This window comes from Leptolyngbya sp. FACHB-671 (genome assembly GCF_014695745.1).
Lineage (GTDB): Bacteria > Cyanobacteriota > Cyanobacteriia > Elainellales > Elainellaceae > JAAUTN01.
Map to the genome: position 1 here is coordinate 1 of NZ_JACJOV010000082.1, position 44416 is coordinate 44416.

The 44416-nt window shown below is 49.5% G+C and carries 30 protein-coding genes and 1 pseudogene; 13 read left to right on the top strand and 18 right to left on the bottom strand.

Translation table 11 applies throughout. The features are described from left to right. Positions 1-684: 684 nt before the first annotated feature. Positions 685-10896: an Ig-like domain-containing protein gene (locus H6F93_RS10645; RefSeq protein WP_190680525.1), complete on the top strand. Its 10212-nt coding sequence runs from the start codon at positions 685-687 to the stop codon at positions 10894-10896. Between the two features lie 308 nt (positions 10897-11204). Here H6F93_RS10645 and H6F93_RS10650 read toward each other — a convergent pair whose 3' ends face one another. From H6F93_RS10650 to H6F93_RS10660, 3 genes are all read right to left on the bottom strand, one after another. Further along, positions 11205-11441, bottom strand: coding sequence for a hypothetical protein (locus H6F93_RS10650; RefSeq protein WP_190680527.1), 237 nt, complete (start codon positions 11439-11441; stop codon positions 11205-11207). Positions 11442-11528: 87 nt separating this feature from the next. After that, positions 11529-11666 carry a hypothetical protein gene (locus tag H6F93_RS10655; RefSeq protein ID WP_190680529.1) on the bottom strand — a complete coding sequence of 46 codons (138 nt, stop codon included), beginning with the start codon at positions 11664-11666 and terminating at the stop codon, positions 11529-11531. A gap of 35 nt (positions 11667-11701) precedes the next feature. Next, positions 11702-11941 (bottom strand): hypothetical protein, encoded by a 240-nt coding sequence (locus H6F93_RS10660; protein ID WP_190641112.1) that lies wholly within the window; start codon positions 11939-11941, stop codon positions 11702-11704. A gap of 552 nt (positions 11942-12493) precedes the next feature. On the opposite strand from H6F93_RS10660, the gene H6F93_RS10665 reads away from it, so the two are divergent. Beyond that, positions 12494-12940, top strand: coding sequence for a DUF4383 domain-containing protein (locus H6F93_RS10665; RefSeq protein ID WP_190641113.1), 447 nt, complete (start codon positions 12494-12496; stop codon positions 12938-12940). 322 nt (positions 12941-13262) lie between these two features. Here the strand turns inward: H6F93_RS10665 and H6F93_RS10670 are convergent, their stop codons facing one another. Further along, positions 13263-14402: a DUF1517 domain-containing protein gene (locus tag H6F93_RS10670; RefSeq protein ID WP_190680531.1), complete on the bottom strand. Its 1140-nt coding sequence runs from the start codon at positions 14400-14402 to the stop codon at positions 13263-13265. 172 nt (positions 14403-14574) lie between these two features. Continuing rightward, positions 14575-17778, bottom strand: a complete 3204-nt coding sequence (locus H6F93_RS10675) for an alkaline phosphatase (protein WP_190680533.1) — start codon at positions 17776-17778, stop codon at positions 14575-14577. Between the two features lie 603 nt (positions 17779-18381). On the opposite strand from H6F93_RS10675, the gene H6F93_RS10680 reads away from it, so the two are divergent. Both H6F93_RS10680 and H6F93_RS10685 read left to right on the top strand, forming a co-directional pair. Next, the gene (locus H6F93_RS10680) at positions 18382-18867 is read left to right on the top strand and encodes an allophycocyanin subunit alpha-B (RefSeq protein ID WP_190641116.1); all 486 of its coding nucleotides are present in this window, start codon (positions 18382-18384) and stop codon (positions 18865-18867) included. A 167-nt stretch (positions 18868-19034) separates the two neighbouring features. Next, a pseudogene (locus tag H6F93_RS10685) lies at positions 19035-19643 on the top strand (DUF8166 family protein); the annotation flags it as partial. A 334-nt stretch (positions 19644-19977) separates the two neighbouring features. On the opposite strand, the gene H6F93_RS10690 reads toward H6F93_RS10685, so the two are convergent. The 5 genes from H6F93_RS10690 to H6F93_RS10710 form a co-directional block, all read right to left on the bottom strand. Beyond that, positions 19978-20271 carry a hypothetical protein gene (locus H6F93_RS10690; protein WP_190680536.1) on the bottom strand — a complete coding sequence of 98 codons (294 nt, stop codon included), beginning with the start codon at positions 20269-20271 and terminating at the stop codon, positions 19978-19980. Between the two features lie 114 nt (positions 20272-20385). Continuing rightward, on the bottom strand, positions 20386-21651 hold the full coding sequence (locus tag H6F93_RS10695; protein ID WP_190680538.1) for a URC4/urg3 family protein: 1266 nt from the start codon (positions 21649-21651) through the stop codon (positions 20386-20388). Positions 21652-22126: 475 nt separating this feature from the next. Next, the gene (gene glmM, locus H6F93_RS10700) at positions 22127-23614 is read right to left on the bottom strand and encodes a phosphoglucosamine mutase (protein WP_190680540.1); all 1488 of its coding nucleotides are present in this window, start codon (positions 23612-23614) and stop codon (positions 22127-22129) included. A gap of 311 nt (positions 23615-23925) precedes the next feature. Beyond that, a complete protein-coding gene (locus H6F93_RS10705) occupies positions 23926-24225 on the bottom strand; it encodes a DUF7734 family protein (RefSeq protein ID WP_190641138.1) in 300 nt (99 codons plus the stop codon). A gap of 37 nt (positions 24226-24262) precedes the next feature. Further along, the gene (locus H6F93_RS10710; RefSeq protein WP_190680543.1) at positions 24263-24856 is read right to left on the bottom strand and encodes a DUF3177 family protein; all 594 of its coding nucleotides are present in this window, start codon (positions 24854-24856) and stop codon (positions 24263-24265) included. Between the two features lie 170 nt (positions 24857-25026). On the opposite strand from H6F93_RS10710, the gene H6F93_RS10715 reads away from it, so the two are divergent. The 5 genes from H6F93_RS10715 (at position 25027) to H6F93_RS10735 (ending at position 30016) form a co-directional block, all read left to right on the top strand. Next, positions 25027-25764, top strand: coding sequence for a histidine phosphatase family protein (locus H6F93_RS10715; RefSeq protein WP_190680546.1), 738 nt, complete (start codon positions 25027-25029; stop codon positions 25762-25764). A 349-nt stretch (positions 25765-26113) separates the two neighbouring features. After that, complete coding sequence (locus H6F93_RS10720; RefSeq protein ID WP_242043394.1) at positions 26114-27082, top strand: hypothetical protein; 969 nt, start codon at positions 26114-26116, stop codon at positions 27080-27082. Positions 27083-27219: 137 nt separating this feature from the next. Then, entirely contained in the window at positions 27220-28632 is a 1413-nt protein-coding gene (gene secD, locus H6F93_RS10725) for a protein translocase subunit SecD (protein ID WP_190680548.1), read from the top strand. Continuing rightward, a complete protein-coding gene (gene secF, locus H6F93_RS10730) occupies positions 28629-29591 on the top strand; it encodes a protein translocase subunit SecF (RefSeq protein WP_190680550.1) in 963 nt (320 codons plus the stop codon). The genes secD and secF overlap by 4 nt, the downstream gene beginning before the upstream one ends. Before the next feature lie 2 nt (positions 29592-29593). Further along, positions 29594-30016 carry a hypothetical protein gene (locus tag H6F93_RS10735; RefSeq protein WP_190680552.1) on the top strand — a complete coding sequence of 141 codons (423 nt, stop codon included), beginning with the start codon at positions 29594-29596 and terminating at the stop codon, positions 30014-30016. Here the strand turns inward: H6F93_RS10735 and argF are convergent. From argF to H6F93_RS10760, 5 genes are all read right to left on the bottom strand, one after another. After that, positions 30013-30939: an ornithine carbamoyltransferase gene (gene argF / locus H6F93_RS10740; protein ID WP_190680554.1), complete on the bottom strand. Its 927-nt coding sequence runs from the start codon at positions 30937-30939 to the stop codon at positions 30013-30015. The two genes, H6F93_RS10735 and argF, sit on opposite strands and share 4 nt — an antisense overlap. Before the next feature lie 150 nt (positions 30940-31089). Then, the gene (locus tag H6F93_RS10745) at positions 31090-32124 is read right to left on the bottom strand and encodes an ABC transporter substrate-binding protein (RefSeq protein ID WP_190680557.1); all 1035 of its coding nucleotides are present in this window, start codon (positions 32122-32124) and stop codon (positions 31090-31092) included. 82 nt (positions 32125-32206) lie between these two features. Next, a complete protein-coding gene (gene map / locus H6F93_RS10750) occupies positions 32207-32986 on the bottom strand; it encodes a type I methionyl aminopeptidase (RefSeq protein ID WP_190641128.1) in 780 nt (259 codons plus the stop codon). Between the two features lie 132 nt (positions 32987-33118). Then, a complete protein-coding gene (locus H6F93_RS10755; RefSeq protein WP_190680559.1) occupies positions 33119-34516 on the bottom strand; it encodes a DUF3095 domain-containing protein in 1398 nt (465 codons plus the stop codon). A gap of 393 nt (positions 34517-34909) precedes the next feature. After that, complete coding sequence (locus H6F93_RS10760) at positions 34910-35512, bottom strand: superoxide dismutase (RefSeq protein ID WP_190641130.1); 603 nt, start codon at positions 35510-35512, stop codon at positions 34910-34912. Positions 35513-35794: 282 nt separating this feature from the next. Here H6F93_RS10760 and H6F93_RS10765 point away from each other — a divergent pair, with 282 nt between their 5' ends. After that, positions 35795-36409 (top strand): superoxide dismutase, encoded by a 615-nt coding sequence (locus H6F93_RS10765; RefSeq protein ID WP_190680561.1) that lies wholly within the window; start codon positions 35795-35797, stop codon positions 36407-36409. Between the two features lie 147 nt (positions 36410-36556). Here H6F93_RS10765 and tpiA read toward each other — a convergent pair whose 3' ends face one another. Beyond that, entirely contained in the window at positions 36557-37291 is a 735-nt protein-coding gene (gene tpiA, locus H6F93_RS10770; RefSeq protein WP_524537925.1) for a triose-phosphate isomerase, read from the bottom strand. 355 nt (positions 37292-37646) lie between these two features. On the opposite strand from tpiA, the gene H6F93_RS10775 reads away from it, so the two are divergent. Further along, positions 37647-38159 carry a hypothetical protein gene (locus tag H6F93_RS10775; RefSeq protein WP_190641133.1) on the top strand — a complete coding sequence of 171 codons (513 nt, stop codon included), beginning with the start codon at positions 37647-37649 and terminating at the stop codon, positions 38157-38159. A gap of 278 nt (positions 38160-38437) precedes the next feature. Here H6F93_RS10775 and H6F93_RS10780 read toward each other — a convergent pair whose 3' ends face one another. After that, positions 38438-39082: a YqiA/YcfP family alpha/beta fold hydrolase gene (locus H6F93_RS10780; RefSeq protein ID WP_190680565.1), complete on the bottom strand. Its 645-nt coding sequence runs from the start codon at positions 39080-39082 to the stop codon at positions 38438-38440. 110 nt (positions 39083-39192) lie between these two features. Here H6F93_RS10780 and H6F93_RS10785 point away from each other — a divergent pair, with 110 nt between their 5' ends. Together H6F93_RS10785 and H6F93_RS10790 are read left to right on the top strand one after the other, a co-directional pair. Further along, positions 39193-40353 (top strand): succinate--CoA ligase subunit beta, encoded by a 1161-nt coding sequence (locus H6F93_RS10785; RefSeq protein WP_190680568.1) that lies wholly within the window; start codon positions 39193-39195, stop codon positions 40351-40353. Then, complete coding sequence (locus H6F93_RS10790; RefSeq protein ID WP_190680570.1) at positions 40350-41267, top strand: succinate--CoA ligase subunit alpha; 918 nt, start codon at positions 40350-40352, stop codon at positions 41265-41267. The genes H6F93_RS10785 and H6F93_RS10790 overlap by 4 nt, the downstream gene beginning before the upstream one ends. On the opposite strand, the gene H6F93_RS10795 is transcribed toward H6F93_RS10790, so the two are convergent. Then, on the bottom strand, positions 41264-44212 hold the full coding sequence (locus H6F93_RS10795; RefSeq protein WP_190680573.1) for a glycerol-3-phosphate acyltransferase: 2949 nt from the start codon (positions 44210-44212) through the stop codon (positions 41264-41266). The genes H6F93_RS10790 and H6F93_RS10795 overlap by 4 nt on opposite strands. Between the last annotated feature and the right edge of the window lie 204 nt (positions 44213-44416).

Below are 44416 nucleotides of genomic sequence, written 5' to 3' on the forward strand. Positions count from 1 at the left end.
GTTAGCTTCTCGTTGTCTTACTCTTTCAGCCATGCCAGACACCATTCGTGGACACACACTTTTTCATTGGTGGAAGGAGGAATAAATTAGTGTCACTCTACCATCCGGATTCCTATGATTCTAACTTGACAAGAATTATCGTGCTTATTCTTCAATTTCTCCGATCAAATTGACAATACCGTACACAAGTAGAGTTGTTATTTGTAATTGTGAATAGGGCACCTTAAGAAAGATAAATGTAAGAGGCAATAACTGCTGCATGTTACAAACAATCGCTTATGTAAGATTCGTCAAGTAACCCAGAATTTACTTATTGAAGGGCGTTACAAAAAGAATACAGCTAGGTATTTACGTGCTTATACCAATTTCGTATGAAATGCAGGCAGCCTTACAATTACTGAAAGTTTCAGGGAAAGACGAAGATTAAAGTGCAACCTCAAATCAATTGGTATTAAGGATGCTGTAAGAATTACGTCGTTCTACTTTGCTTCATGAGGTACCACACGCTTGTGTTGAAACATACAAGCCCAGGTCAACTAGCAGGATGTCGCCAAGTTCCTCCAGCTAAAGCAATTATTCAATTTTTCAGTTTATAGAAGCCGTGTATGACTTATTAAGTCTGCACGACTACTGCTTGCCTGTTTGCTTGTAAACCTTATTCTCACTAAGTGTCAAAGTACAAAGATGCCATACTCCAACGTCGTTACTAACTGGAACTCATATCCTGCTGCTAATCTTCAGGTTGCTGTTTCTGGCTCAAATTATGATGCAGCCGGAGATCTTGCAAATAACGCAGACTTAACCAACGATCCGTCGGGTGTTGCTTTATATTCTCGCTTTGACAACTCAACAGGCACAAAATATTTGCTTTTGAGAGCTGCTGTAAACAGCAGCTTTTCTCAGAAATTAATCATTAACTTCGATGTTGATGCGGGCACTGGGCTAGATGGCAAGATTGATTTTGCCCTTGTAGCTGACATGGGCGCTCTACCCAACAGCTACACGTCAGGCACCCCTGTTGCAGACGGACTTTATGTTGCAGGTAGCCAGAGTGGCAGCGTAAACACGCGACCCAACAACACTGACTTTTATCTAGCAGCGCAAGCAAGTGTTCAGAGTGCTCTGAAAATTGCTGACTCGGCGATCGCAAAAACGACGATTTCAGGGACTACGTATGTAGATCTGATCATTAACTTCAACAACATGTATACGCTTCTCCAAGATGCTTCCAGCACCGATGGAGATGCGCAAGTTGTAGCATCACCCTATCCGAATTTCAGCGAAAATACACCGATTCGCTTTGCTCTGACTTCATCTGCCAACCTGAACAACGTTAACAAAGACATCTCAGGTACTCCCACCAACGACCTAGCAGCAACGTGGACATCTTATCTCAGCTCAACAGCATCGTTTGCGAACTTGGTGGCAGCAGCAACACCACCGAATATTGTGGCAATTCCAGAGAATGCAGGGGGTGGGATCAACGCGACAGAAGCCGCTGATGGCACATTAGTGACTGTTGACCTTACAGGAACGAGTGCTGTAGCAGGAAATATTCTAACGCTCACTTGGGGTGGTCAAGCCGTTACCTATACCCTAACTGCCACTGATATCACTAACAACAGTGCCACCGTTACTGTTTCTGCTGCCACAATCACCACTCAAGGCAATAGCACGTTTAACGTTACGGCAAAAATTGGCTCCGGCGCAGCTTCCGCAGCGTTCCCGGTGACCGTAGACACGATCGCTCCGACCGCTCCAACGATTTCTAGCATTCCAGAAAACGCAGGAGGTGGGATTAACGCAACAGAAGCTGCTGATGGCACGATCGTTAATGTCAGTTTAGCTGGAACTGGAGCGATCGCTGGAAACATCTTGACTGTGAACTGGGGCACTCAGACTACAACCTACACGCTGACCGCAACTGACATCACCGCTAATAACGTTGCTTTTCCTGTTTCGGCTACCACAATTGCGGCTCAGGGCAATGGCACCCTCAACGTCACAGCAAAGCTGACTGACTCCGTAGGAAACACCAGCGCAAATTCTGCTCCCTCCTCCGTCACTGTTGATACCGCTGCTCCCCTAGCTCCCACGATTGCCAGCGTTCCAGAAGCCACAGGTGGCTTGAATGCTACGGAAGCAGCAGACGGAACGTTGGTCAACGTTAGTCTTGCTGGAACCGGAGCGATCGCAGGTAACACGCTTACGCTCAGTTGGGGCACTCAAACGATCACCTACACGCTGACTGCCACCGACATTACCAACAACAGTGCCGCTGTGGCTGTGCCAGCTAGCACGATTACGGCTCAAGGCAATACGACCTTCAACGTCATTGCCAAGTTGACAGATCAAGCAGGCAATGTGAGTTCCAACTCCAATGCCTTCCCGGTGAGTGTCGATACGATCGCACCCACCGCTCCATCCATCTCCACTATTGCTGAAGCAACAGACGGACTCAACGCCACTGAAGCAGCTGATGGTACAACAGTAAACGTTAGCCTGACTGGAACTGGAGCTGTTGCTGGCGATACGTTAATACTGAACTGGGGCGGCGAGTCTATTAACTATGTCCTGACTAGCAGTAATATCAGCAGCGGTAGTGTTGCACTCACCGTACCAGCGTCTACCATTTCTGCTCAAGGCAATGGCAATGTTAATGTGACTGCAAGCCTCATTGACAAGGCAGGAAATGTCAGTCTCACTTCGACTGCTTTTCCAGTCACGATTGATACGTCTGCACCTGCTGCACCTGCGATTAGCAGCATTCCTGAAGCCACAAACGGCATTAATGATGTTGAGGCTGCTGATGGCACGATCGTCAATGTGAGTTTGGCAGGAACCGGAGCTGTCGCAGGCGACAAACTTACAGTGCTTTGGGGCACACAGACCGTTAGCTACACTCTGACTGCGAGCGACATCACCAGCAACACGGTTACTGTCACCGTTTCTACTGCCACCATTGCTGCTCAAGGAGATGGCAGCTTCAATGTGACTGCTCAAATTACCGATCAGGCAGGCAATAACAGTCCCACTTCCAGTGCATTCTCGGTTGCGGTAGATCAAACAAGTCCCACCGCTCCATCTATCTCCAGCATTCCTGAAGCAACGGGCGGACTTAATAGCACTGAAGCCAGCGACGGCACAGTTGTTAGCGTTGCTCTGACCGGAACGGGATCTGTTGCAGGAGATATCCTAACAATCAATTGGGGAGCTCAAACGGTCACTCACACGCTCACCAGTGTAGACATTACCAGCGGCAGCGCGATCGTCACCGTTCCCGTTAATACTATTACTGCTCAAGGGCAAGGTGCTGTTAGCGTTACGGCTCAAGTGAGGGATCAAGCCGGTAACTCCAGCCCCACTTCTAATCCTGTCGCAGTCACCGTTGATACGATCGCACCCACCGCTCCTCCAACCATCGATATCCCCGAAGCTACTGGCGGAATTGACGCAACAGAAGCGAGTGATGGCACAACGGTCAACGTTAGCTTGACTGGAACAGGAGCAGTCGCAGGCGACACTCTAACCATCAGTTGGGGAACACAAACCGTTCAATATACCCTGACCGATGCTGATATCACGGGCAGCAGTGCAGCGGTCACTGTTCCAGCTTCTACCATTTCTAGCCAGGGCGACGGCAACTTTAACGTGACCGTCAAACTGGTTGATCAGGCAGGCAACGTCAGCCCTGATGGTTCACCATTTGCAGTCACCGTCAATACGGCTCCTGCAAATGCTCCTACCATCAGCATTGCAGAAGCAATCGGCGGACTCAACAGCACCGAAGCCGCAGACGGCACGCCTGTTGTCGTCAACATCAGTACGACTGGAGCAGTCGCTGGCGATACCCTGAGCGTTAACTGGGGTCCGCAAGTCATCAACTACACCTTAACTGCAAACGACATCAACAGTGGGAGTGTCTCCGTAACAATTCCCACCAATACGATCGACACAGAGGGTAATGGTAGTGTAAAGGTTTCTGCCCGCGTGGGTGCAGGTCCTTCTTCATCACTACTGACGGTGCTGGTCGATACGGTTGCTCCCATAGCTCCTGCAATCACAAGCCTTCCTGAAGCTACAGGTGGACTGAACAAGACTGAAGCCGCAGACGGCACGATCGTCAACATCAACTTAACAGGAACAAACGCATTGGCTGGAGACACCCTGACCCTGAATTGGGGTGGTCAGACAGTCAACTACATCCTGACCAGCACTGACATTAGCACCAACGGGGCGATCGTTACCGTTCCTAGTGGCACGATCGTCACTCAAGGAGACGCTACTTTTGATGTCACGGCGCAACTGACCGATCAAGCGGGCAATAGCAGCCTCAAATCCTCACCTGTCTCAGTGACGGTTGATAGGACTGCTCCGACTGCGCCTGTAATCAGCAGCATTCCAGAAGCAGATGGCGGGCTAAATGAAGCAGAAGCCTCAGATGCCACCCCCGTTACTATCAGCCTCGCGGGAACCGGAGCGATCGCGGGAGACACCCTAGTCTTGGCTTGGGGAGGTCAAACTCTCAGCTATGTGCTAACCGACAATGACATCGAAGCTGATAGCGCAACAGTGGTTGTGCCAGACGCGACGATCGTGACTCAAGGTGATGGCACCTTTAACGTCACGGCAAAACTGATCGACCAATCTGGCAACAGCAGTACTGATTCCTTGTCCCTCTCTATTACGGTTGATACAGTCGCTCCCGCAGCACCTGTCATCGCCAATATTCCTGAAGCATCCGGAGGACTTAACGCCGCTGAAGCCAAGGATGGCACCACTGTAAATGTGACATTAGGCCTTTCTGGTACAGGTGCTGCCGTGGACGACATCCTCACGGTTAGCTGGGGAGGACAAATGGTTGATTACACGCTGACTAGCAGCGATATTACTAAGGGCAGTGTAGTTGTTCCGATTTCCGCTTCGACTATTTCTGCACAAGGTGATGGTGCGTTCAACGTCGCTGCTAAGCTGACGGATCAAGCAGGAAACTTCAGCCCTGGCTCTAACCCAATCTCTATTACCGTTGATACGATTGCGCCTTCTGCTCCAACCATCACCAGCATCCCAGAAGCAGCAGGTGGGATTAATGCGGCTGAAGCCAAGGATGGCACAACTGCCAATATCAACCTCAGCGGCTCCGGTGCTGCTGTTGGAGATATACTCACCCTTAACTGGGGTAATCAAACGGTTGAGTACACCCTCACAAACGCAGATATTGCCAACGGCATCACGATCGTTACAGTTCCGGCGGCAACGATCACTGCCCAAGGCAACACAGCGTTTAATGTCACGGCGCAACTCACGGATTCAGTTGGCAATGTCAGCCCTGCTTCTGCCCCAATTGCCGTCGTGGTTGATACGGTTGCTCCGACGGCTCCTCAGATCACGGACATTACAGAAGCCGCAAATGGACTAAATAATTCAGAAGCAGCAGATGGAACGGCAGTTAATGTCAGTTTGGCTGGAGCTGGTGCAGCTGTAGGTGATACCGTGACCCTAAGCTGGGGCAGCCAAACGGTCAGCTACGTCTTGACAGACAGCGATATCACGAGTGAGAGTGCGAGTATCGTAGTCTCATCGGCGATCATCACAGCTCAAGGCAATGGCACCATTGGCGTTACTGCTAGGCTGAGTGATCAAGCTGGAAACAGCAGCCCCAATTCTGCTGCCACGTTCGTTAGCGTTGACACCACTCGTCCACTTGCCCCAACGATTAGCAGCATCCCAGAAGCAGTTGGAGGCATCAACACAGCAGAAGCCGCCGACGGTACGACAGTAAACGTCAATCTAGCTGGAACTGGAGCGATCGCTGGTGATACCCTTACCCTAAATTGGGGAACTCAGACCTTTGACCGGGTACTAACCAATACCGATATCACCAACGGCACTGTGGCAGCCACAGTTTCCGCCGGAACTATCTCCACTCAAGGCAATGGCACGTTCAACGTTACTGCGAAGCTAACTGACCAGGTCAGCAATAGCAGTCTTAATTCTCCTGCGGTTCCTGTTCAAGTCGATACGATCGCACCCACAGCCCCTTCAATCAGCAGCATTCCTGAGTCTTCAGGCGGAATCAATAATACAGAAGCTGTTGATGGAACAACAGTGAATGTCAGCCTTGCAGGAACCGGAGCCATTAAAGGGGATACGCTCACCCTGAATTGGGATGGGCAAGCGGTCAACTACACGCTGACAAATAGCGACATTGCAGCAAACAGTGCGACAGTCACAATTCCCACCTCAACCATCTCTGCTCAAGGTGATGGTACGTTCAACGTCACTGCCCACGTTATCGACCAAGCAGGAAACAGTAGTGCAAAGTCATCTCCCTTCTCTGTCACAATAGACACAACTGCGCCCACGGCTCCTGCCATCACCAGCATCCCCGAAGCCGCAGGTGAAATTGACGCAACAGAAGCAAGTGATGGTACAACCGTCGATGTTGGACTGACCGGAACAGGTGCGATTGCGGGTGACACGCTCATACTCAACTGGGGCACCCAAACTGTTAATTACATTCTCACAGACGCAGACATTACAGCTACCAGTGCTACGGTCACAGTTTCTACTTCGACGATTACTACTCAAGGTGATGGTACGTTTGATATCTCAGCTAAGATAGTCGATCGAGCAGGTAACACTAGCCCCAATTCTGCAACTGTACCTGTCACAGTTAACACGGTAGTTGCCAACGCTCCATCGCTTAGTATTCCAGAAGCGGCGGGTGGCTTAAATAGCACTGAAGCAGCTGATGGCACCTCAGTTCTGGTAAATCTTAACGGTACTGGAGCTACCGCAGGAAATACGCTTGCCATCAGTTGGGGAAGTCAAACCGTCAACTATGTTCTGACGAGTAACGACATTACAAGTAACAGTGCTACTGTCCTCATTCCAGTTACCACCATTACTGCCCAAGGAAATAGCACGTATAACGTCTCAGCTCAGATTGGCTCAGGTCCCTCTTCCTTTGCCATTCCTGTCACAGTAGACACGACCGCACCCACTGCACCTACCATTGCTAGCATTCCGGAAGCCAGCGGTGGATTGAACAAGACTGAAGCCGCAGACGGAACTTTGGTGAACGTCAGTCTTGCTGGAACAGGAGCTTTGGCAGGTGATTCCCTTACTCTAAATTGGGGCAACCAGCTCGTCAGCTATACGCTCACAAGTACCGATATTACGAACAACAGCGCAACGGTTACGGTGCCTGATTCCACCATTACCTCTCAAGGCGATGGTACCTTCAATGTCACCGCTAAGGTGATTGACCAAGCAGGAAACAGTAGCCCCGATTCAGCTCCTGCCCCTATCACAGTAGACACGATCGCACCCACGATTCCTGCAATTACAACTATCCCAGAAGCAACAGGTGGCATCAATGGGGCTGAAGCGGCTGATAGCACAACCGTAGATGTTAGCCTGACTGGAACAGGAGCGTTAGCTGGCGATACGGTCACCCTCAACTGGGGTACACAAACGGTGAGCTACATTCTGACAGACAGCGATGTCACTAGGGGCAGCACCATCATTACGGTTCCGGTTGCCACGATTGCCGCACAAGGAGATAGCACCTTTAAGGTCACTGCCGAATTGCTCGACCAAGCAGGAAACAGCAGCCCTATTTCTACGCCCACTACCGTCACCGTAGATACGATCGCCCCTGCTGCCCCTGCGATTAATATCATCTCCGAAGCCACAGGTGGCATCAGCCAGACTGAAGCATCTGATGGCACAACCGTAGATGTCAATCTGACAGGAACAGGCGCATTAAGCGGGGATGTTCTGACTCTCAACTGGGGAGCGCAAACTGTCAACTATACCCTGACCGATAGTGATATCACCAACAGCAGCGCAATGGTCACAGTTTCATCTGCAGCAATCACTGCACAGGGTGAAGGTAACATTAGCGTCACTGCTAAGATCACCGATCAAGCGGGCAATATTGGCTCTCTTTCACCAGCGGTTTCAGCAATCGTTGATACAACACTACCCATCCTGACTAGTGCAGCAGTCAATGGTACGACCTTAACGCTCAACTACAGTGAATTGCTCAACAGTGGTTTCACACCGTCTACAGATGCTTACACCATTACAGTCAATGGCACTGCTGCAGCCGTTAGTGCGATCGCCCTCAACAACTCTACCGTCACTCTGACGCTTGCCAACCCCGTTAACCAGGACGATACCGTAGCTGCCAGCTACACCCAACCCGGAAGTAACTTGACTCAAGATGCTGCGGGAAATCCTGCAAATTCTTTCACCAATCAGGCAATTATCAACAACACGGGAGACACTACATCACCTACCCTTACTAGCCTTACTTCCAGTTCTCTCATCCTTAACAATGCAACAGTAGACAACGGTACTTTCACGCTAACGGCAGTCTACAGCGAGGCAATGAATACTGCGGTCAACCCCACCCTGAGTTTTCCAACAGCAGGAGAAGACCCAGCGTTTACCATCAGCTTTGCTAGTGGTAACTGGACAAACAGCACAACCTATGTTGCAACCTACAATGTCGCTGATGCCAACACTAACCTGGCAAATATTGATGTTCGGATTACGGGTGCGAAAGACGGCGCAGGCAACCTCCAAACTTCTGCCAATTTTGCTGACCTGTTCGGTATTGATACGCTTAACCCCACTGTCAGCCTCTCTTCAGATGCACCTACGGAAGTTAAGAGTTCTTTTACAGTCACTGCGAGCTTTAGTGAAGCAGTAACAGGATTGACGAGTGATGATATTACGGTCAGCAATGGCACCATTACTACTGCTCCGACGAGTGACGATGGTGGCATCACCTATCGCTTTACCGTTAGCCCCAATGCCACTGGTGTAGTCAACGTTGAGATGGGTGCAAACATCGCTCAAGACAAAGCAGGGAATAGCAACAGTGCTGCGCCTAGCGGGCTGAACCGCACTGCCAATCTCACCACATCTTCAGCCCCATCTTCTCCAGTACTATCCAGCAGCAGTGACACAGGAGCATCTAACTCTGATAATCTCACCAGCGACAACACTCCTACCCTGATAGGAACAGCAACAGCCAACACCACCATCAAACTGTTCAACGGAACCACTTTACTTGACACTACAACCACTGGTGCAGACGGAAAATGGAGCTTTACTCCGCAGTCACCGCTTCCAGATGGAGTCTACCAGCTGAGCAGTGCGGTTGTTGATAGCTTGGGTAATACCAGCCCAACGTCTACTCCACTCACCATCACCATTGATGCAACCCCACCTACTGCTGTCCTTGACGTGAGTGCCCCGCCCACAGAAGACAATCCACAAGGTAAGCTGGTCATCCGTTTTAACGAACCCATCAAGAACTTTGATTTATCTGATTTAGCACTGACGCACGATGGTGCACTTGTGTCGCTAGAAGGGGCCACCCTAACAAGTCCTGATGGAATGACCTGGACGATCGGCAATCTCAATGGACGCACCAATGAAGGCGGTAACTACACACTTGCCTTCACCAGTACCAACGACATCAGTGACTTACTAGGCAATCGTTTTGCTAGCACAGTACAAGGCAGTTGGACAGCAGAAGAGTGTCAACTGGGTGAGGCAATTGCAATTGACTTCACAGGGGGTGGTAAGCGTGGCAAGGTGCAAAAAGGCAATAGCAGCAAAAATCGGCTTAGCGGTACTCGCAGAAATGACCTCCTTAGAGGGTATAAGGGCAATGACATCTTAAAAGGCAAGAGTGGCAATGACAGGCTAGTTGGCGACAGTGGCAAAGACGTTCTCACAGGGGATAGTGGCAACGATCGCCTGCTCGGCGGCAGTGGCAACGATCGCCTTACGGGAGGTCGTGGCAACGATCGCCTCACGGGAGGTCGTGGCAACGATCGCCTTAGTGGTGGTACAGGTCACGACTTAATCAAGGGTGACCTTGGCAACGATCGCCTTAGTGCTAGCAGCGGCAATGACATCTTAGTAGGTGGTCGGGGTCGAGATCGGCTAACCGGCGGTCGGGGTCAAGATATGTTTGTCTTCAACACCCTGAAAGAAGGCGTTGATCACATCACCGATTTCAATGTCACCACTGATTTACTGGATCTACGTCCTATCTTTGCTCGTAAAGAATTTGGCGGAGCAGCAGCGGCACAGCGATTTCACGGTCAATTAATCCAGCAGGTTCAAGTGGGAGCCAATACAGAAATCCGTGTTGATAGTGACGGTCTGAATTCCGGCAGCAACTACACCACACTGGTCGTGCTAGATAATGTCAGCGTTGGTACTTTTGACTGCATTAACCTTGTGCTGACGGGAGATGCTTGTCGGCTGGCAAAACCCACTCCAATTCGGTTCAACGTGGGTAAACGTGGGGTAAGCATCAGGGGCACATCAGGCAACGATCGACTATCTGGTAAGAATAGGAACGATCGCCTTGTAGGAGGTACAGGCAACGACATCATGAAGGGCAACGCAGGAGCCGATCGGCTCTTCAGCGGCAGTGGAAATGATGTCTTAGATGGTGGGTCTGGACGGGATCAATTAACGGGAGGTACAGGACAGGACCGACTATTGGGACAAAGAGGCAGTGACGTTTTGATTGGTGGGTTGGGTCAAGATATCCTTACGGGTGGACGAGACAAAGACCTGTTTGTCTTCGAGAAACTATCTGCAGAAGGCGATCGCATCACCGACTTCAATGTCAGACAAGATGCACTTGACTTGCGCCGCATCTTCGCCAAACCTGCCTTTGCTGGAGGACGAGCACATGCTCTCCATACCCAATTAATCCAGTCTGTACAGATGGGTGCTGATACCCAAATCCAAGTTGACGCCGACGGAATCGGGGCAGGCAAAACGTTTGTCACCCTTGCTACGTTGCAAAATGTGACAGCTACAGCAATTAGCTGCCGTAACTTTGCCCTATAAAACAAGGTTAATGTAAGCAAGTCACCCCACCTGCTTACATTAAGCATACTCTTTGGACTAGGTGGACAATTCGCATTATTTCAAGCTGGAGGATTAAGTCCAGGTTTAAGTAATGCTAATAACGTTTCTCTAAAAAGAGGCTACAGATGGAAGGGCACCCCGCTCCGCAGGGTGCCCTTCCATCTGTAGCCCTAATTTTTGGAATTGGTATATCCCCTCATTCTCCCATCCTCACCTCAACGTTTCAGATTTCTTGGTAACAAATATGTTTGCTTGAGACAGAAGATTGTTATACAAACACTAGAAGTTCATGCACAAGCAATCTCGTAATAGAACTTTAGTGCAGCTGAAATATGAGTTTCCAAGGTTGCTATTTGGGTTTGATTTGCCTCCACCTCTGCGGCTAGACTATCGGGGAATTCTTTGCTGAGGAACTCTAGTTGGTTTTCGGCTTGCTCGATCCGTTCCATATCAACAGCATCCGTGGCGATCGCCTCTAACTGCCGCGAGAGCTGACCCTGGTCAGACTTGAGTCCAAAAGTCAATCAGGTGAGGGTACTTGTGAGAATGGCGATCGCATTTCCTGCTACACCTGACCTAAAAATTTCGTTGCCTGAAAATCAAACTAAACGCTATACGACCGAGGCTGGTTGCTGCTGTTTTTGTTCGTCTCTTCTTAAGTCAGGGTTATTAAAGTTGAAAGGATTGGGCGATCGCTCTATCAACTTCATATGAGCATCAACGTCAAACAGATGCCACACCCGTAACACGATTATTGCAGCAACCTACCTAGGCTAGCTGGAGATCAGAAGTCTCCATGAGCAGCCTGTGAGATGAACTCCAAACGCTTACGCTGCTCTAGCCACTGAAGACAAACCTGTTTGACTAACTGAACATCTTCGGCAGCTAACTGTTCATCGTCCTGTTCAGAAGCAAGAATCTGAGCCACTTTCACGGCTTGATCACGCGGTATACAAGCCTTAACTAGCTCAGATTGAAAAAGCTGCTCTTTCTCCTGGACGGACATCGGTAACCTTCGGTTCATAGCTTTTGCCTTGGAGTCACCTTCAAATCTTCTAAAGTGCCTTCAATAGATCCTATTTTTATAACTGACGCTGAACTGGTAGGACGAAGGACGACAAGCCAACCACAACCACAAGAGTTTAGCCGTTAACACGTTCTAATCTATCCGCTAAAAGGGTATATATGCTTACCACTTTAGATAGAGAAGATTTAGATCGATAACAAACTTCTTCGCCCTCAGTTTTGTAGGAAAACATCATAACAGCACGAAAAATAGTGATCTGTGGGTTTTGTAGTGCACATTTTTTGCCATTTCAGCTATGTACAGTGTGGCGCAAATAGCACTATCGAATTCGGATTGAGGAAGGGTTTGACGCTATGGCAGATACATCCGTCCTATTCCTACCCAGAAGGGTGAGAGTTCTCTGTCGGAGGAGCGAAGTATCGAAGCAATAGGCTTTGTAGACTTTCAAAAGCTTGCTAATTAATGCTTCGCCCCTACAATCGGAATTGAAGCGTTTGACCAGTAAATGTTGAAAATCTTCCATCTCTTTACACTTTTAGGAGCTCAATTATGAAACCAGGACAATACTTTTCCCTGACCGTCGGTATCATCTTCTTACTTGTTGGCATAGCCGGATTTATTCCAAGCTTTGTTACTCCCCCTGCCGCTGACCCTGATATGGTGGGTCTCGGAGTCACTAATGGATACGGTTATCTAATGGGGTTATTCCCAATCAATGTTCTACACAACGTTGTTCACCTGACAGTAGGGCTTCTAGGAATTCTTGGCGCTACCTCATTGGGTAGTGCTCGTCTTTTTAGCGGAGTGCTAGCACTCTTCTATGGAACGCTAGCGATCTTGGGACTGTTTCCTGCGACTCAGTCCACCTTGGGTTTAGTCCCCATTTTTGGTAACGATGTCTGGCTACATGCACTTACCGCTGCGATCGCCACCTACTTTGGATTTTTTGCTACGCCCAACCTGGCAGAACTGGGTGAAGAAAGCATTCAAAATTAAGCTGCTACTTTCACTCTAAATGACGGGAAAAAAGAGGTTGGGCTTTGTCCAATCTCTTTTTTGTTTCGCGTTGAATCCTGCTAGACAAGGTACTGCGTACTTTGATTATCCGTGTGGAGATTCCCACATTTTGAGAGCTCCCACGCTAGAGCGAGTGGAACGAACCTACAGCAATTTCCTTAATGGGTAACATAGCGTAGGGGCGGTTCGCGAACCGCCCTACAGGAGTGATGGTTAATTAAGACAGTACAAATTAATTGTGAGAGGTACACCTCTTTAAAGACACACCTCTCACAACTTGCGTAGAATACAGCGAACAACATTACAACTGTGTCATGGTGGGGTACTCACTCAGTAACTCATCCCTAGAGAGAACATCTCTAGAATCTTGAGGTGACCACAGAAGCTCAAAGACCAACAGCTCATTCGCAGGAATAGCTCCCAGGCGTTGTAGGGCAGCTTGCAGTTCAGTTGTAGAGTGAATTGCGCTCAATAGAGGACGATCGCCTCCAGTACCTAACAGCAACGTAACGACAATATATCCACTGTCAGGATTATTCTCAGTGCTAAATTGGGCTGTCTGTCGATGTACCTGCCCTCCTACGTTAGCCAGAGTCTCTGAACCAAATTTACTGCGCTCTTCAATCGAGAGTTGCTCAAATAAACGGCTTGCTTCCTGGCGGCTGTTTGCCGTTTGAGAATCGACTCGAACATGGCTCCAATATTCAGGCGATCGCAAGAGCGTCAACACGGTTTCTTGCAGCATTGCACTCAAGCCTTGTTTGGTTTGCAGGTTGTGACGAGTAGCAATTTGCTCAAGCGCTGCCTGAAGAGGGCGTGCCCCTGCCAACAGGGATACCTGAAGTCGGGTAACGGTAACAATGTCATTTAGAAGTTCTCCATTGGGCGATCGTCGTCCGGTTAATCGGTTGCCCGAACGGCTACCCAAGGTGTTAAGCCGCGATGCCATCAGGAAAAAGGGAGCAAAGAAGAATAAGGCGATCGCCGCCAAAACAAAGATAGGCGGAATGCCAATGCTAGCACTAGGGTAGCCCGGACCTGAATCGTAAGGTGAACCGTAGGGAACGGTATTCGGAAGGGGAACTACGACAGGCGGTTGACGGTAGCGATCGCGGGTGTAGTACGGATCTGATCGCCTGCTGGGATAACTGTAGGGATCATTGTAAGGTGAACCGTAGGGATCGCTGTAACCATAGGGATCACTTTGATAGGGCGGTTGTGCATAGCCCTCGCCTCCACCGTAACCTCCCCCATCGGGGACGGGTTCGGCGGGAGCAGGTTCATCAAATGACCCTCCTCTTGCCCGTCCTCCCGTTGTTGCCACGGCGCGATCGCTCGTATCTAAATATTCAGCACGCGGCAAATGGGCACTGCCCACGTGGATAAGACCAAAGCTAAGGGCAGTTGCTCCTAGCAGCCGGAGTTTTGCCATGAATCCCATGAGACCATTCCTACCAATACCATTTGGCTCATGCTATGAAAAAATCCCAGCGCGCTCGTCTATTGAAGGAAGATATTGGATTGGAACTAAAGGTAGAAAGCTTTGCTTCGTTCGTCTTGGGATTAAGAGGTGGAAGCGCGTTGTGCCTCCACCTCTTATTCAGGAATTTGTGCTACATCGTGACAAACGTGGTTTGTGCTGCTGCGATCAGCTCATTGCTGTTGATGCCACGCAGGGTCGCCAGTATGCTGTCATCAGCGCTAATGACCGTGCTTCCGCTGCTTTGGGAGAACGAAAGCTGGTCATAGGTGACTCCGTTCATCAGGGCGATGAAATCTTCGCCAATGCGGAAGTCGCTAAACGTATCAGCATCCTCACCAGTGGCGATAACAAAGCGATCGCGGCCTTCCCCGCCAAATAGGGCATCTTGACCCAAACCCCCATAGAGCAAGTCATCGCCCGCATCACCATAGAGTTGGTCATTGCCTTCGCCGCCATAGAGTTGGTCATCGCCGCCCTGCCCAAAGAGGCGATCGTCTCCTTCACCGCCACTGAGCAGGTCATCGCCACCCGCATCATCGCCAGCCTGAACCGTGTTTAAGTCACCCCGGATCAGGTCATTGCCCTCCTCACCATAGAGGAAGTCATCATTGACTGAGCCTGCGATTGTGTCATCGCCTTCGTTACCCCGAACTAAGTCGCGATCGGGCCCACCCAACAAAGTTTCTGCCTGGGGAGTTCCTTCGACTAGAGTAGGTAAAGCGTTCTGACCAAATAGCGTCCGGTACATCAACTCATAGATGTACGTATTTTCGTGAGAACTGGGCAAGTCTCCCGCATTCAAGCCATAGGTTTTGGTCAACACGCTGTCAGGAACATCGTTCAGCGTGGCATAGGCAATCCCAAAGGGAAACGTGTTTCCGTTAGCATCTTCAGCCGTGATAAAGGGTTCAGTGTCCGGTCCCTCTTGTCCATCAAGGGGCACTTCAACCGCATCAGAGTCATCAGGCAGGGTAGGGTTTACTTCAACCGTGCCGACGGGTTCATCTGCTTCATCAACGTCATAGACTTGAGGTCCACCCGCATTGCTATCAGCAGATGTAACTAGCAGCGTATTGGGGTCCTCATTGTTGATGAAGTCCATCGCTACGCCGATCGCATCATCTGCCCGTCGAGTTGCTTCAATCAGTCCACGACCGTTGTTGTTGTTGCCAAAGTTATCGGTGCCTTCTTCTTCCAGCACCACCATGAAACCATCGGGGTCACGGTTCAGGATGGGCAAGGCTGCTTCTAGCATTTCGGCAACGGTGGGTGGGTTTTCGTTGCCGGGTTGCCCATAGTTGTCTAATCCCGCTTCCGCGTTGGCTTCTTCAGTCGTGTCATTGTAGGTATCTTCTGCCGCAAAGATACCCAAGACCTTGGTCGTGTCTTCAGAAAGGTTTTGTAGTTGCTTACGGTTGTAGACCACCGTGTAGCCCAAATCCTGAGCTTCCTCAATCAGGTTGCGTCCGTCGGTGCGAGTACCCTCTTCGCCAAAGAAGCCTGTAGTTCCTTCTGGCAAATAGTCTGTTTCACCCCCACCTAAAATAACGTCAACACCCGATTCCACAATTTCTGCGGTGATAGCTTCGGTTTCACTGCGGCTTTCCACATCGGCTAAAAAGACCCCTGTACCGGGTTCTGCGATGAAGCCAGAGTTGATTACAGCAGTCGCTTTACCAGCGGCGATCGCCTCCTCCATGATGGTCAGGCCCTGTTTCCCAGAGCGTGAAATTACAGGCTCACCCTGTTCATCTAACCCGTAGGAATCGGCTTGAGGCGTAGTGCCCATTGAGTGAACGACTGCTCCGGCATTGGAACTGGGGGTCAGTTCATCTTCGATGCTGTTGATGTAAACGCCTGCATCAGACATCATGTCCCAGTTGAGGCGACCGTCGGGACCTTCTTCCTCTAACCGAGCCAGGGTGAAGTAGGCCGGGGTGGTGCCATCGGGGTGAATGAAGATGACATTACCTGTGTCCCCAGTAGTGGCAGGAGCAGAGACAGGTTCCGGCGCTTCAACAGGAGATGGCAGAGCTTCATCAAACAGCGTTTGATACATCAACCGATAAATTGTTGTGTTGTCGTGGGTGCTGGGCAGCAAATCGGAATTTAGCCCATAAGCTTTGCTGACAACGTCAGAGCCAAAGTCTGGTAGCCCTGCATAAGAAATGCCATAGGGAAAGCGAGTGCCGTCTTCATCAGGTCCGGTAACAAACGGTTGCGTGTTGCGTCCTTCCTCACCATCAAGGGGCACTTGAATAGCATCTGAGCGATCGGGCTGAGTGGGGTTTACGGGAGTAGTGCCAACGTTGCCACCCACTTGAACGTCTACATCGGTGGTTTGCAGTCCGCCTGCATTGCTGTCTGCGGTAGTGATTAACAGCGTGTTTGGTCGTTCGCTGTCAATGAAATCTTGAGCAACGCCGATCGCCTGATCTGCCCGAATCGCAGCTTCTACAACACCTTGACCGTTATTGTTGTTGCCAAGATTGTCCGTTCCTTCTTCTTCTAGAACGACAAAGAAGCCATCCTCATCCGCAGCCAAAATTGGGAGAGCCACCTCCAGCATTTCAGCAACGGTAGGTGGGTTAGGATTTCCCGGTTGCCCATAGTTCTCTAGTCGCTCAGCAGCGTTGGCTTCCTCGGTGGTGTCATTGTAGGTGTCTTCTGCCGCAAAAATGCCCAGGACTTTGTCGGTGCCCTCAGGCAAACTTTGCAATTGCTCACGGGTGTAGATCACCGTGTAGCCCATCTCCTCAGCTTCTTCAACTAGGTTGCGTCCATCGGTGCGGGTGCCCTCTTCGCCAAAAAAACCTATGGTTCCTTCGGGTAAATAGTCGGTTTCGCCGCCACCCAGGATGATGTCAACGCCCGATTCAACAATTTCTGCAGTGATGGCTTCGGTTTCGCTACGGCTTTCTACATCGGCGAGAAAAACACCTGTTCCGGGTTCTGCAATGAAACCAGAGTTAATTACAGCGGTCGCTTTGCCAGCGGCGATCGCCTCCTCCATAATTGTCGTTCCCTCATCAGTCAAACCTTCTTGAGCAGAAAGGGAGGTAATCGAGTTGCCTTCTTCGTCTAATCCGTAGGAATCTGCTTGAGGCTTTACCCCATAGGCATGAACAACTGCACCCGCATTCGAGGTTGCTGTGAGCTGATCTTTAATGTGCGATAAATAGGAGCCAGCGCTATCCATCCGATCCCAGTTAATGCGACCATCTGGACCCGCAGTCTCATAACGAGCCAAAGCATAGTGAGAGGGCGTAGTGCCATCAGGATGAATGAAAATGACGCTGTTGTTATTTGGAGTCTTGCTGCTGTTATCTGACATGGTATTGTCTGGTGTAGAAATTAAGAGTGGATTGAGCAAACCATCGTTAATTCGTTGAGCGTCATCAAATCGCCACTAAGTATTTCTGCTTGTCCAAACATGTCCTATTCCTGAGACTGAGGCACAGCAAAGCTTCCGTGAATCTCGCAGAGCTTCACAGGCTGCAATGCCTACAATGCGGGTGTGTAGCCTTTAATTTGAGCTCAAATTTTTAGGAGTAGCCGTGTTGGAGATGAGGGAGCCGGGTTAAGTGAGCGGTCAACATGTACAAGGATTAACCCGCTACGTTAAGAAATGCCCCTAGTAGGACGTTAAGAGTAAGTAAAGCTTGACCGATCTCCGTCTACAGTCATAGAAAGGTCGAACTTGAAATGTAAACAAGCTAACAGCAGTTTTTCACAAATTATTCAAGATCTCTGAGCTTAAGATTTCTATATGTTGCGAGATAGTCACTCTCTACTCATAAAATCTTAGGATCTGTTCTGGTCGGGCAATCGTTTGCGCTTGAATGGTTTTTCCGCCACGCCCGCTTTCTTTACGTCCCCTAGAATCGTTAAAATACAAGCGATATCTGAGTCAATGTAACTAAATCACCGCCATATTATGAGTGTAGTTAGCCAAGTTATTCTCAACGCCGACGATGAACTCCGCTATCCTACTAGCGGCGAACTTGAAGGTATCAAAGAGTTTTTGCAGACCGGGGAGCAGCGAATTCGGATTGCCGCTGCCCTTTCTGAGAATGAGAAAAAGATTGTGCAAGAAGCCAGCAAGCAGCTTTGGAAAAAGCGCCCTGACTTTATTGCTCCAGGCGGAAATGCTTATGGCGATCGCCAGCGTGCCCTCTGCCTGCGCGACTACGGCTGGTATTTGCGCCTAATTACCTACGGAGTTTTGGCGGGCGACAAAGATCCAATTGAGAAAATTGGGCTAATCGGCGTGCGTGAAATGTACAACTCGCTGGGTGTACCAGTTCCTGGTATGGTTGAGTCGATTCGCTGTCTTAAGAGAGCTTCGCTCAGCTTGCTTACTGAGGACGATGCTAAGGAAGCCGCACCTTACTTTGACTACATCATTCAAGCGATGTCGTAGCGTCATCATTCAAGCGATGTCGTAGCGTTGACACGAACCTAAAAATTAACTAAATTTGGCTCCCCACGTTTTGTAGAAATCCTGGCCGCTAATGGTCAAGCTTTTTACAAAATGCGGGGAGATTTTGATCTCAAGCTAAGTTAAAAAAACTCAAAACTCCAACAAAGCGCATGAAACTAGGAAAGGTCGTCAAATCAAATTCTCACTGTGACTATGTCGTGCAGTTAGACGACAAACTGGAGGTGAGCAATCCGCCTCAGGCAGAAGACTACGGATTTGGCAGCTTTGTCAAACTGGAAGAATCAGGCGGACGGCACTGGGCGGTCGGGTTAATTTACAATACTCAACTGTTTAATCCCACGTTTCTCAGCAACGGGCCCCGTCTTTCGAGCGAACCAGATCCTCTGTTTGCGCCGGATTTAGTCAACGAAACCCGAACTTTGCTAGGCACGGTTTTGGTTGGGACGCTGGAGGTGGAGGACGATCGCACCTATGGAGTTCATGGAATTCCCCGCATCGTTGTGCCGGTCAATACTCCCGCATACAAAATGTCCGAAGCTGAGGTGCATCAGTTTCACCGGAATCAGATGCAGCGTCCTCAGTTTTGCTATTACAGTCACTTGCTGCGCTGCGGCGGCAGTTTTGCGGCTCAACTCACCCAACAGGTGCTACAAGAGTTGGCAGACAGCAACCTGTTCCCAGATGCCGATCAGCGAGCTTTAGAAATTCTTTGCAAAGAGTTGTCCTGGAAGAATACGATGGGAGCAATGCGCTAGAGACTGTTTGACTAGAGCTTGCTAAAGTTACTATTGCTTACCAAAAGTCGAATTTTCCCAATCGATTGTAAAGTACGCGCAAAGTAAGCACTGGGTGTTGCCAGGTGTTTCAAAAGGGTGCGGTTTCTATTCGGGCTGCGCTAGGCTAGGAAAAGCTAATAAAAAACCGACAGATTCCGTACGGAGACTGTCGGTCAGTCGTGTGTTCCCTGTTGATGACTCGGCTAGAGTTGAGTCTCCTACAGTATGTCTGGACTTAGATAGGGCGATCGCGATCCTGATCAGCTTCAGCCGTGATTCTGATCACAGATTGTCTTCGCTCTATCGTCTCCCTTTAAAGGCGAGGATTCACATCTCTAGCCATTTCGCGATACTGCTCTGGGTCACTGTCCGGTCCGGTTTCCAAATTAGTGACTTCAGGCTCGGGTAAGTTTTGTTTTGGAGCAGTGGCGGCTTTGGCGGCTTCGCTGCCCGCTGCGGTTTGGTCAATTTCGCTGGTGCTAAAGGCTTTTGAAGCCTCATAATCATCCTGAACGTTCACCTCAGGCTGTTTTTCATTACCAGCAGCAATATTCTCAACGGCTTGTTGAGCATCAAAGTTTTGACCTTCTTTAGGAGATTCAGGCATAAAAGACTCCGATAGTGTTTATGTATTAGCAGAGCCATCCTACCGAGTCCGATCCCCGTTCTCTAATCTCCCTGGGAGAGATTCGACCTCTCTCTTCAGACGGGAATTGAGTAATCAAAAAACAGTGCCATCGCTCTCCAGTTGAATTGGAGGGGCGCCGCCTCTGAGCGTTGCAGCAATCTGTCGTCCTGCGCTCCAGGTACCGCCCTGTAAAACTTTGACTAGAGGCAGGGCCGTTTCTTCCATCCCTAGTTTGGTACGAATGGCTGTGGCGATGTGGTCTAGCAAAATAACAGTTAGCGATCGCCATTCAACAATCACTTCGGACTGTGGCAGATGTGGGGTTTGGGTGACAGCCGCATGTTTTGCCTGTAACAGTCCCAAGTCCAAACACAATCCGCCATTGCGGTATTCGGGCAGACCGGTGAGCTGGTCTAGCCCAGTAATTTCTAATCCCAGTTCTTGCAAAGGCTCCAGGAGGGAGTAGGTCAGCCATTGAGAAAGCTTGTGAAAGGGCACGAGCTGTGACCCGAATCCCGTATCGCGCAGAGCTGGATGAGTCCACACGTCACCCAGATTGACGTGGGCGATCGCAATTCGTCCTGCCCAAATGTCACCCAGTCCAGCCAAAACCGCCTGTAGAACCGCATTAGTGGGCAGTTTTCCATCTACTGCCTGATCCACTAGATACCGCACTAGATGTCCGGGACGCGGTTGCTCGCTGCCAAATAGCTCAGAATGTTGCGATAGGACTTTACCCAGGTTTCGCAGTAGGTTCAAGCGTCCCTGCAATCCGACTAAGGGATTCTCGTCTGTAACCTGAAAACCTTGTGTTAAGTCGGATTCGGTTAACTGCTGTAGTCCTGCTGCGTCTGCCTGTAGGGTTTGGCGATCGCTGGAAAACAGCCCATCACAAAATAGGTTGAAGCTGGCAACTGCCAAACCCTCAGAGCGGCAAAATACTTCACCCGTTTCTGACTCGATGTACTGCCAGGTGGCTCCAGCTCCAGCGTCAAGCAGCACGCTGGTTATCGCCAGGTCAAACTTTGCCTCTGCTTTTTCAATCGGGAAAAGGTGAGCAAGACGCTGATCGAGCTGCGCCAAACGCTGCTTTCTTGTGCCTACTTCAAAGTGTCGCCAGCGGCTATGGAATGGAATTTGCAGGTCAGGATAGACTTGCTGTGTCACCTGAATCACGTAGTCGGCAACAGATTCCAACTTGCTCAAATCACAGCGAAAATGCTGAAGCTGATCCTGGCACGCCAGGTCAAAAAGCTGTCCGCACCGTTCCCGAATTGCTGCTGGAGAACGCAGGTAAGCAATCGCCTCTCGCTCCACTGCTGATAAGTTCCCTGTGTTGACGTCCGTGTTGGCATCCATAGATTTATCACCCCTAAACGAGGACAGCTTACCGCGCCGCAAGGTCCTACCCGTTTAAGTCATACCCGTTTAAATTGTGTTGTGCAATTCAATCCTGTAGGGGCAGTTCGCAAACTGCCCCTACAGAAATATTTACGACAAATAAAAATCAAACTGGGATTAGCTTAGTCAGGGACTAGGCTAGCTTACCGCGTCGTTAAGCCAGCTTGTCCGTAAGGTAAGCCAGGTTATCTCGCCATGAAGCTGGCTTAGCTGGGGATTGAGCTAGCTTAGCGGGACACGAAGCTAGCTTAGTCATAGGTTAGGCTAGCTTGCCACGCTAGGAAGCCAGCCTAACCATAATCTGGGCTAGTCTGTTGCGTCACGAAGCCAGCCTCCCTACAGGTTAGGCTAGCTTACTGAGCCACGAAGCTAGCCTACCTAGAGGTGAAGTTAACCCAGCGTGCAACGAAGCCAAAGTGGCTACATTGCGAGATCAGTTTGCGTACTGTTGAACGGCTAGCACCAGTTTGTCTGTCCAGTGCTGTACTAGTTCAGCGTCGGCTGCTTCTACCATTACCCGAATCACGGGTTCCGTGCCGGAGGCTCTGACGAGAATGCGGCCGCGATCGCCCATCTCGGCTTCTGCCTGAGCGATCGCCTGCTGTAAGCGGGCATTGTCCTTCCAGTTGAGGCGGCGATCGCGGTCTTCTACGCGCACATTCCGCAGCAGTTGCGGATAGGTTTGAAAGCTCTGATCAACCATTTCAGCAAGGGAAACGCCAGATTGCCGCACGATAGTAGCCAAATGCAGCGCCGTTAGCAACCCATCGCCTGAGACACTGTAATGCGGACAGAGAATATGACCAGACTGCTCACCGCCCAGCATATAACCGTGTTTCACCATTTCTGCATGAACGTACTGGTCGCCTACGGCAGTGCGAATGAGCTTACCGCCTTGCCGCTCCCAGGCGCGTTCAAAGCCCAGGTTTGCCATTACGGTCGAAACGATGGTGTTGCCGGGAAGCCGGTTTTGCTGGCGTAGGGTTTCGCCCCAAAAGTAAAGAATGTAGTCGCCATCTACAACGCGTCCCTGAGCATCGACTGCCATAGCCCGGTCTGCATCACCGTCAAAGGCTACGCCCAAATCAGCATCGTGTTCTTGAACGGCAGCCTTGAGTGATGCAAGGTGGGTAGAGCCACAGTTAACGTTAATGCGATCGCCATCTGGGTAGTCGTGCAGACAAATTACGTCTGCCCCCATTGCCTCAAAGACTGCTGGGGCTAACTGTGCTGCTGCACCCCAAGCCAGATCTAGCACGATTCGCATTCCTGCCAAGTTGCCGTGGGGAATCAGCGGTTGCTGAAGCGACTCGACATACGCTTTTACCAGTTCTGGTCGGTGATAGTGCTGTCCTGGCTGGAAAGCGAGCTGTTTTTGCTGGCTAGCCCAACCGCCTTCACCCCGCAGCGCGGATTCAATTTGGGTCTGCAATTGGGGTGAGAGCTTAGTGCCGTTTGCGGCAAAAAACTTAATGCCGTTGTCTTCGGGGGGATTGTGGCTCGCAGAAATCATCACACCGCCAATCGCCTCTGACGTGCTGGTCAGGAAAGCCACGGTAGGCGTAGGGCACAATCCCAAATTCCAAACTTCTAGACCCGCTGCAGTCAATCCAGTAGACAACGCAGTCGCTAACATCGGGCTAGAGTTACGAGAATCTTGTCCCAGGATGATCAGCCCCGGTTTTGCTGTAGTTGCCTGCAATACTCGACCGGCCCAAAACCCCACCTGTAGTGCTAGGGGCACGCTCAGCAAGTCACCTACTCGCCCACGAATGCCGTCTGTCCCAAATAGCTTTGTTGCAGGTAAAACGAGAGGTTCCCAATCCGCGCTGTGCAGCGTCACGGGTTGAGTTGCAGTAAAACCTGAGTCAGTCTGACTGGGACGGGATGTCCAGTCAGAGGATACAGAAGATAAAACCATATCAGACACTCCACACATCTCACACACTGGAGCATACCACCTTCGTAAAGATCCCTAAATATTTCCGATGAGAGATCCACAATTCGTGCTTGCATTCTTCTCATCCTGAATAGTTGCAGTGGATTACATCTCTCTAAAGGCTTTTTCTCAAGAGGACGCTTCCCGTTGAACACACTCTTGTACAGACGCAATGAATTGCGCCCCATCAGGATCAATTCGTGTGGAGACGTAAACCTGTGAAGACGCAAATAGGACGCACTCCGGTGCGTCCTATCTAAAAGTTCAAATCTAAAAATTCAAAACAGATTTTTCTACAGCCCGACTTCTGCCAGGAGCGATCGCATTTCTACCCAGGTCAACCCCTGCTGAATGTAGTGAGGAATTTGGGGGTTGTAAGGACTTTCTACTCGATCGATTGAGATGATTTCTGCCTCATCCGGTAAGACTGGAATATCTGGGTCAGCGGCAGTTGGGTGCATCAGCGAACTGGAAAAGCCCCTGAAAATTGCGATTTGGTCAGCCTCTCCGGCGATCGCCACTTCTACCAGCAGCACTTCATCTGGACGTTTAATCGTATATTGTTCCAGTCGATGCCCCACGCCGCGCTCCATATGCTTCACCTCTGCTTATTTGCGCTTATTAATGGATCTACTGCTGCACCGCAGAACGTCCCTGTTTGCCCAACCTGACCAGAACAAAGTAAATCAGATACAGCATGTAGATAATCAGTCCAACAATTCCCAGAAAACCGAGGAAACCGGGAGCCGAGTTGGCGTGAAAGAAATCTTTGTAAATCAGAGGAGCTTCTAGCCAGACCTGACAAATCGGCAAGCCAAATGTTTCTCTCGACAAGGCACAGCGCACAAAAGGAACGGTAGCAATCGCTGCCACAATGCTATAGACGGTCACTGCCCAACGCCAAGAGGTAAAGGTCAGCTTCAACGGCTTGGTGGGCTGGTCGTCAATTTCTTCATTCAAGTCCACCCAAAACCAGAGGCTAATGGGGATCAGAACTGTCGCTATCAAACCGGCGATGAAACCGACTAAAATTCCCCCAATCATTAGATAAACCGTGATAGCTAATAGACTAGCAACACGCCAGTAGATTAGCAGGAGCCGCTGCATCGGTTCATTTTTTTGCACAAATGCCCAAATCAAAAGAATCAGGGGAAATAGAACCGTAAATAGAAGAGCCAGTCGGTAATCAGTCCAAACGAGCGATCGCAGAAGTTCCTCTTGCATAACTTGCCTAACTTAATGTCCCAGAAAAACCCAAAACTTCCGATTTTTCCACACTCCAGCGTAACATTCTCAGCTTCATCCCGATTTCCCCTACCCCTAACTCAGGAAATCGTACATACTCAATCAATACGCTCGTCCCAACTTCTAATCATTTCATTTCAAAGAGAACCATGAAGCTGATCAAGCTTCTATTTATCCGACATGCTCAATCCCTTGGTAATCGGCAGAAACGAATGCAAGGGCATGGCGATTTTGAGCTTTCAGCCGAAGGAGTAGAGCAGGCAAAAAAGCTGGCTCAGCGGTTGGTGCTGGAGCATAAACGTCCCAGCTATATCTACAGCAGTCCTCTCAAACGAGCAGCCCAAACTGCAGAAATTTTGCTTACCCATGTTTTGTCTGCGACTGCTGCATCTTTCAAGAGTGCGTCCAGCTTGAATCCGGTTTCTAGCTCAACTCCGGATGAAGCTAAGCTCCTTAATCTTCAGGTGGAGTATGCCGATGAGTTGAAGGAATTTCAGAACGGAATTTTTGAGGGATTGACCTGGGCTGAGGCAAAACAGCGCTATCCGGCTCTATGTGAAGCGCTGGAAAATTCTCCAGATTGGATTCAGATTCCCGGCGCAGAGTCGCTGCAAGAGGCTCGCGATCGCGCCCGCCGATTTATTCAAACTCTGCTGACTCGTCATACAGAAGACACGCAAATTTGGGTTGTCACGCATAGCTGGATTTTGCAGCATTTGATCGCAGAATTATTGGGAAGCGATCGCTCCTGGCGACTACATGCCCACAACACCGCCATATTCGAATTTTGGCTCGACCGCTCCCGCTGGCATCACACCAATCAAAACCGCCTCAACACTGACCTGTGGCAAATTCGTCGCTTCAATGATTATCGCCATCTAGGTTAACTGGACAAGCTTGCAATGCTGTTTGAATAACCTTGAGGAGATCTAGTGCGACTAGTTCCACCAGCAGCTTGCAACGAATATAACGGTTCTTGCTTGAGTGGAATACAAAGCACGGCATAGAGCAGTGGCGCAATGCACTACTGCTCTATGCCGTGCAATTGAGAATTGATATAGATGCTGCCATGAAGGCGATCGCTAAAACTGTCACTGGCGTTCAAGAAGGTGATGAACGGAGATACTCTAACATCCGGAGATTATTAAAAATCAGTAACGCTTAGGGCCTGACCGTGCGATATTGTTAAGGCAAATATGGGGTATTCTCAAATACCTAACTCATTGCTGAATCACCATGCCAACCATGGTCAATCCAATGGACGACATCGCTAGACAAGCTCGTCAGGGCAGCGTCGCCGCGATCATTCAAGTTCTCAACGAAAAGCTGACAGACTCTGGTGTAAGAACCAGGGCCATTTTGGCTGAAGGGATTTTACAACTCTTGTGTGAAGCCCCTCGTCTCGACCAGCTAGAAAAGCCTGTCCTAGTCAACCAGGTTCGTCAGATTCTAGAATCACTTCAGCCTCGTGGCATTCGGCGCGTCAGAATTAACAGCCGCATTGTGCGAGAACAGCAACTCCTATGGTTAGAAGAAATTAACCGTGATCCAGAGAACCAAGTGCTTTGGTCAGAAGAAATTCGTCTATCCAAGGTAAATCCGTTACAGCGACTCTCCCAAGATTGGAAAACTCAAAAAACGGAGTCGAGTAAATCCTTACCCAAGACAGTAAAATCTTCAACTCTGCGTGAAAAACGGCAGTTTTTTCGTGGCATCTTAGGGGGAGCTGTTCTCTGCTTGCTGCTGCTGCTGGGGGGAGGGTTACTCTACAGCCAATTGGGGTTCGGGCTGCTAAATCAAATTCAACCGGATGGGTTGGGAGAGTCTGAAGCTAGACAAGAAGCTACAAGCGTTGCCAGTCCTCCGCTTGATGCTCCAGACTCCTCAGCGGAGGCTCAGCCAGAGAACGAAGCTTCAGGCTCAGCGGCGGTTACTCCATCGGGAGACCCGTTTGTCGAAGCAGTTAGGCTGGCAGAACGGGCAGCAACAGAGGGTCAGATCGCTCAGTCTTCCGCTGATTGGCTGGAGTTAGCAACCTACTGGCAGCGGGCTTCTGACTTGATGGCTCAAGTTGCTCCTGGAGATGGGCGTTACCAAACGGCACAAAACCGGATGCAGGTCTATCGGCAAAACAGTGAAGCAGCGCTTCAGCAAGCTCAGAGCAAGCGCACCGAGCCAGAGCAGGCTACTCAAACAGGCAACTAAGCCTACTAGACTGGCAAAATCCAGCTATCATAGCGTGGTGGTGGTATTTAAACAGTGTTTTCAGTAGCGTTTCAAGTTGACGCTGCTCAAATTTCTGTGCTGGCACCTCTACAACGTTCGTTGCAGCAACTGAAGATATGGGCAGACAACGGTTACTTTTGGCGGTGATTTTGGCGCTGGCATTTGCTGCCGCGGTGGTGATTGTAGCGGTGCCAGTGCGGTTAGGGCTGGATTTGCAGGGTGGGTCACAACTGACGCTTCAGGTCAAAACGACTGAGGCTGTCCCAGAAATTACAGCAGAAAAGCTGGAGGCAGTCCAGCAGGTAGTAGAAAATCGGATTAATGGACTGGGTGTGGCTGAAGCCGTAGTGCAAACGGCAGGCGAAGACCAGCTTTTGGTACAGCTACCGGGAGTCAGCGACCCTGAGCAGGCAGAACGAGTTTTAGGTGGCACAGCTCAGCTAGATTTTCGCTCTCAACGTCCCGGCACGGAACAGCAGCTTGGAATCACTTTTCAAGCCCAGCAGCTTTTGCTAGCTGAGAAAGAGCGAATTCGAGACGGTGGAGATGAGGAGGCGATCGCCCAAAACCAGGAGGCTCTCGATCAGAGTAATGAGGCGATCGCTCAATTCTTTGACAAAACTGGGCTAACAGGCGACATGTTGCAAAATGCTTTTGCAGCCCCCATTGGCACCAATTCCTGGGAAGTTGGGCTCGAATTTAACCAAGAAGGCGGTGAAAAGTTTGCCCAATTGACCAAAGGTATTGCCGGTACAGGACGGACTCTAGGCATTTTCCTGGACAACGAATTGTTGAGTGCCCCAACAGTTGCCGTTGACTATGCCCAAACAGGCATTACGGGCGGAAGGGCCAGTATCACCGGCAGATTTGATGCTCAAACCGCAAGTGAGTTAGCCGTTCAGTTGCGAGGGGGGGCTTTGCCCGTTCCGGTTGAAGTGGTTGAAAACCGGACTGTTGGTGCAACTCTGGGACGAGATAGTATCCAGCGCAGCATCTATGCAGGAATCGGCGGCTTGCTGCTGGTGTTGATTTTTATGGTGGTTTACTACCGTTTACCTGGTTTAATCGCGGATATCGCTCTGATCATCTACTCAATTCTCACCTTCGCCATCTTCAGTTTGCTGAACGTAACGTTGACGCTTCCTGGAATTGCAGGATTTATTCTCAGCATCGGTATGGCAGTTGATGCAAACGTGCTGATTTTTGAGCGTACCCGTGAAGAGTTGCGGGCAGGAAAGACGCTCTATCGTTCTGTTGAAGCGGGATTTTACCGTGCTTTCTCTAGCATTCTTGACAGTAATGTCACCACTTTGATTGCCTGTGGTGCCCTGTTTTGGTTAGGCGCAGGTTTAGTCAAAGGATTTGCACTGACGCTGGCGATCGGTGTTTTAGTCAGTATGTTCACAGCGCTGACCTGTAGCCGGACTTTGTTATTGGTGGCGCTAGGGTTTCCAGGGTTACGGAAGCCCAAGTTGTTCTGCCCTAACCTGCCCACTTCCACCTCATCTCAGGCAGGAGTAACGTCATGAAGCTACAGGTAATTCGACAGCGATCGCTCTGGTGGACGATTTCCTCGGTGATTATCCTGAGCGGTATTGTCGCAATGGTAATTTCTTGGAATCAGATCGGTTCTCCTTTGCGTCCCAGTCTCGACTTTGTTGGAGGCACACGCCTACAGCTAGAGCTAGACTGCACCCAACCCAACAATTGCGATGACCCGATCGAGCCAGGAGAAGTCCGTCAGGTTCTAGCAGAGCAAGATTTGGGCAGCAGCAGCATTCAAGTCTTGGGAGACGAGCGGCACGCCCTCTCCATTCGTACCAGTGTGCTAGATGTCAATCAGCGAACTCAACTGCTAAGTGCGTTAAGTGAACAGATTGGTACCTTTGACCCTCAAGCCACCCAGATTGACACCGTTGGACCTACCCTGGGTCGTCAACTTCTCTCTTCAGGGTTATTGGCGCTGGTTGTTTCCTTCGTTGGCATTACGGTTTATTTAAGTCTACGATTCCAACTGGATTACGCCGTTTTTGCCATTGTTGCGCTATTCCACGATGTGTTAATCACAGTAGGAATTTTTGCCATTCTGGGATTAACCATTGGCGCTGAGGTAGACAGCTTGTTTATCGTGGCTCTGCTGACTATCGTAGGCTTTTCGGTGAATGACACCGTTGTGATTTATGACCGAATTCGCGAAACGATGCAGCAGGAGCCAAGTCGCAATATTAACGACATTGTAGATGACGCGGTAAACCAAACTCTGGCGCGATCGATCAACACCTCAGTTACAGTGCTGTTGACCCTTTCCTCAATTTTCTTGTTTGGTGGAGAGACATTAAAGTATTTTGCCCTAGCATTAATTATTGGGTTTACGATGGGTGCTTATTCCAGCATCTTTATTGCGAGTACTTTGCTCGCTTTATGGCGAGAGCGTTTTGGTCAACCAATTCCTGTCCCTTTAGATTCTTCTAGCTCAGACGATGCCTGACCATGGTTGAGTCCGAATCTTCAGCCCAAGACCATCCTCTGCGTTATGATCCGGCTTTTCGGCGGGAGCTTGAGCGGCTACATCGGCTCACAGTTTATGGCAGGTGGGGAACGGTTTGTTTGCTGTGGCTACTGTTGGCTCCGCTGAGCCTATGGAGCTTGCGCTCGGAGTTTGTGCTGTGGATGGACTACTTCACTTGGACGGCTGTTCGCTATACGATCGCCTATAATCCCATCCAAGCCTTTTTTTTGTCATTGTGTATTGGTATGACGGTCGCGGTTTTGCTGTGGCAGAGCCGCAATATTCTTTGGGGAATCTCCGACCGCCAAACCAAACGCTTAGAAAAACAGCTATTGCAAATTCGCCAACAGGGCCCAAGGCACCCGCTCTGGCGCTGGGTGACGAATGAGCGTTCAGCGCCTTAGTCAGCGCCTAACAAACTGACTAACAGTGCCTTTTGAGCATGAAGGCGGTTTTCTGCCTGATCCCAAATCTGCGAGTGGGAGCCTTCCATCACCTCGTCGGTAATTTCTTCGCCTCGGTGGGCAGGGAGACAATGCAGCACGATCGCCTTGGGATCAGCGATGTCCAGCAGTTGTTGATTGACCTGATAGGGTTGAAAGACGGGAATGCGAGTAGCTGCAAAGTCTTCCTGTCCCATGCTGGCCCAGACATCCGTGTAAAGAACATGTGCGCCATCCGCTGCTGCTTCCGGATCGGAAGTGAGTAGAATCTGGGTGCGATCGCCTGCCAACTTCTTTGTTAACTGGACGATTCCCTCATCTGGCTGATACTCGGCTGGAGTCGCCACCCTGACATTCATTCCCACCAGCGCACAACCCAACATCAAGGAGTGCGCTACGTTATTGCCATCGCCTAAGTAGGTCAACGTCAGCCCCTCCAAACCGCCAAACTGTTCTTGAATGGTCAGTAGATCTGCCAAAACCTGACAGGGATGCTCTAGATCAGTTAACGCATTGATGATCGGAATCTGGGAATAGTGGGCAAAAGTCTCTAACTCCTGCTGTTCATACGTCCGAATTGCCAAAATATCAAGATATCGGTCCAACACTCGCGCTGTGTCAATCGTCGGCTCCCCCCGGCTAACCTGCGTAGTGCTGGTGTTGAGGTCAATCACCTGCCCACCCAGTTGATACATTGCCACCGAAAAGCTAACGCGAGTTCGAGTAGAAGCCTTCCGAAAGAGTAGCCCTAAAACCTTGCAGCAGCGGGAGCGAGCTTTTCCTGCCTTTAAAGCTGCTGCCAAATCTAAAAGACCTAATACTTCATCAGTATTTAGGTCAGCTAAACTGAGCAAATCCCTTCCCTTTAGCGCTTCTACACTCATCCCTACGTCCCAAGTAAAACTGTCCTAAAAACCCTACCAGATATTTTCAAAGCAAAATCAAGTTAAGTCCGTTATTTTTGCAAATTTGTGAGGTTACCATTCCTTGTTTGTTCTTTGGCGTTTGAGAACGCCCAATGACCCATGACTTCTTTAAGCGCTTTCTTGAATCGCAAGCACAAATTGCGGATCTAAGCGATCAGATAAGTCAGGAATCTGGTCAATTTGTTCCTGATTTTTGAGGAAGTTTGCTAGATCATGCATTGGCTTTAAAACATAGAGATTGCTGTCAGGATTGTTGAGCATCTCAATGTTCGCATTCAGGTTTGCCAGCTTAACTCCTTTTAACTGTTCGCTTAGATCTTGTGGAGTTAACTCTAGCCGCTCAGCGGCGATCGCCAACCCCTCGTCAGGATTAGTGGTGAGGAATTCTAATCCTCTAAGATTGCCTTGAATAAAAGCGGCGATCGCCGCCGAATTGTCTGAGATTGCCCCAGTGTTAAAGATGAATAAATCAGCGATCGCCGTCGGTGTTGCTAACTTTGAACTGTCATAGATAATCCGCCCATCTGACTGAGCCTGCTCTGCTGTAAACAGAAACGGCGCATAAGTGACAGCAACCCCAACATTGCCAGATTGATAAGCCGCCGCTGCCGCATCTGGCGTAACATTAACCAGCGTTACATCCGCTTCGGATAATCCCGCTTCAGACAACACTTCAAGTAAAAAGAAATGGCTGACTCCACCGATTTCAACCGCGATTTCTTTACCTTTGAAGGCAGCAATATCTGGAATGCTATTTCGAGCAAGAATGCCGTCACCTCCATTAGAAGTATCCACGACATAGACTACCCGGTAGTCGGCCCCATTCGCCGCAAGCAAAACCGCCTCCGATGGCACCAGTGAAAGACCGTCGATCTGCCCTGCGGCAAAAGCAGCACTGGCATCTGTCCCAGAGCTAAACACCTTCACATCCAGATTTAGCCCCAATTCCTCAAAAAATCCTTTTTCCTGAGCAATATACAGAGGGCTATAGCCAATCCAGGTGACGATTCCCACTGCAGCAGAGGTAGAATCTGCTGCGGTCTGAGAGGGTTGGGCAGCCTTAGTACAGGCATGAAGAGCAATTCCCCCTGCAGCGCCAGAAATAAGCTGTAAAGCCTGCCGCCTAGTCCAACTTGATCCCATGAACGTGACCGCCTTTGCGCTAGGTTCGCCAAAAGCATCATGACATTTGGGTAAGTAATTTGTGTAATCTAAGCTACACCCATCAGGATGTGACTAGAGCGGGATGTAAGGTGAGAATTTCAACCCCATCTTCAGTGACAGCGATTGTATGCTCAAACTGAGCCGAAAGCTTGCGGTCTTTGGTCAAGGCTGTCCATTTGTCAGCCATCACCTCAACTTCCCAAGTCCCTTCATTAATCATTGGCTCAATCGTGAATACCATCCCGGGTCTCAACTTTTTGCCTTTGCCTCGGGTGCCGTAGTGCGGAATTTGGGGAGCCGTGTGGAAAATACGGCTGACTCCGTGTCCAACAAAGTCTCGAACGACTGAGAAACCTTCTGCTTCCGCATATTCTTGAATGACTGCCCCAATATCACCAATACGGGCACCAGGTTTCACTGCTTTAATGCCCCGGTTTAGGCATTCTTCAGTAACTTCAACTAGCTTTCTAGCAAGGGGAGAAGGTTCACCCACAAAAAAGGTGCGGGAGGTGTCGCCGTGATAGCCATCCAGAATTGGAGTGACATCAATGTTGATGATGTCACCCTCTTTTAAGATTTGCTTGGCATTAGGAATGCCGTGACAGACGACCTCGTTAATGCTGGTACAGATAGATTTTGGGAAACCGTGATAGCCCAGCGGAGCGCTTTTAGCACCATGTGCTTGAGTCCAGCGTTCAGCTTCATCGTTCAGGTCTAAGGTGCTAACTCCAGGCTTTACCATCGGGGCGAGGTGGTCAAGGAGTTCAGCCGCCAGTTGTCCAGCCCGACGCATTTTATCAATTTCTCGGCTCGACAACAAAACAATGGGTTCGTTATCCATGAATTTCTAGCTACTATGTTTCCCTTCTTTTACTTTAACCTGCTCTCATTGGACTTCTCGCAGATTGAAGGTTTTGGCTTGGATCAGTGACGCTTACCGGACTAGCTTTTCCGTTGGTGAGGCGTAACATATTTAGCAGGAAATGCAGCTGTTTGCTTTACCTTCATGTGGGTCTAATGTGCATGAATTTAGTGCATTCGACCACAGGGGACTGGTCTGCAACAGGTCAGGTTGAGAGAACAAGCCAGATTGAGGAAACAGATCGGGTCGAGGAGAGTAGCCACGTGCATCTCGCCGCCGCATCATTCTGACAAACGTACTCCAGTTCAGCGCTTTTTGTTTCATTCTTTCTTTTAGCGCTTTTGCTGCAAGCGTATAGCCACCGTCTGCTCCGTCTACAAAATGCACCTGAGGACCGTTTCGCTCAAATACCATGCAGGTCATTAAGGCGCGATCGGAGGTATACGTCCCGTATACTAATTTGCCTTGCTTGTATTTTGTTTCCAAGTAGCTATTTAGTGCCTCCCGTTGCGCGGCTGTGCCTGAAATCACCATCCGTAGCATGTCGTCAAACTTTTTATAGTCAGTTGCGCCAACCACGATGTCTTTGTATGTGCCCCAATCCATTTCCCCTGCCTGAGTTTTGAAATGCATTAGGAACAAACCTAAAAGGTTTTCTAGCTGAATTTTCCATAAATACAGCTGTTTATGAAACCGACTGCCTGATTTTGCCCGTAGTTTGGTTTCCTTTGAAAGCTTTTTGGAGCTGAATGTTAAGTTAAGCGTCTTGCTATGAACGGGACGATAGCTTACTTCATCGCCATAAATCTGCTGAATTTTATTGATAATTTCAGCGTAGAGGCTTGCTAAGTTTTCGCTGCCATAGGCAGTTGCCATGACTATTAGGCTGACAAATTCTCCATGCTGACTAGGAATGTCTTGCCAACGACACTCTAATCCAGACAGATCTACATCTGCGAAAGACTTTTCAGGTGTAATCCTATAAACTTCTGTAGCATTTGGGTCTTTCAAAAGCTCTGTTGCGTAGGTTAACCCGCCTCCAATGAAAACGCTTTGGCTGTAGTTTTCTGAGACTTTTAGTTTGGCAACCTTTACGTCGTAGTTAGCGGCGATCGCCACTGACACTGGCACGATTCCGACGCGTAAATCCATCCCAAATTCTTGAACTGCCAACTGTTGTACAACGCTCAAAGCCTGTTTTGTTTTAGCAAAAAGACTCGGTGGAATCAGAATTGTTGCCCCATCTCCACCAAACACAAACGGAATATCGGTTGTGTCCTTATGACTATTTGCTCCATTTCCCAATGTGTTTAGCACTGCAACAATCGAGCAAGCGCCCAGCAGGTTCACATCCTTGTAGTGCCCTGACTCAATTGCCTTAGTTGATTCAACAATGTCAGTAATCACGATGTACCAGTCTTCTGGCACGGGTATGAAATTGCTGGAATTGGTGATATCCAGAAAGTCCGTTAAAGTTGGAAGTTCTGAGTAGAAGTTTGCTGTAGACATGCTTTTGTCCTGATCTTGAATCAAACTGCTGGATCGCGATTCAAGCACCCAATAAAAGTCATTAAAGCAGTCGTTGCTCTGCTGACGGTATATTCTAAAGTTAGAAACAAAAGGTGAAGAACTAGAGAAAATAACTGAATTTCTTTTGGAGATTTTGGGCTGGCTTCAGAGAAAATCGCAAACGGCATCAATACTATTATGGCAGTTCACTTACTTCAGCATCTATGTGGGACTACGTAAGTCAGTGGAACTTGAATAGAAGCAAAATTTCCTGCTAGGATACGCTCCACTTCGGGAGCAGTGCGTACAGCATTGTCCTATCAAAAAAATGGGGTGAGTTCAAAGCTCTCACCCCATTTTGTTCTAGATTAAGGCGATCAACGCTATAACCGTCTATTTAGCAGCAGCAAATTGTTCTGCTACATAATCCCAGTTGATCAAGCTGTCTACGAAGGTTTTAGCGTAGTCTGGGCGACGATTTTGGTAGTCGAGGTAGTAAGCGTGTTCCCAGACATCCATCGTCAGCAGCGGAACCTGACCCAGAGCGATCGGGTTTTCGGCGTTGGGGGTTTTGGTTACTTTCAGGGTGCCCTTGTCTAACACGAGCCATGCCCAACCGCTACCAAACTGGGTGCCACCCGCTGCAAGAAACTCTTCTTTGAACTTGTCGAAGCTGCCAAAGTCAGCGTTGATTTTGTCGGCTAGCGCTCCAGTGGGAGTACCACCGCCATTAGGCTTCATGCAGTTCCAGTAGAAGGTATGGTTCCAGGCTTGGGCTGCGTTGTTAAAGATCCCGGTTTTACTAGAGTCGCCGTAGGTTGCTTTGATCACTTCTTCGATCGACTGACTAGCAAGTTCTGTTCCTTCAACCATCTTGTTGAAATTGGTCACATAGGCAGCGTGATGCTTATCGTGATGAAACTTCAGGGTATCTGATGAAACATGAGGTGCTAAAGCTTCGTAATCGTAAGGTAGGGGGGGAAGTTCGTAAGCCATGTGTTCGTGCTCTCCTCTTCAAAGGTTTTCGGGATCTAGAGCTGAAAAGCTTGATAAAACTTGCCAATGGACTGGAGCGATCGCTCTGACCATTGCAGCGCTATCGATAGGATTTTATATCAAAAGTTCTCCCAATAGATAGAGCTACAGAATACTAAACCCTTTCAGAACGGTGGAGAAGCTTTGATTCACGAAGGAAAACGCAATTGGAACTTTTGATAGATTTCTCTTTCAAAAGTTTACAATAAGGTAAGTGTGATGACTCCAATAGGAGGAAAACCTATGGCTTTTGAATTGCCATCCCTTCCATACAGCAATGACGCGCTAGAGCCTTATATCGATGCGCAAACCATGCAAATTCACCATGACAACCATCATGGAACCTACGTAAGCAAGCTCAATGCTGCGTTAGAAAAGCATTCTGACTTACAGAACAAGTCTGTTGATGAGTTGATTCGTGACTTAAACACGCTACCCGATGCGGTGAGAACAGCGGTACGCAATAACGGGGGCGGACACTTTAACCACACCATTTTCTGGACGCTTATGGCTCCCAATGGTGGGGGAGAGCCAAACGGGGCGATCGCCCAAGCAATCACTGATACATTTGGTGATTTCGAGAACTTCAAGCAACGGTTTAATGATGCAGGTGCGGGTCAGTTTGGTAGCGGTTTTGTTTGGCTAGTTCGCACTGCTGACGGCAAGCTAGACGTGGTTAGCACCCCAAATCAGGACAACCCATTAACCGAAGGGCATTTCCCCATCTTGGGCAATGACGTGTGGGAACACGCTTACTATCTGAAATATCAAAATCGCCGCCCCGAATACCTAAAGCAATGGTGGAACGTGGTCAACTGGAACGAAGTTAACAACCGCTTCGCTCAAGCTAGCCGATAGGGTTACGATTTAAAGGGATCGGATTTGGTCACTGACCTGATTTAGAGAACTTGCAGGGACGTTTTACGAAGCGTCCCTGCAAAGCGTAGATGTTGGCGAATCAGATCTGGGTTTAGCAATCTGGATTTAGTAACGGATGACTTTGTTCTACTGAAAGTTAACAATTCGGGCAAAGTCAGATGGCTCGAGGCTGGCACCACCTACCAATGCACCATCAATTTCGGGCTGAGCCATTATTTCGTCAATGTTGCCAGGTTTTACAGAGCCGCCATATTGGATTGGCACGTTTGGATTAGTGAGTTGGCTACGAATCAGACCAATCACTCGGTTTGCTTCAACCGCCTCACAGGTATCCCCTGTGCCAATCGCCCAAATGGGTTCATAGGCAATTACTAGATTGTCTTGATCGACCTCCACCAGGCACCGCTTTAGCTGCTGGGTGATTACAGTTTCAGTCTCACCCTGGCTGCGCTGATCCCCAGTTTCTCCAACACAAAGAATTGGCGTTAATCCGTGCTGTTGAGCTGCTTTGAGCCGCAGGTTCACCGTTTTGTCAGTTTCGCCAAAATACTGTCTACGTTCACTGTGCCCCACGATTACGTAGCGCGCCCCTAGCTCTTTCAGCATGACGCCAGAAATCTCACCAGTGTACGCTCCTGCGGCTTCCCAATGGATATTCTGTGCACCGATTTTGATGCGGCTTCCGTGCAAATTCTTAGATAAAGCTCCCAGAGCGGTAAATGGAGCGCAAAGCAAAATTTCCCGATCATCGGGAGTTTCATTCAGATGGTTCATAAACCCTTGCAGAAATTCCAGCGATTCCGCCTGGGTTTTGTACATTTTCCAGTTGCCAGCAATAACAATCTTTCGCACGGATGCCACAGTGTAGGGTTCAACACATTACGCAATGCATCCTACAGTTTAAGGTGTACCTGGATCAATCCCAGAGTTTTTTGTAACGATTTCAGGCAAATGCAGGTCAAACAGATTTGCTTAGATAAAATAAATCTTCATCTCTGCTTCAAAATCTCTTGATTGTTGCGTCGCGATCGCCTTAATTTCTTGCCATAAAATAAGGCAATGGGCGCAGTACAAATCACTAGGTTTTCTTGCTTTTCCTGATGTCTGCTCTATCTGGCGATTTTGTCAGACAATCCGTGTCTGAACTACCAGCACCTTTACAAAGATTTAGACATCTATCAAGTCGATACAGGCTGCTACTAGTAGCGCACAGTTTATGAATGGGCGAGAAAATGGGTCTAGTACAAATAACCATCAGTGCCAACTCGTTTCAGAATGTTCGAATGAGTCAGACATTCTGAACCAGATTAAGTGTGGGCATTTGCTAATGGTGAATGACCGACGACGAAATGGTCTGATTTTGTGTAAAGCCTATCATGCCGAGTTTGCTGGACCAGGTGCTGCAGTAGGCAGCTTTTTCGACGTAGACTGTGAGCGCGTTGTACCCGTCGGTGATTTGTCGTTAATCTCCCCTGAATCTCATGAGGAGCGTCAAAAAGCCTATCTTATCCGGCGGCAGTGGATTCGCCTGACGCAGCAGTTTACTGATAAATCACAGCCGCTCCAGCGGGCACAGATGATTCTGAATCAGTTTGAGAATTACTTTGACCAGGAAACAATTGAGCGAATTCCTGATGACGCATTTGCGCTATTAGTTGGGGTTTTGCCCTATTCGGTGAGAATGGTACGACGCCCTCCTGGGCAGCTCAACGTTAAGGTCAAGGTTTAGGAGTCGCAACACATCAATTCCTATGAAGGGCGTACTGTGGTGCGCCTTCATCCATATCTGCAACATCTTCACACCAAACTAGTGGCATGTGTAGCTTGCGTAGGTTGGGTTCCGCTGCGCTTCACCCAACCTACGCAAGCTACACAAGTTGAGAAGAACTGTAGGTTGGGTGGAGCAGAGCGGAACCCAACACTTTAGACTTGCCGTACTACTAGTGTAGAGTTTCAGAATTTGGGTGCGATCGCACTAATGACAATTAACAAATAGTAGTTCACGACCTAAAGCTGACAAAAGGTTTGAATTTCTCGCCAGATTTCAGGTTGAACATTCGCTAGAGCATGGTCGCTGTCGAGTTCGATCAGTTTGACCCAGGGGCGTTGATTTGCAAAGTCGCGGCTCGCCTGGATGGGAATCACCTCGTCAGATTGACCATGCAGAATCAAGGTAGGAAGCGATCGCTGTAGCTTTGTTTCTTCATATTGGGCAGCGTCAGCCACAAAGTCGTAGTGTAGAGGCAACATCCGCTGTGCACTGTAGTGATAAACCGATAGATATTCCTCTGTCTGCCAGCGCTGCACTTGCTCTGTGCCAAGTTTGGGCAACCAGTGCGCTAAAAATCGAAATGCAGGGGCTAGCAGCACTAAGTGCTCGACCTGATGCTGATATTCCCCCAACCAAGCGGCGGTTAGTCCACCCAAACTAGACCCAATCAAAGTGATAGGTTGTGGAGCCGGTGGAAATGCGGATTGAATTTGCTGAATCTGACGGCTCAAGGTCAGATGAGTGAAGTCTTCTTGATTCAAATCGGGAGTTTTGAGGTCGATTTTGAGCGATTGGAATCGATCGCTCAAATACACTGCTTTAGCTGATTGAGGGCTAGAGGCAAATCCATGTAGATAAATAAAAGTATTCGTTGAACTCATCGTGGAAACCTATAAATAAAAATCTATAGAAACATGCCTGATGTTGATTCACAGTTTGCAGAGTCGAGATAGATGCGCGACACTATCTTCTTTAGGGGTGACTCGTCACAATGGACTTGTTGGAATATCAGGCTAAGCAATTGTTTCACGAGATGGGAATTCCCATCTTGCCCTCGCAGCAAATCAACCATCCGAAGGATCTGAAGGGCTTAAAGATTCCTTATCCTGTTGTACTGAAATCTCAGGTCTACACGGGTGGGCGGGGCAAAGCAGGCGGGATTCGCTTTGTAGAAAATACAATTGATGCAGTTGCTGCGGCTCAAACTATTTTTAATTTGCCAATCACAGGCATGTATCCTGCTGTGCTGCTGGCAGAAGCAAAGTATGACGCGGATAGGGAGCTTTATCTAGCCGTGATATTAGACTGGTCGGCCCGTCGTCCACTCTTGCTGGGTTCTCAGCAGGGCGGGCTGGACGTAGAAGCGACTATTGGCGCAATGCAGCAAGTTACTGTGGATCAGGAGTTTTCTCCTTTTTATGCTCGCAGGCTGGCGTTAAAAATGGGGCTGCAGGGAGAACTGATTCAGTCGGTGAGTGACATTTTGGAGAAAATGTATCAGCTATTCCTGCAAAAGGATTTGGATTTGGTTGAAATCAATCCTTTAGCAGTGAGTCCTGCGGGAGAACTGATGGCACTAGACGGCAAAATTACAGCGAATGACGACGCATTGGGACGGCATCCGGATTTGGCTGCTCTCCAGGCGAAAATTCCCAATCAGATTAAAACCAGAATCTTGCCAAGGGACTCATCAGAAACGACATTAGTGGAACTGGAGGGCAATATTGGCATCCTCTGTAATGGTGCAGGGCTAACAATGTCCACGGTGGACTTGGTTCACCAGGCGGGAGGGCGGTTGGCTAGTTTTCTAAATCTGGGGAGTGAGTATCGGCACAATGATTCGCCTGCGGTTTTGCGCGACCGGATTCAGCAAGGGCTAGAGTTAATGATGCAGAGCAAAAATCTAAAAGTTGTATTGGTGAACATCCTGGGAAACGTAATGCTTTGCAAGCAGACTGCGGAGGCGATCGCCACTCATTTACAGCGTCAGCTTGATAGCTGCACAACACCTTTTGTGGTCAGACTAGTTGGGGATCAGTTTGACGAGTCCCGTCAGATGCTCCAAGCGTTGAACCTCCCTTTGTTTGACGATTTAGACGAGGCGATCGCCGAAGCAATTTCTCTTAGCAATAGCGTTTTAAGGGCAAAATGAATTTCACTTCAGAGAGCAAGGTATTGGTTCAAGGAATTACTGAACCACTCGGTTCTATCTATGCGCCATTGATGCAAGCTTATAGCGGTCAAATCTTAGCTGGGATCAGTCCTGGGCATGGCGGGCAAGAACTAGAAGGAATTCCAATATTTGACCTGGTTGAACAGGCTTTGTTTAGTGTAGGCACAGTGGATACAAGCGTAATTTTTGTGCCGCCCTACCAGGTATTGGATGCGGCGCTGGAGGCGATCGCTGCCGGAATTCGTCAACTCATCGTGGTGACAGAAGGGGTACCACCGATGGACATGATGCGCTTGTGCCGCATTGCAGAAGCGTCCGAAACCCTGGTTGTCGGGCCAAACTGCCCCGGAATTATTGTGCCTGGTCAGATTTTGCTGGGAACTCACCCAGCAGAGTTTTACACGCCTGGGAAGGTAGGGATCGTGAGCCGTTGCGGAACGCTTACTTATGAAGTGGCAAGAGAGCTGTCTCAGGCTGGGTTTGGGCAGTCGATCGCTTTGGGAATTGGGAGCGATCGCGTTATTGGTTCGACCTTTCAGCAGTGGCTTCAAATCCTAGACGAAGATGAAGAAACCGAGGCAATCGTGCTTGTCGGCAAAATCGGCAGCGACAGTGAAGAAGTTGCAGCTCGGTACATCATTGAGGCGATTGATAAACCTGTAGTTGCGTACATTGCGGGCCGTACGTTGCCTCAGAGTCAATACACAGGACATGCTGGAGCGGTAGTCTCTTCTCAAATTGCTGGATTGAGAGATGAAGTAGGCACTGCCAAAAGCAAAATTGCTGCCCTCAAGCAAGCAAAAGTTCCGGTTGCAGAACGTCCCTCTCAGTTACCTGATTTGCTGAAGCAAGTGCTTAAGGGTGGCACCAAATCCAGCCCTAAAAAGGGCTAGGGCAAAATTTCTACTGTGCCTTGCTGTCCGTCAATCTGTACTCGCTGCCCATCTTGCAATCGTTGAGTGGCGTTGCGAATGTCCATAACTGCCGGAATGCCATACTCACGAGCAACGATTGCTCCATGCGAGAGCCGCCCTCCTACTTCTGCAATTAAGCCGCCTGCCCTTGCCAACAGGGGTGCCCAGCCAGAATCGGTGTAGGGCACGACCAGAATCGTTTCGCGATCGACTTCTGGCAATCGCTGCAAATTTTGTAGCACTTTTACCCGTCCGATGACTCGACCTGGGCTTGCTCCAATGCCGCGCAGTTGGCGGGCAGTTTGTCCAACAGACTGCGATTGATAGGTCAGCATGGGCGGATCGTTGCCGTATACCAAAGCTGGCACTGACCGAAGCCGATGGTCTTGCTTGAGCTGCGATCGCCGTTCTGCAATCAGGTATGACAAGTTTTCTCGCAGTTTTAGATCTGACTCAGCAATGAGTCGCTGAATCTCATCGAATTTGAGAAAGAAGATATCTCCTGCTTGCTCCATTACACCTGATGACAGCCACAGTCGCTCCAGTGCTACAAAGCTCCAGCGCAGTTCTGCCAGCAGGCGACTGTAGAGCACCGTAACCTGCGCCTTCAGGTTCAAGCGAGATTGAACCTGGGTTGCCTTCCAGCTCTGCCGTAACTTAACTGCTGCGTCAGATTCTGCTGGCGGGTTAAACAGAAACTGGGTAAACAGGTCTTTGACGGGCTGCGGGTCTTCTTTCCAGGTAGAAACTGCGATATCCGTTCCTACACGGCTGAGATAGCCATAGCGATCGAGAAACTGGTTGAACTGCTCTAGAACCGTATTTTTGACACCATCCGGGTTGTCTATAAGAGCAGCAAAAACCGCAGAACTGTTAGGCTGAAGCGAGTCCAACGACATTGAAGAACGAGCATTTGCGGTTAAGGTTTGGAGCGATCGCAAAGCATCTACTTCGGGCATCTGGCTGGTGTCTAACTCTGCATCTTCGACTTTAGATAGCGCTTGCCGAATTGAGACGCTGAGTGGAGCCAAAATACTGTAGTAGGTTGCTCGCTTCAGCAATTCCAAAATTTGATTGATGCGTCCCAGCAGCGCTACGCTCGACAGTTCCTCCACGGGCTGAGCTTCGAGGTCAGCAAGTCCTGAAACAAAATGTTGCTGTTGATCCTGGTCAAAATCCTCTACCAGACGCAACTCTCGTCCCATGAGCCGCAGGAGCCCCGGTACATTTTTCAGCGTTGATGTTAAGGGCGGCTTGCTGAATCGGGCTCCTCTAGTAAGAAAGTCCAGACTTTCTGGCGGCAAACCCATGCGGCGAAAAATTTGCCCCAGCAACGAAGCATTGAAGTAGGCAGAGGAGTGGTGCAGCGTTGCCGTTTCATTGAAATCTAGCCCACGAGCGCGATCGCCCAGCACAATGGTAAAAATTTCACCCCAAACACCACAGGTGAGAGGACGGTTAATCGACCAGGTTAAGGGATGAATTAAGCCAGGAATTACTTCCGCCGCAATCTTACGCGTCCAGATAGGCAACAGCGTTGTAATGGGACGCGACTGCAACAGCCAGAGTTGCTGACCGTCATAGCTCCACTCAATGTCCTGGGGAACGCCATGATAGCGGGCTTCCAGATGACGAACCAGATAAGCTACCTGCTGAATCAGACGAGGCGGCACGTCCCCCGAACCTTCCACCTCAAGCGACAGCATATCGGGCAATCGCCAATCAAACGGATCGGTTTGGGGATCTTCACTAAAGTGAAACTCAATATCCTCGACCCAAACCCGATATTGCTCTGGGGTAAACTGCCCTGATACAATCCGCTCTGCACCACCGGGTAAGGCTTCGATGACAACTGCATCTCCTTGACGAGCGATCGGGTCACGGCTAAAGGCAACTCCCGAAAAAACACCCTGGATCTGATGCTGAATCACAACTGCCATTGCGCTTTCTGGCACTTTTAGGTCTTGCCGATATTGAACAGCGGCAGGACGGCTGTAGGAAAGCTGACATTGGGCGATCGCCTGCTCCAATACGGGCTGACTCGTCACTCTCAAAATCGACTCATACTGCCCTGCTGCGGATGCGATATCGGAGTCTTCACCGATTGCAGAAGATCGAACCACCAATGGTTCTTCAGCAGAGGGTTGCAATAACTCCAGTAAAGGAGCAGGATCGTCTCCTGGAGGCAGCACCCAACCCATTGGCACCGGATAGCCCCAACGACGCAACTGGGAAAGCGTTGCTGCTTTGTGACCAACTTTGTCAGGGTTGAGGTTGCGATCGAGCGAGAGAATGGCGCGATCGCCCCGAAAAAACTGAAACACAGACTGAGAATCTCCTCGTACTGCACCAGTGGACAGATTCAAGTCATCAGGAATTTTTTGATAAATCCAGGCTAATAACAGACTCAGGGTTACTGCTGCGCCTACCACTTCACCGCTATGGGGATGGCGGAGAGCCGTGACTAGTGGCAACAAAATCAGAACAGATGTGCGTCCTTGCTTACGCTCACGCAGAATTGTAAAGGTAGCGGCGCTAATCAAAAAAATCAGTCCTGCCCCAACCCAGTCGAACGCAATGTAGCCCCACACTACGTTGGTCGTACCTGCGCCATTACTGATCCAGTAACGTCCCATCACCAGCGCGATCAGCGCCATCAGTTCCCAAACTGGGTCAGTTGGAAAGAACTGCCTCGCTAACCAAACAGTCGCAATTCCCTTCAGTGCTTCCGACAAGACGGCCAAAATTCCAACAAGTCGCCCACCGTGATAAAACGCCGCTGAAACACTGACATTTCCCGTGCCAATCTTGGATAGTTGCCGACCCGTTAGTGCCCGTGTAATCCAACTGATCAGGGGTAAACCACCCATAAGTGGACAGACTAAGAAAATGAGCAGTGATCCCCAAACCTGCGTCAGCGTCATGAGCGTATCTAATCTCAGCAATTTTGGGATATGTCCCTGGATGATTATAGGGGCGATCGCTCAGTTCAAACGCTCTATCTCAAACCAAAATGCAAAAAGCGCCCCCTTTCGGGAGCGCTTTTGCTTGAGCTGGACTAGAGTCTAGCCAACAATGCTAGGAGCCTTCACAGAAGCGAGGTCGAGCGGGAAGTTGTGAGCATTGCG

Coding starts and splice junctions, on each gene's coding strand:
- H6F93_RS10645 (WP_190680525.1), top strand. CDS start 685: ATGCCATACTCCAACGTCGTTACTAACTGGAACTCATATCCTGCTGCT.
- H6F93_RS10660 (WP_190641112.1), bottom strand. CDS start 11,941: ATGAACCGAAGGTTACCGATGTCCGTCCAGGAGAAAGAGCAGCTTTTT.
- H6F93_RS10665 (WP_190641113.1), top strand. CDS start 12,494: ATGAAACCAGGACAATACTTTTCCCTGACCGTCGGTATCATCTTCTTA.
- H6F93_RS10670 (WP_190680531.1), bottom strand. CDS start 14,402: ATGGGATTCATGGCAAAACTCCGGCTGCTAGGAGCAACTGCCCTTAGC.
- H6F93_RS10675 (WP_190680533.1), bottom strand. CDS start 17,778: ATGTCAGATAACAGCAGCAAGACTCCAAATAACAACAGCGTCATTTTC.
- H6F93_RS10680 (WP_190641116.1), top strand. CDS start 18,382: ATGAGTGTAGTTAGCCAAGTTATTCTCAACGCCGACGATGAACTCCGC.
- H6F93_RS10690 (WP_190680536.1), bottom strand. CDS start 20,271: ATGCCTGAATCTCCTAAAGAAGGTCAAAACTTTGATGCTCAACAAGCC.
- H6F93_RS10695 (WP_190680538.1), bottom strand. CDS start 21,651: ATGGATGCCAACACGGACGTCAACACAGGGAACTTATCAGCAGTGGAG.
- glmM (WP_190680540.1), bottom strand. CDS start 23,614: ATGGTTTTATCTTCTGTATCCTCTGACTGGACATCCCGTCCCAGTCAG.
- H6F93_RS10705 (WP_190641138.1), bottom strand. CDS start 24,225: ATGGAGCGCGGCGTGGGGCATCGACTGGAACAATATACGATTAAACGT.
- H6F93_RS10710 (WP_190680543.1), bottom strand. CDS start 24,856: ATGCAAGAGGAACTTCTGCGATCGCTCGTTTGGACTGATTACCGACTG.
- H6F93_RS10715 (WP_190680546.1), top strand. CDS start 25,027: ATGAAGCTGATCAAGCTTCTATTTATCCGACATGCTCAATCCCTTGGT.
- H6F93_RS10720 (WP_242043394.1), top strand. CDS start 26,114: ATGCCAACCATGGTCAATCCAATGGACGACATCGCTAGACAAGCTCGT.
- secD (WP_190680548.1), top strand. CDS start 27,220: ATGGGCAGACAACGGTTACTTTTGGCGGTGATTTTGGCGCTGGCATTT.
- secF (WP_190680550.1), top strand. CDS start 28,629: ATGAAGCTACAGGTAATTCGACAGCGATCGCTCTGGTGGACGATTTCC.
- H6F93_RS10735 (WP_190680552.1), top strand. CDS start 29,594: ATGGTTGAGTCCGAATCTTCAGCCCAAGACCATCCTCTGCGTTATGAT.
- argF (WP_190680554.1), bottom strand. CDS start 30,939: ATGAGTGTAGAAGCGCTAAAGGGAAGGGATTTGCTCAGTTTAGCTGAC.
- H6F93_RS10745 (WP_190680557.1), bottom strand. CDS start 32,124: ATGGGATCAAGTTGGACTAGGCGGCAGGCTTTACAGCTTATTTCTGGC.
- map (WP_190641128.1), bottom strand. CDS start 32,986: ATGGATAACGAACCCATTGTTTTGTTGTCGAGCCGAGAAATTGATAAA.
- H6F93_RS10755 (WP_190680559.1), bottom strand. CDS start 34,516: ATGTCTACAGCAAACTTCTACTCAGAACTTCCAACTTTAACGGACTTT.
- H6F93_RS10760 (WP_190641130.1), bottom strand. CDS start 35,512: ATGGCTTACGAACTTCCCCCCCTACCTTACGATTACGAAGCTTTAGCA.
- H6F93_RS10765 (WP_190680561.1), top strand. CDS start 35,795: ATGGCTTTTGAATTGCCATCCCTTCCATACAGCAATGACGCGCTAGAG.
- H6F93_RS10775 (WP_190641133.1), top strand. CDS start 37,647: ATGAATGGGCGAGAAAATGGGTCTAGTACAAATAACCATCAGTGCCAA.
- H6F93_RS10780 (WP_190680565.1), bottom strand. CDS start 39,082: ATGAGTTCAACGAATACTTTTATTTATCTACATGGATTTGCCTCTAGC.
- H6F93_RS10785 (WP_190680568.1), top strand. CDS start 39,193: ATGGACTTGTTGGAATATCAGGCTAAGCAATTGTTTCACGAGATGGGA.
- H6F93_RS10790 (WP_190680570.1), top strand. CDS start 40,350: ATGAATTTCACTTCAGAGAGCAAGGTATTGGTTCAAGGAATTACTGAA.
- H6F93_RS10795 (WP_190680573.1), bottom strand. CDS start 44,212: ATGACGCTGACGCAGGTTTGGGGATCACTGCTCATTTTCTTAGTCTGT.